This window comes from Shewanella sp. SP1S2-4 (assembly GCF_031932075.1).
In the GTDB taxonomy this organism is placed as follows: domain Bacteria; phylum Pseudomonadota; class Gammaproteobacteria; order Enterobacterales; family Shewanellaceae; genus Shewanella; species Shewanella baltica.
On the sequence record NZ_JAUOET010000010.1, the window covers coordinates 57,672 to 115,342 of the forward strand.

The following is a 57,671-nucleotide window of genomic DNA, read 5'->3' on the forward strand; positions in this document are numbered from 1 at the left end:
AGGTTCAGGTAAGCAAAATGCTACCGACGCAGCGTGCGTTGAATGTCACGGTGACATAACCAGCATCCCCGTTGACGAGAAAAAGCTACCGATCCCAGAGGCTCATCCGCACAAATCGTTGCACTACAACGAAGGTGCAAGCTGCTTAGCCTGCCACGCTGAACACGAAAAAAAGGCCCCAGTTTGTGCTGAATGCCACCGTACTTGGTTCAAAGAAATGTAAATTAATTATTAAAATTCAAATACTAAAATAAAAGGTAACGATGATGAAACAATCCACTCGGTTTATGCTGTCCATGGTTGCAACTGCAATGGCCATGTCGAGTTCAGCCGCTTTTGCTGCAGAACAACAAGAAGATGGTATTAACGTTGGCGGTGCTGTGCGTGTTAACTATGGTTATAAAGATTATGACAAAGCCTCAAAAGACAAAGGCGGCGATTTTAATTTTGATATGGCCGCAATTAAATTTGATGGTAAAAAAGGCGACTTCGGTTTAGCCGCAGAATACCGTTTTACTTCAGGCACTAACTATATCAAGTACGGTTATGGTTACTACAACATTGATCCAGACTGGCAACTGCAATTTGGTATCAACAAGGTACCCTTTGGTAATCGCGAGTTTATTTCTAACAGTTGGTGGTTTGGTCTACCTTACTATTTAGGTTTTGAGGATGATCATGATATCGGTCTTAAAGCCACCTACGAAAAAAATGGTTGGCATACTGATTTAGCCTTTTACAAAAATGCTGAATATGGTGCGACCGAGAATAAGCGTTATTCGACCGATTTGTATACCGGTACCATCAATGGCACTGAGTATCACAATGAAGAAACTAACCAGTTAAACGTGCGCCAAACTTATACAACAGAATACGAAGGCGGCTCGACTACCTTTGGTGGCTCTGTGCAGTATGGCCAAATCTACAACAGCGAGACGGGCAACAATGGCGATCGCTATGCCGTAGCATTGCATCTAGACAGCAGCTACAAAGGCTGGAATTTACAAATGCAAGCCATGCAATATGAATACGATGCTGCAGATGCTATCGACTCCAATAAAATTGGCGTGTCAGTAGTGAGCTGGCAGTATGAAATTGCTTCTAAGGGCCAAGCCTATAACATCAACATTGCCAAAACCGTGAACACAGATTGGGGTAGCATTAAGTTCTACAACGACTTTGGTTTAATGACGCCAGATGTTGATGATGATAGCTACGATAACAGTATGCAAAACGTCACTGGTATGGCGATTTCTGCAGGTCCTACCTACACAATGATCGACTTTGTTATGGGTAAAAATATGACCTTCTCTACTGCCAATAACGACCATGTTGGATTACCGGAAGTCGGTAATGATTGGGATAAACGCATTAACATCAACTTTGGCTATTATTTCTAACTCTCCATTCTAACTTTTGTTTTTAATAATCAAGTCGATCGGGACGTTCCTGCGGTTTTGATCGACCCTTCTTTTTATGCCCTATTTATTAGGGCATTTTTTATTTTTCAATGTGATTTAGCCAACCATGAAGCAACACACTTTACTCGCCTTATCCCTATTTTTTATTCCGTTTTCACCACTCTATGGAACAGAGTTACAAATGGGGGGATTTATTAAGGCAAACGCACGTTATGTTGAAGGTAATCTGAAGTTTCAAGACAGTTGGACAGGTGGAGGTTCTTTCGCGGATAACACTAAACGTACTCAATTCAGTGCGCAAGAAAGTCGCGTAAATATGACCATCACCTCAAATGAAGTTCAAGCCTTTGCTGAAATTGACTTTGTTGGCTCGGCGCAGGGGAATCCGATAATTTCCAATTCCTACAGCCCCCGCCTAAGGCACGCATTTATATCCTACCAAGGCGTAACGGCTGGGCAAACTTGGTCCACCTTAGTCAATACAAGCACCTTTGCTGAAACGGCCGATTTAGGCGGGCCATTAGTTGGTCAAGCCATGATAAGGCAAGCGCTGGTACGTTATAACACAACCCATTGGCAGTTTGCCCTAGAAAACCCCTACACCTACGGAACTCAAGCACCAGAACAAGCAAGTGCACAAACTAAATTCGCCACAGCACTCACGTCAACAGAACCGCTATGGATTGATACCAACCATGATTATCTGCCAGACATGATCGTTCGTTACAACCAATCGGGTGACTGGGGTAATGTGTCAATATCAGGTTTACTAAGATATTTAGACTCCGCCGATACAGCCCAATGGGGTGGTGGTACATCAATAGCGGCAAAAATACATTCCATAGGGAAAGATGATCTTCGTATTCAATTGCACTATGGTCATTTAGGGCGCTATGTAGGAACCGATGCAGCTAGAGATATCACAGATGGGCAATTAGAAAATTCTTTATCCGTCATGTTCGCCTATAGGCACTTTTGGACCCAACACACACGTTCAAGTATCTTTTATGGGCACACATCCACAAAAGTAGAACAAACAGATCGCAGTCATTTTGGGGTTAACTTATTCACCAATTTAACCCAATCACTCACTTTAGGCGCTGAAATAGGTCGTTATCAAATGCAAGACAATATCACTTCTCTTGTGCCCACAGTATCCCAGCCAAGGACAACTCAGGGAGCCTCCAACTATGCACAAGTCAGTCTGCAATTCCATTTCTAATGCTAGGGTCGCAGATAAGATTATTCGCGAGCAGAGTCACGAATAAGTTTGCCACTGAAAACATGACGTGATCCATTTCACCTTTGCGGTAGACCAATCTCTTTATTGTTAGTGACAGAACAATAATACCAACACAATACCGCCATTTTAAAAATTAAGACAATAGGATAGATAATGATGAAATTAAAAATGCTTTTTGGAATCGCCGCATTTGCATCAACGGCAGCTATGGCGCAAGGCCCACAATGTAACCATGCACAACTTCCATACCAACAAATGACACCGGTGCCAGCGGACAGTACTCCTTATGTCCCACAAGATACTATGCCTGAGCAATGTCGTAACCCAGAAATTGAAGCTTATATTACTGATTGGGAAGCAGGCAAAATCGATTTTAATACCATTAAACCCAACGACAGCATCGCCGCGGATCAACGTTTCTGTAAAACCTTGGATGATAATGGCAATGTCCTAGAAGCAAAAAACTGCGACCCTAAAAACTCTCCCGTTGGCTATATTTGGAAAGAATTGTCTGACAGCCCAGTTGTTATCGGTATTACTAATGGTGGCAAGTCAGATCATGAGCCGCACTTTCATGGCCAACCTGAGTGTTATTACGTCGTAAATGGCACAAGTAAAACATTAGCAAACAATAAATTTGAAACCCTAGCTAAAGGTCAATACTTCTACATACCTGGGGCTCATATCCACAACACGCCAATTTTAAACAAAGAGGGTTTAGGCGTGTTCTACTGGTATCCGAATAATGCTCATTTTGATGGTTTTAAATACTATTGGCGCAAAGATGTGAAAAACTTGAGAGTGGCTGAAGAAGCCTTTGATCGTGTTGATGCCATTCGTAAACGTGATCTTAACCTAGGCCCATACGGTACAAACGAAGCATTCTTTAAAAAATAAGCCAAATTGAAATAAACCACCTTCCGAAGAAGGTGGTTTAGCCCTCTTTGCTCCGCTTATATCGCCACTACCTCATCCAGCGAAGTAAAAAATGGGGATATAACATTGGCGCATAAAGCAAAGATCAAAGGATCATAAAATCGATCTGTTCAAGTTGGTATATCCGAGCACACCTATTTTTTGAAATTCTGAGGAAATAGGAATAATAATCAAGTAAAATCAATATTATAAATAGCGTTCAAAATTATGAACGCCCCTTAAAAGCCCGCTAATAAAACAACAACCAAGCCCTCTAAAATCCTCATATGTAGTGAAGCACTGCGTGTCGCCGCCCCCGCAATCAACCGCGCCGGAAGGACCCGCGATGATAATGGTTCGCATCTGCAGCGAGTTGAGAGCGATTCTCATCATCATAAAGTGTCGCGTTCGGTTTCAATCAAACCGTGAGCATCGGCGAGACACAAAATCCGCCCATCTGAAAATCAAAATTCCTCATAATTGCACATGATCATCGCTCTATTCCTATCCATGCAGGATGACTAATATAGGTAAAGAGAACGACTCTGGCACTCGGTTAAAATGAGCCTAGTCCTAGACAGAAGCAATTCACCTAAAACCGTCTAAAACCGTTTAAAACCTTGGCTTTTACCCTCTTCACCCTATTGCCAATATTTAACACCAAAGCAACAAATGCACGCTATTGCATCCTTCCTTAGGGTTGATGCAATGACTCGTCTGTAGCCCTACTGCTGCTTGGGCTAGAGTGCTCCCAACTTTTTGAGGCTATCTAGGGATTATCTAGGCCGCATCAAAAAACGGTTGAACCATATTGGTGCAACACACTGAACAACACCCATTGAATAGAAACATATCAATAACAATTCAAACTAAGGCAGCATGAGCCTAAAAACGCGTTCAATCACTCAGAAACAGTGTGCAGATCATCCCAGTTCACATGATTTCGATGACCAAAAACGGGGAGCGGATAACGCCTTCGCAGGATGAGGCCGCGACCGAAACAGTGAGCCGAATAGAAGGATCCATTTGGGCGCCATCAATTCACCCCAAACAGCCAAAAAACTCACCTTTTGCCCTACCCTTTACGCCCCTCAATCGTTAACACAAAAGCAACAAAAGCGAGTCGTTGCATCCTCCTCTAGGGTTGATGCAACGACTCGCCTGTAGCCTTACTGCTGCATGGGTTTGAGTGCTCCCAACTTTTTGAGGCTATCTAGGGATTATCTAGGCCGCATCGAAGTACTGTTGAACTCGAATGGCGTAATCCCCCTATCTCCATATAACATATAAGCAACAACTACAACTAGGAAAACGTGCGGTATTCTCACTCGTCATCGTCGCATAACACGCCTATATCCGCCCTAACATTACTGACTTCACCCACAGACATGATGTAAATGCCTGAACGACTAATACATCTGCAGGTATTAAGCAGCTAACGAACGGAAGCATGCACCTTAATGCTTGGTATCAGCCCTATCCATCCCCTTATCCCAACAAGCAATTAGCCAGCGTGAGATCAGCGGACACAGCTGCAGGTAAACACGGCAGGATCATAGAACCAGCGGAACAACATGCTTAGGTACCCACCATCATCGACCACCGGCATTAGCGAATTACTGTTCAGCGCTCATGATGCGCTTTGGGATTGGATAACACGTCTGCAGGTGAAAAGAGTACAGTTCAAGAGCATGTCGCACTAAGCCGGCAACTGGCCATGATGCCATTGTGATTGGGTAACACGTCTGCAGGTGAAGATAGTGGCCTAAGAACAGGCCAAACTAAACGCACGATGGAATGAGATCCGACTGGTTGCTTTAACTCACTTCTGCACCAAAGCAATTTTTAATCCGGTATAATCACTGACCGTGAAGTAGCCTGAACCAAAAATTTTTGTAATGATGGCAACCGCCTTCTTTTAATTACCTTCGTGCAGGTATAAAGCGTTAAGCGCAAAAGTAATACCACTATTTTGGATAATGATGAAACTTACAGCATTAGTTGATAATACTCGTTTAGACAGTAGGCCAGAACTAGCTGTTGAGCGGGGGCTCTCTTTTCATGTAGAGACAATGGGAAGCAAAATTCTGTTTGATACAGGAAGCAGTAGTACGTTCTGTGAAAATGCGGCATTGATGAATATTAGCATTCAAGACGTTGATCTCGCAGTAATATCTCATCGTCACCACGACCATTGCAATGGTACTACTCACTTTATTGAACGAAATTCTAAAGCAAAGATATATTTGAAAAACTGTGAGGATAAAAACTATCGATTTAAGGCGTTTGGTTTTAAAAATGATGTTGGTATTAATAAAGAATTGCTAAAAAATGCAAGTGAGCGCTTAGTTTTTGTTGAACATACAACAGAGATATTGCCGAACATTTTTATTATAACCGAAATTAGTAATAAATATGAAAAACCAAAAGGGAATCGGTATCTCTATACCCAATCAGAAAATGGTTACGAAAATGATATATTTGATCATGAATTACTTTTGGTCGTTAAAGAAAGCGATGGCCTAATCGTCTTTACTGGTTGTGCTCACAGCGGTGTTTTAAATATGGTAGAGACTGCTATTGAACTGTTCCCTAACCATAGAATAAAAGCAGTTGTTGGAGGTTTTCACTTAGTTGGTTTGCCACTATTTAATAGCATTGGTGGGACTAAACAAGATATTCAAGCAATTGGTCAGGCTTTGTCACACTATCCAATTGACAAGCTGTACACAGGACACTGCACAGGAATGAAAGCATTTGGATTACTTAAAGAAGTCCTTGGAGATCGTCTAGAACATTTTCCAACGGGGCGAAGCGTATTAATTTAGTGATCTCAGTACACGTGTTTAACGGTTTAGGTCAGCAAACTGTTCTCTACTTAACCAGTGTTTTTGCCCCTTAAAGGCTTGGAATAAGCATTCTAAACCGAATCTGTCCAGAAGTGTGATGTCGAGTGGAGATTGAGCGCTTGGAGCTCACGCAAGACTGCTCAAAACCTCGCAATTCCCCTGACCTTTTTAACCTGATAAAATCAACACAAGAATAACAAAAGCACGCCATTGCATCCTCCTGTAGGGTTGATGCAATGACTCGTCTGTAGCCCTACTGCTGCATGGGTTTGAGTGCTCCCAACTTTTTGAGAGGATCTAGGGATTATCTAGGCCGCATCGAAGAACTTTTGAACCAGAATGGTGTAATTCACCTATCGATACGTAACACACCAGCAACAACTAATGCTAATAAAACGTGCGGTATTCTCACTCGACATCGTTGCACAACACGTCTATATCTGCCCTATCAATGTCGGCTTCCCCCACTGACACGAACAAATGTCTGAACGACTAATACATCTGCAGGTAAAGCCACTTACAAACGTAAACATTCAAATTAATGCCAGGCATCAGCCCTATCCATCCCCTTATCCCAACAAACAAATAGCCAGCATAAAATTAGCGGACACACCAGCAGGTAAAAACACGCAGGATCATAGGACCAAGTAGAACAACACTCCTAGGTACCGGCCATAATCGACCACTGGCAGCTGCGTATTCGGGCCGCATTAAAAGGTGAACAACCTAAAAATCTACTGCCTTTTATCGGTAATGAGCGCGAGAACCAGCCCAATGGCATTGCGTTTTACTTAACGGATTATCTCGAATTAGTGGATGATGCAGGCCGAATAATCCGCAATGATAAACGTGGAGCAATCAGTGAAAATAGCGCTAAGTTACTGACAAGATTAAATATCCCACATGACAATTGGCTCAAGCTCACTACTGAGTTTGGCAAGCTATTTCGCGGTCCGGTGGGTACGCTGCAAGAACTCACTGATTACTGTGAACATCTAGAAAAGCGACGACGGCACTTTGCGGCAAGCTGTCAGCACTTTCACAGCAACTAACTGTAATCCTGCTTAACTAAACCAATCACTGCCCATTTGTTTTATTGGGTGGGTTAGCATGTCTTAAATACACTATTTTTTAATGAGTTAGCTCATTTTTATGCCTTAGCTTTAGCCCTTCAACTTTTGATGACTCTCATTTAAGCAATTTTAGCTCATACAAGTTGTAGACAAACCAAAAGTGCATTATGTTGTTGATCTAAAATGGATAGCCACATTTTTGTCACTGGTTATACAAGATAGGTATCGGCCGCTCAAGATGCATCAGCAAACAAAAACCGACCCTAGATTTTTTCTGTCTGTTGTTCGGTACCATTTTGCAGCAGCACATGCCTTCATAATGTAAAGATGAGAACAATTCCCACCATCGACATTGCAATTGATAACCATTATCAATACCGTAGACTAATTCTATGATACGGGTGTCAACATGACTATTTTATCCGAACAGACCCAATGCCAGCCCTATGGGGCACTCTCACCTTGGCAAGAAAAAATCATCAAGGGCAACCAAGCCTTTCAACAAGGGCAGTTGTCTGCCGCCAAACACTATTATCAACAAGCGCTGGCAATTACCCAATGGGTGCTAGATAACACTGCAGCACTATCGGAATGTATGCTCAGCGCCTTTGTGATCAGTCACCATAATCTCGCCGATTGCTACTGCGCAGAACACAACATAGAAGCGGCGCGTGCCCATCTTTGCCAACCCTATCAGCGCCTCAACCAGCTCGCCGAACAACAAATCGCGGTGCCAAACCTCTACTTACATCAACAAAGGGCAAGCATAGAACTCATGCAGTTTTGTCAACATTATGGCCCTGACAATCAGACTAACCAGCTTCTCAAACAGCCAGCCAGCCCCCAGCGATATCACTAATGAGATTTAGGCCAGAACGAATGTATTAATTGATATAAAACAATACAATAGGAGTTAAACATGTCACACCAACTACCCCAACTAGCCTATGCCTACGACGCCCTAGAGCCACACCTCGATGCTCTGACCATGGAAATCCACCATAGTCGCCACCACCAAACCTATGTCAATAATCTCAACGCGGCCTTAAAAGACAATCAATATGCCACTTGGCCCTTGGAGAAATTACTGAGACAAATTAAGCAATTACCCGATAACCTCCAAGCAATAGTACGCGATCATGGCGGTGGACATGCCAATCACAGCCTGTTTTGGCAAGTCATGTCCCCGAATGGCGGTGCAGAGCCTAGCGGTCAATTAGCCCAGGCAATCATACAAACCTTTGGCAGTTTTGCCGAATTTAAACAGCGCTTTACCCAGGCGGCAGTCAGTCGTTTTGGCAGTGGCTGGGCATGGCTAACCTTAGATAGCTGCGGCAACCTAAGGGTAGAAAATAGCGTCAATCAAGACAGCCCGCTGATGCATGGCCACACGCCGATACTCGCCTTAGACGTATGGGAGCACGCCTATTATCTTAAATATCAAAATAAGCGCCCCGAATACATTGACGCATTTTATCAAGTGATTAACTGGGGAAAAGTCGAACAGCTTTATCTTGAACATCTCGCATCTTAGACAATAGCCAGCCCTATTGTAGGCAGCATACGAAGTAACGGACTGACTCTCGCTATGCTGCCAGCCATGCGCCATTAAATTAACACAGATAGATTTATCATTTTATTTAGAATGTTAGCCTTGCAACGCCTGCGCCATTCACAAACTGGTCAGTGTTTATTAAAACCAGCTAAATCGCACATTTTGTTAATTTTGCTATGCACTTGTTAATACCATCCCCTATGTTAGTTTGAAAATGCCTAAGTATAGGACTTTAGTCTGTAGCATAAGGATGCGATTTAGACATTTGATGCAACTTAGGAATGACAACCTTGAACACAAATGGAGCAAAACAATGAAACTAACAAAAATAGCAAGCGCAATCATCGCTTTATCCGTTGGCGTTATCACCCAAGCACAGGCGGATGACCATCGTTATGTCATTCAAGTTGAAGCTGGACATAAGGGCGTAGTTAAAGCGCTAGCAAAAAAGTTAGGCGGTGACATTAAGCTCGAAGGCGACCAATTTATTGCAGCCACTTTTACAGGCAAAGACCTAGCACAGGTAAAAGGCCTACTCAATAATCCACATATCACGCTGATTGAAGAAGATCTTCGTCGCTACCCTATGTCCTTGTATAAGGATAGTGTGGGCAACCCAATGACGGCACAGGTCACCCCATACGCCATTTATCAATCCCGTGCGAATCAAGTGGCCCTTAACCCAAGTGCGGGCATGAAAGTGTGTGTCATAGACTCAGGTTTAGATAACTCAAACCCAGATTTTGACTGGAACAATATCACGGGTGACAACGACTCAGGTACAGGTAACTGGTTTCAAAATGGCGGTCCACATGGTACCCACGTCGCTGGAACCATAGGTTCGGCAAATAACAATATGGGTGTCATTGGTATGGCGCCAGGCGTAGCAATGCACATAGTGAAAGTATTTAATGCCTCTGGCTGGGGCTATTCATCAGACTTGGCCTATGCGGCTAATAAATGTAGCAATGCGGGCGCGAATATCATCAGCATGAGCTTAGGCGGTGGTGGTGCCAACAATACCGAAAAGAATGCCTTCGACGCCTTTACTGCCGCGGGGGGCTTAGTGGTTGCAGCTGCGGGTAATGACGCTAATTCTGTGCGCTCCTATCCTGCGGGTTACCCATCCGTCATGATGATTGGCGCCAACGATGCCGATAATAATATTGCCGATTTCTCACAGTTCCCAACCTGTCTAAGCGGTCGTGGCAAGAGAGCGACCAATAACGACGGTATCTGTGTTGAAGTCACAGCCGGTGGCGTTGATACCCTATCGACATACCCAGCAGGCATGGCAACCGCGGCATCTGTCACGGCAGATGGTGCAACAGTCGCCTCCTCTGCGATGGAAAACCTAGGTGCAGCGTCGGCAGACACTTATTTCATGGGTACGGCACAAGCCACTGATGCAAATGCGAATGGTAAGGTATGTATTATCGATCGTGGCGTCATTTCCTTCCACGATAAAGTACTGAACTGTGAAAACTCGGGCGGGGTTGCTGCTGTCATAGTTAACAATGAATCAGGCATGTTATACGCCACCTTAGGTGACACGAATGCGACGTCTATCCCTGCCGTTGGCGCAGCCCTAGAAGACAAAGCGGCCTTATTAGCAGCACAGAATATCACTGTCTCTATTGGTGGCAGCGATTACGGCTTTATGAGCGGTACCTCTATGGCAACACCAGCGGTATCGGGTATGGCGGCACTGGTATGGTCTAACCATTCAGAATGTACTGGCACCCAGATACGTAACGCGCTAAAAGCGACCGCAATGGATGCGGGTACCCCAGGGAAAGATGTCTATTTTGGTTACGGTATTGTCAACGCGAAGGCGGCTGATACCTACCTCACCACCTACGGCTGTTCAGGTAAATAATCACCTAAAGTGCAAACGCTAATCTTCTAACAGTAAAAACCAGCACTCGTGCTGGTTTTTTTATGCTGCTAATACTTAGGCTTGTGTTCCGCCAATCCAGTGAATACGATTGGTATTATTTACCCTGGGCAATGAGGCAACGACCGAAACCGTGAGCCGAATAGAAAGATCCATTTGGGCGCCATCAATTCACCAAAAACAGCCAAAAACCCCGCATTTCGCCCTCCCCTTCACGCCCTAAAGCGTTAACACAGAAGCAATAAAAACACGCCGTTGCATCCTCATCTAGGGTTGATGCAACGACTCGCCTGTAGCCTTACTGATGCATGGGTTTGAGTGCTCCCAACTTTTTAAGGAGATCTAGGGATTATCTAGGCCGCATCGAAGAACTGTTGAAGTTTAATGGTGTAATACCCCTATCGCTACGCAATATTACTATAACAACTAATGCCAAGAAAACGTGCGATATTCACACTCGTCATCGTCGCTCAACAAGTCTATATCAGCCCTATTTATGCCGGATCCGACAGATGGCTTTAACCCACTTCTACCCAAAGTTTGCCATCGCTCGAAGTTCAGCCATTTGTTGCCTGATCATGAGGGATTTGATAAACCGTTACAGTGAATCAAACTTCCCTAGTCTGATTCACGTTCTAAAACTCTGCTATTTTGCGCGAGCTTCGGGCTCACGCGCTTTGGTCCAAACTCATGCCAGGCCAATCAGTTCTGGCACGTTTATGCCCCCAAATTTGCTAGGGAAGAAGTTTGTTTGCATCTTGCTTATCAGATTTTGCAGTAACTAAGCTAATGTGAGGCGCTACATACAAGATCTGTCCCGAAATATCATATGAGTCGAAACCTAGCGGTTTTGCGCTTTATTTTTCAGTAGCGTCTAGCTCTATTTAAAACCACTAGGTCAATTATCACCTATCCCCTTATTCCCACCTATCTGTGAGGCTTTTGGAGCCGTGACCCTAAACCCAAATAAAGCACCAATAGAATAGCTGCTTAATATTTGAGCAAGAGTGACAGCTACCTTGAAAAAAACCGCGAGGGTGACCATATTTATTCAACAAATTAAACCAAAAATATACAAATACATTACACTTCAAATACAAATAAAAACCACCAAGTCATTTAACCACTCATAAAAAATAAATACAAAATATGGGATAGTAACTTTAACGATGGTCTTCAAACTGCTTGAGTTGGCATAGAAAACAGGAAAAGGCTCAAAGGATTGACCTGCTTGCAATCTTAGGCAACAACGTGGAATTGAAAGATGGACAACAAGTCACGGATAAACCCAAATAGGACCTCTACCGGACTCAATACATCAGGTTAGGCAATAACTATCAAACTCAAACTACTCGTAAGTAATGAGGCTTTCCACATGAGTGATTTTCTCAATGATTGGCTAACCGAAGACACCTGTGAAACAAAAGAAAAAAACCACCAACGAGTGTGGAATGTATTAGTGGTAGATGATGAGCCTGATATCGTCAACGTTACCAGATTAACGTTAAACAGCTTCACCTATAAAAACAAGACACTTAATGTACAACACGCCTACTCTGCCAGCGAGGCGATCGAAATAATAAGCCATTCAACTGACCTCGCACTTATATTGCTTGATGTGGTGATGGAGACGGATGACGCCGGCCTCAAGCTAGTTAAATGGATCAGAAATGAATTAGGTAATCACATGGTCCGTATTGTGTTACGTACTGGCCAACCTGGCTATGCCCCTGAGAAAAGCGTTATCGTTGACTACGATATTAACGACTATAAATTAAAAACAGAATTAACAGCGGAAAAACTATTCACTGTGGTGATCTCTTCGCTGCGCGCCTATGACAGTCTTTGGTCTCTCGAGGAAAACCGCATCGGCCTGATGAAAATTTTAGAGGGCACATCGAGCCTGTACCGCATTTCATCTCTGAAACAGTTTGCCTCAGGTATACTTGATCAAATTAGCGTACTGCTAAAGTTCCCCCCAGAAGGCATCCTGGTGATGGCCAAAGGCATGCAACCAGATACACCAGAACGGTTAACCATAATAGCTACCACTGGACTGTATGAAACGCTTGAGGCCGATGAGCAAGGTCTTATTAATCAGCCTGAGTTAACCCACAACATAGCATTAGCCCACCAAAACCAAAAATCCGTTTTTCTACACCCTCACGACGTGCTTTGCATCCCCGCACACAACGGACACATATTCTTTATATACTTCTCCCCCATATATGAAATTGACGCTGCAGAACAAGCATTGCTTGAAATATTTTGTGAGCGCATGTCAGCGGCCTACGACAATTATCATTTATTTGGTCAGCTTAAAAAATCACAGGAAGCCAGCGTTGTAGCCATGGCGAGCTTAGCCGAACATAAGGATGAAGACACAGGATTGCATGTGTTACGCGTACGTGATTTGACTGAGGCAATTGCTAATGAACTATTGCAAAATGGACATTTTACAGACGAGCTGACTCAGGGCTTTTTATCAAAAGTAGGTTGGGCGAGTATTCTCCACGACATAGGTAAAATAGGCATTCCAGATTGCATCTTGCAAAAAAAAGGCAAACTAGATAGTGACGAGCGCACCATCATGGAAACACATGCCCGCATGGGTGAAGATATTCTATTTAAAGCATCCGAATTGATACAAGGCAGAAATTATTTTTCTATCGCAGCTGAAATTGCCGGCGGCCATCATGAATACTTTGACGGCAACGGCTATCCAAGAGGATTATCTGGAGAGCAAATCTCACTCAGTGCACGCATTGTAGCTGTGGTTGATGTATTTGATGCCTTAATGAGTGAGCGCCCATACAAAACCGCTTGGCCCCTTAATCAGGCAATAGACTATATCCTCGGTCGCAGCAGCAGCCAGTTTGATCCTCTTGTGGTGCAAGCTATTTTAGCTTTAGTCACAGAAAAACGACTCCCGCCAGTGTTGTGTGAATACTATGGCCTTGGCAAACATTGATTGGATATCCACAATGAAAAAGCCCCATGCATTGAGCGTATTCTATGCCACATTGGCTGCCGCATTTTTATTACTTTTGGCCATGTCTATAACGTTCTATTTGTATATGGACTCTAGGCTCGCAATTGATAAGGCCCAGCTCAATCGCGAGCATTCTCTTCACTTAGCTGATGAGCTACGGCAAACATCTAATGATCTTACTCGCATGGTTCGCTTATACGTGGTGACAGGTAACCCTATGTATAAGAAACAATTTCAGGAAGTACTCGACATTCGTGATGGTCTAGTGCCGCGTCCTGAAAATTACTCTTCTATATACTGGGATTTAGTTCTTGAGTCTGATAAAAGGCCTCGCCCACTAAGTACTGCTGCAAAGTTAACGGATTTAATGCGTCAGGCCGATGTCACCGAGCATGAATTCAGTTTACTTAACGCTGCCAAAGATAGCTCTGACGCTCTTGTTAATTTGGAGCGCCAAGCAATGGTACTTCGCGAGCAAGCAACAAGTAATGGACAAACACAAAGCTGGCAGGCCATTACCATTATTCACTCAAACGATTATCAAAAAGCCAAAGCCGGCATTATGTTACCTATTTTAAATTTCACCGTAGCACTGGATGAACGCACGCAACTTAACGTGCAGTCTCATTTACAAACTGCAACTGCTCTACAATATTGGCTCACCTTACTAGCCATTTTATCGGCACTCACTATTGGTTTAGCGGCATGGGCATTACAACGTATTCTCGGTGCATCTCTGGGCACCATTGAAAAACATATATCGCACCTCGGTCATGGCGAGTATGTAGATGCACTTAGCGTTCATGGTGGGTTAGAAGCTAGCATTGCAGGCTGTATTGCACGCGCAGAAAAGCGCCTCACTGAAATTGAGATTGACCGTGAGCGACAGCAAGCGGAGCTAAAAAAAGCTGAGCATGCTTTAATGGAGTCAGAACGACTCGCCTCTCTCGGAGCATTAGTTGCTGGGGTTGCCCACGAACTAAATACTCCTATCGGCATTGCCGTAACGGCAGCCTCTGCGCTAGAAGCCAATACTAAAGATATAGCGGCACAAATTAAAGACGGCAAGATGCTCCGTTCAACATTCGATAATTATATTGAGCACTGTAGCCAAGGCACACCCATGATTTTACGCTCCTGCTTGCGTGCGGCCAACCTCATCGCCAGTTTTAAAAACATATCAGTAGACCAAACATCCGAGCAGCGTCGTATCTTTAAGCTACACGACGTCGCTAATGATCATATCACTATGTTACGTACCGCCCATAAAAACGTAAAATGGACCTTCGAAAACACTATCAGCCCTGAAATTAGTTGCGATGGTTACCCTGGGGCGCTTGGGCAAGTAATCTCAAATCTACTACACAATGCAGCAGTACATGCCTTCGAACCAACCGACAGTGGCACAATCACCATAAGCGCTGAAATAAAAGACGACTACGTTACTATTTATGTGATCGATAACGGCAAGGGTATGAGCGAAGTTATTTTAGCGCGCATATGGCAGCCTTTCTTCACCACTAAACTTGGCTCGGGTGGTTCGGGGCTAGGGCTTTCTATTTGCCGAAATATTGTAGTGGGCATACTGGGTGGTTCCCTGATGGCCAGCTCAGCAGAAGGTCAAGGAACCTGCTTCACCTTACATCTGCCTTTAACCGCATCAATAAATCAGATTTGAGACTATAAAATTCTCTGTGTAAGTGGCATTTTTCGTTCCATTGTTTGGTTTCGTATTTAAGATGTACGGTTAATTTGGCCATTTAGTTAGAATTGACTTCAGCAATGTCTACGTTTTTTGACCTTCGTCATACTTATCTGCGTCGCAGAAAAGTGCAAGTCTACCCACGACCCATCGACGATTGCGTGGTCGCACAGGCCGATAATCCGAGCACGACTGCCAAACCCACTAAGCCTAAACGCATTGATTTCATCTGGTACTCTTTAAATCCCATGACGGGCGTGAAGATCCTTGAGCCAAACGGGCTCTACTAATGGAAAGATTTTACTGAGCTAGGGCCGATAAGCCAAATGTAAGTCGATGCAACCCAATTAAAGTGACTCAACATTATTTTTACCATCACCATGACAGAAAAAGATTAATCTCCATAAAAATTAAAAAATGTAAATAACCCGCAAAACTTTTCAGTAATAATTATCATTCGTGCCCTTCTTGCTTGGTGCATAAGTCTTTGGTTGGACTCAATGCTAGGTTTTATTCCGTTTTCACTTATATAGGATTTACTATGCGACTCGCGCTCACCCCCTGTGCAGCTTCAATACGTTATGCCTTAGTTGGTTCAGTGTTATTCTCAGGTATGGCCTTTGCCACCACACCAGTGACCTCTACCACGCCACCTGCAAATATTGAACGCCTGATTATCTCAGGAAGTCGCGTCGTGGAGCGTATTGATGAAGTCCCCTCATCTGTCACCTTAATTGATAACGCCACGCTTAACCAAGACCTCAAGGTCAGTTCTGAGCTACAGAATATTCTAGCAATGCGAGTCCCTGGCTTAGCGCCATCTTCAGGAACCTCAAGTAATGCAGGACAAACGTTACGTGGCCGTAAGGCACTCATACTGATTGATGGTGTACCGCAATCGACACCATTGCGTAATGGCTCGCTTGATATGCGCTCAGTGGATGCGAACGCCATAGAGCGTATCGAAGTCATTAAAGGTGCAACCTCGATTTACGGTAATGGTGCAGCAGGCGGTATTATCAACTACATCACCAAGAAACCTGGCGACAGTAAAGCACAAGTGAATCTTGGTGCCTCGAGTAAATTCAGCACAGTCAAATTTGAAGACAGCGCTGGCTATCGCTTTAATGCTGGAGTGGATGGCTCACTTGAAAAGTTCAGTTATGTATTAAATGCTGTGACCGAAGAAACGGGCCTACAGCGTGATGCAGAAGGTGACGTACCAGGCCTAGTTTATGGATTATCCGAAACGAAAACACAAAACCTATTTACCAAATTGCAATACCAGTTTACTGACGCAAAGTCATTGCAATTCACCTACAACTACTACGAAGCACAACAGGATGCAGACTTAGTTGATGTCAGTGGCAGTATCAATTCTGGCGTTAAAACCTACGCCATTAAAGATACCTCAGGCAAGCCTAAACTCGGCGAACCACAGGGACCTAAGGGTAACCATAACGTTACCTTGAAGTATGTGGACGATGCATTATTAGATAGCACACAAATGGTGTTAGACGCCTACGGCCAAAAAATTGATAACATGTTTTTCTTCTCTTCCTCACTCGCTAATCCATCAGAAGGATACAGCGGTGGGCAATCGATTATTCTGTCTGAAAAAATTGGCTTACGCGCCAACTTTAATACCGAGGTCGATTGGGACAACATAGTCACTAATTTTGTTTATGGGGTCGATGCTTTGCAGGATATCAGCAGCCAGCCCCTTGAAGATGGCCGTATTTGGGTACCTGAAATGGACATGACCAATCTTGCTTTCTATCTGCAAACTAAATGGGTGATATTTGATGATTGGGTCATTAAGGCGGGAGTTCGTCAGGATAGTGTGGATTTAAGTGTTAAAGATTACAGTACGTTAAAACTGTGTGCGAGTGCGACTCAATGTACCGAATCGATTGATGTTAAAGGAGGCGATCTCGGCTTTAACGCCACCACCTATAACTTAGGGTTACGTTATACAGGCAGCAGCTTTGCTAGCCCGTTTATCAGTTATTCCCAAGGAGCAGATATTTCTGATCTTGGTTTGTTGTTACGCGCTGCGGCAGTCAATGATATCGCCTTAATCAAATCACAGGCAGCCATTATTGATAACTATGAGATAGGCATTTCAGGCTATGTTGATGCCTTTTCCTATGAGCTAGCGGCCTTTTTCAGCGAATCAGAACTCGGCACCAGCAGCAAATACGACGCAGTATCAGGTGCCTATGTTCCTATTCGTGCCCCGCAAGAAATTTGGGGTTACGAAGCACAAGTCAGTTACGCTTGGTTAGACAATCTCAGCACTGGCATGAGCTATAGTTTTGTCGAAGGTAAAGATACCGAAAAAGATGAGTATTTAGACGGGCAAATCATCTCACCACCTAAATTTACCGCTACCTTAGATTGGCAACCAACAGACAACAGCAATATTAGCCTTGCCTATTTATATATCGGCGATCGCGACCGATTCGAGCCAATTAATGGTGCATATGTTGGCAGCCAAGGCCCCGTTGAGCATTACAACATTGTCAATTTGAGCAGTAGCTACCAAATAAATGATTGGACTTTATCCCTTGGTGTGGAAAACCTGTTCAACGAAGATTACTATTCTGCCCGCTCGCAATCTTTTACCTTTATAGGCTACAACACTAAAGGCTTAGGGACGACAATGAATGTCGGCGTGAGCTATCAGTTTTAAGATGCTCTCAAAAAAGAGTTAATCAAAGAGTAAATGAAGCCAAATGGGATTGGGGATTCTGCTTGGCTTCATACTCTACACCCACTATGAAACCTACAGGTAAATGGCTCATGCAAAAGGCGAGACTATAAAATCGTCTGTGTAAGAGGCTTTATCAGAACGATATACAGTCATCGCTTATAATCATAAACTGCGTCATAGCAGGCTTTCAATCTCATCGCGGTATTACCCACTTTTTAGCAGTATCTGATATAAAACCATTGGTGAAACTACAACATTATCAGGCTACTAAAACACACATAAAAAGACTGATTTCCACTGGTAGATACCTATGAAGTAATCTTGAGCAAAAATTGCTTGAACTGCGTGATATGTCAATTCACTGCGATAAATCTTAAACAGATGTAAAACAGCTTTCTGACTTAATCAATATCCTCGAACGCGAATATCAACTTCCAGCTTGTGTTTTGATGCAGAGATGAAGTTTCAGCCACTGGCTGAAACTTTTTATTTACAGCCAGAGCACGTGATGTGCTCTATATGAAGCGGTGCAGATCGCTTATCAATTTAATGACAATAAGCCACAACTGAATATCACTAACACAGAGTTGAATGCTATTGCAGTTATAACTTATTAAACCGAACTCAAATTAAATAAGAATTGATCTAAATCATAAATCCAAATGCGAATTGTTTGCATTATTTAAACCAATGTGTAAAATCTCTAACAATTTTTACATACATTTACAAATTGTAACCATTTCAGGGGAAATAATGAAAAAAACACTACTTGCTACTGCGCTATTGAGCCTCTTTGCTAGCCATCAGGCGCTCGCGACGAATGAAACACAAGAACTGCGTAAAGTAATTGAGCAGCAACAGCAAGTGCTGCAGGATCTTGAAAAACGCTTAGAAGAAACTGAAAAACGCGTAGAAAAAACCGCCGATGCCGTTGAAGAAACTGGCTCAAGTAAGAGTGCAACGACTATTGGTGGTTATGGCGAACTGCACTACAACAACATTTCAGACAACATTAAAGGCAAAGACAAAAAAGAATTCGATTTTCATCGTTTTGTGTTGTTCGTTGGCCATGAATTTACTGAGAAAACCCGTTTTTTCTCTGAGCTAGAAGTGGAACATGCATTGGCTGGCGAAGGTAAAAAGGGGGAAGTCGAGATAGAACAAGCCTATATCGAGCATGATTTTAACCAGAGCTTCACGGGTAAAGCGGGTTTATTCCTGATGCCTGTCGGTATTATCAACGAAACCCACGAGCCACCTGCATTTTACGGTGTTGAGCGTAATCCGGTTGAAGCTGACATCATCCCTGCTACTTGGTGGGAGGCGGGTTTAGCGTTAAATATTAAAGCGGCACCTGGCCTTGCATTTGATACCGCAGTGACTAGCGGTCTTGCTGTTGCCACAACGGGCGACAAAGCATTTAATATTCGTAGCGGTCGCCAAAAAGTATCTAACGCTAAGGGTGAAGATTTAGCCTATACCGCCCGCGTGAAATACACGGCTGTGCCCGGTTTAGAGCTGGCTGCTTCTGCACAATATCAATCTGATTTAACCCAAGGGGCTGCGGATGTCGATACGGCATCGGCCACACTGTTAACCGCGCACGCTATCTACAGCATTCAAAACTTCACCATTAAAGCACTTTATGCTCAATGGGATATCGATGGCAAAGAGGCAGAAGCCCTAGGACAAGATAAGCAGAAAGGCTATTACATTGAGCCTTCATATCGCTTCAACGAAAGCTTTGGTGTCTTTGCCCGTTACAATGCGTGGGATAACAAGGCTGGCAATGATGTTGACACCGAAATCACCCAAACTAATATTGGTGTGAATTACTGGTTACATGAAAACGTGGTATTTAAAGCCGATTATGAAAAAGCGGGCGGTGCTAAAGACGCCGACGGTTTCAACTTAGGCGTGGGTTACCAGTTCTAAACTTTGTTTCTCACTTTCGTCAAGTCACACATCTGCAGATGTGTGACTTTATTCGTTATTTTTGAAGGTTATTATGGGCACATTTTTCGCAGCACTGACAAAGGTGAGCCAGCGCCTTGGCAGCTCATTGATTAGCAGCCTAGCGATATTATTACTCGCGGTATGCCCTCTGCGGCTAAGCGCCGTCGAATATCAAAGTACCGATGCTTTTATTCAACAGGCGTTTAATGGCAATAAAGGCACAACTAAGGTCTTTTGGGTTGATGATCATGCGAAGCAGGTTATCGAATCGATACTTGCCCATAGTTTCAATAAGATGCGCATTCGTTATTGGCAGCAAGACAATGAAACCGTGTGGATTTTAGATGAAATAGGCAAAGAAGCACCAATCACCGTCGGGATCCATATTAAAGATGAAGCCATCGTCAGAACGAAGGTATTGGTCTATCGTGAAAGCCGAGGCGATGAAGTTCGCCATGATTTCTTTACGGATCAATTCAAATCAGCCAAACTCGACGACCAAACACAACTCGATCAGCATATTGACGGTATTACTGGTGCCACCCTTTCGGTCAGAGCCTTGACGAAACTATCTCGTATTGCTTTATGGCTCCATAACCATGTTACCAAAGCCGAAATGAGTCAATAATAGTCAACTAACCAGACGTAAATGTAACTATGACTCGAAAGCACAAATCACAAACAATACCGACTATTCGCTACAAACTTGCCCGCGCACTTCGCCCTTGGCACCGTAGGCTGGGTATCTTAAGCTGTTTATTTATCCTATTGCTCGTCGTGACGGGTGTAGCTATCAATCACAGCCAAGCACTGCAGCTGAATAAATCCCCTGTGCAACAAACGTGGTTGTTGGATTATTACGGGATTACGCCCCCCCATCATATTGCCCAATTTGGCAGTCAAGTCCAGCCGCTATTTGTCACAGATAACCGACTTTGGCTAGGGTATGAACCAATACTCGAGGCTCAAAGCCAATTAATTAGTGCGGCATTTTTATCTAATCTATTGATAGCTATTGATAATGATCAACTTTATCTGTTTGATAGCCAAGGGCACTTACAGGAAACTCAAAATAGCAGCACAGGTTTACCAAAGGGTTTAGAGGCCTTAGCCATAGAGTCGTTCACTCTCGATGCAACTCGTCTCGCAACAGTCAATCGTGTTTGGCTTAAAACCACTTCAGGCTATTATCAAGCTGATGAAAATCTTATCGATTGGATACCTGCGCAGCCATTAGCGCCGTTGCATTGGGTTACGCCAAAGGATTCAGTAGATGCTGATTTGATTCAATACGCCCGCAGCGCAAACCTCAACTGGGGAAGAGTGATGCTAGATCTACATAGCGGCCGCTTATTTGGAGCCTACGCCATATGGATATGGGATATTTTCGGATTGGCATTGTTGTTGGTATCGCTGAGTGGTCTTTGGCTCTGGGTAAAGCAAACTAAACCTAGACGATAAACTATTTAACGGAGTCATGTTAACTAACCATAACTGCGCACTCAGTCATACGTTTTCAGTGAGTCTGACTTACCTAGCATGATTCACTGCCCTCTAGTAGAGTTCATAATTCTGCGATAGAACCACTTTGTTTCTTTTGTGTGTACATGTCTCCTTATCTATTTTATTCACCGTTCAGAGAGTTCACCGACCACTTTCCAACAAGGATATATATGCTCTGTATATCGCGTTCAATAGACAGATCATAAAAGAGCACATGCAAAGCTGGATCAATTACTTTGGCATCGCCAACACTTACCAAGGGAGTGTCGATGTGTACGAACGCACTTTTCTGTTTGAAAATAACAATGTCACTACAGTCTAAAAAACAGCCCGATACAGCAACTCAGAACTTTAAGCTCATACAAATCGGTGAGAACAGCCCGATAATAAATACGCGGCACACTATCCATTTACCGAGATAACGGGCCGAACCTTTGATAAAATCCGGTCAACGGGTTAGTAGTCTTGGTGGACAACCGTCTAACCCGCCAGCCCTCGTAAGAGGGCGTTCCTTCTAATTCATCCTATCTAGCAGTGCCATTTCGGCTTTTCTTAGCCAGAAGATGTAAGACTTTTTGCTGTCAAATCCCATTAAAGCCCACTGCTCTTTACACAGGTAATGGGCGCGAATGGCGCGTTTACAGTTAATGGATAGCTGCTCAACGAGGTGGTCAAAATGGGCGACATGGGCAGGCACGTTGAGTTCGTGCTTTAAGTTGCCGCCGCCCAAGGCTTCGCCTAAACGGTCGCAGGCGCTGCGGTTTGAAAACCCCTTGCCCAATTCTTGGTGTACCCAATAACGGCCCCAGCGATACAGCCCTAACCGCAACGCCTTAATGTTCATCCTCTGCTCGGGTTCATCGCTAAAGCCCATTGGCCACCTCATTTATCTTCTCAATCGAAAGCTTAAACACATCAAGGCATATCGATGTCACATCGTCATAGGGCGCAGTAGTACGGCCATTTTCCCAACGTTGGTAAGTGTTGCGGCTAATGCCGTAAATCTCAGCCACTTCGTCTTGGGTCATGCCCCGTAAACGGCGCCCTACTTTCAATACATCCGCGGCGCGATTAGCCATAAATCCTCCTGCGTGAAGTCCATAACCCAGTTGTGCTAATTGATATTGTTATTATTAGCGTCATAACCACCCCACTAACATTGGCTCGTCTGGCTCACTCGGCTCAGTGGTCGATTGGCGCATAATCTCGGGCGCCACATCATCAAACCCCAGCGTGATTAAGTGCGCATGGTAGGCATCCAACGCCATCAGCATGCCCTTATCTAAGGTGCTGTTGACGTAAGTGCGCAGCAGTAACGGCAAGGTGTGATTCAAAATCCGCTCACCCACCATGGTATCTACGCCCATGTCGGCAATAATGGTGCGGCACAGTTTGCGCAGCGCATGCGAGGTAAACGCCTTAAACCGAATCGTTTCACTCCAATACTGCGCCGTGCGAATGCTCACCGGCCCCACTTCGCCTGGGAACAAAAACGCCCGCTTGCCCACATGCGTGTATTGCCACTGGGCGTAATGGGTAATGAGCTTCTTGGCTGTGGGCGTCATCGGTAAGCGATGCTCTTGGCGGTTCTTGGCATTCTCAGCGGGAATAAACCAGTAATCGCCGGCAAAGTGGTCCCAACGTGCTAAACGGGTTTCACCTATGCGGGTACCGAACATCAGCATCAGCACAAACAGCATCGCCACCGGTCTTGCTGCATTCCGTAGGGCGCTGAATAACGGGCCCACGTCCGACTCGCTTAATTGCGTGCCCACCAAAGGGGGCATCTTCAAACTCATTTGCACCCGATACCCCGCCAAGCTATTGGTGTCTAACACCCGTAAATCGGCCGCAACCGATAACGCCCGCTTTAACACTTTCACCGCCGCTTTGATGTAATTGGCCGAGTAGCCCTGCGCCAACATGGGTTTGATTAAATAACTGTCCACTGCGATAAAGTTCAGCTCATTGAGTGGTAACCCACCAAAGCAGCCACTGAGATGTTTACTCACTAACGATTTACAGTTACTGCGCCAGCTGTTGCTTAAGGTGCGGTTGCATTCCACATGGGTTACAAACCACGCCAGCAATTGCGCTACCGTGGTAAATTCGTTGCTTATGACCGTTTGGCCCATGCTGCGTTTGGCGAGCAAGCTGGGTAACTCCGCTAAAAAGGTCTTCAAGCACATCACTGGCCACACGCCCTGCTTTTGCCACACGGTTTTGCCCGCTTCGTTCATCACTAAATACACCGAGGCTTGGCGTCTATCGGTCGAGGCCCGTAACCGCACCGCCGGAAACTGCGTGTCCCGAAAGTCCCGCGTTATCCCTGCCCGCAACCAACGGCGCAACACCGCATCGTTCAACTTGCCTTGCTCTACGCCTGTTGCTGTCATCACCTGCGCCATCTATCCCTCCAACCGATATTCAAAGGTGTGATGGGTACCCGAGCGTATGCGCTTCACTCGCTGATTCATCGGCATATCCCGAAACCGCGCACTTAAGGCTGTCTCACTGTCGTGAACCCCAAAGCGGTTAAAGCTCTCTTGCTGGATTTCAAACAGGGTCCAAAACCGTTTGCCGGTGATGATGCGCATCAAGCGTTCGCGCTGAGTCAGTGGTTTAGTTGCCATCGTTTGCCCCCTTAAGCCCAAAGTTTGCCCGTAAATTGGCAATAATTGATTTCGCCTTGGCCGCCTCAGTGGGCCGCGTCACCGTTTCAGGTAATGCCTTTGGCAATTCAACATCGGTCAACTCGCCACGGCTAAAGCGGCGGCACAGCACTGTGTAATTACGCTCAAAGGTCATCAACACGTCCTTTTCGAGCCCAGTCGCAAACATCCAACTGCCTGTCTCACGTACCGCTAAACGCACCACATCATGGCTCCACGTATGCTTATCAGGGTGATGGTAATGGCGGGTTGCCTCCTTGAACGCGGCTTCCAACTTGGGCAATCCCAAATCACAGGCCGTAGGTTGGCACCAAAGCGCAAACTGACGCGGTGTCGGCCAAAACTGCCTATCGCCCTGCTCGCGTCTAGCGCGATTCAGCCCCGCTTGCACTTGCTCGCGGCTGGCAATCCCCTGCGCCGCCAAGGTTTTAAGCCACTCGGCTTTGTGGGTCGCTTCGTCCTCAGGCCGCGGCGCACTCACAGGAAACAACACCCGCAACTTGCTAAACACGCTGTCCACAATCGCCATATCCATTGCCGTGGGCTCAGGTTGGCTAACACGCCCCTGCCCAACCAGCGGCTGGCGGATTAAGGTCTGCAGTGATTTCATGCTCGCATTTTGGTTGGCCGTCATATCAAAGGGTCCTCAGGGTCATACACCGCATAACTCCAATCCACTTGCCCAACTGCCGCGGCCATTGGTCTTGGCAACGGCGTCAGCCAGTGGCGTTCGCGGATAGACTTGGTAATACCGAGCACAAACTGGCCGTTAGCGCTAAAGCCCCAACTGATATCCAGCGCCGCAGCCTCCTTCAACCAGCTCACCGCCAACACACAATCGGCATCAGTCAGCTTTTCGGCCTTCCACGCTTTCCATGCAGCCGAGTCCGAGCCGCCTTTGCGATGGGCGGGATAGGCTTTGAAAAACGCATTGAAAACCGACTTAGCACTCGTTGCTGGACAAGAGTCTTTTAAAGATTCTTTGATAGGTTCAAAAGAGTGACAGATTCTGGGTGCAGCTCCTGCACCCTCAGAGGGTGAATCTCCTGCACCCATGGGTGCATTTGCTGCACCCTCAAAATTGGCTAGGGGTGAATCTGCTGCACCCCCAATATTTTCTAGGGGTGAATCTGCTGCACCCTCAGTATTTTCTAGGGGTGAATTTGCTGCACCCTCAGTAAAAGGTAGGGTTTGAGCAGGTTTATCACTCAGAACACACGATGAAAAGTCCAAAATATACAGGTTGGATGTATTGCGTTTATGCTCACTCTTGCGGGTAATTTTGCGCACCAGTCCGACGTCAACCAGCGCATTAATGTGGTTAATCGCCGACCGCTCGCTTATCTCACAAGCCTGCGAAATATACTCGTAACTCGGCCAGCATTCGCCTTGGTCATTGGCGTTATCAGCAAGCTTGATCAACACCAGCTTGCGCAGTGGATTACCCACCTTGGCCTTCATCGCTTTTACCATCAATTCCATACTCATAAGTCACCCCCAAACAGAGCAACCCACAAACTCGAATTGACGCAAACCCCATGCTTCAGTAACATGATATTGCCTCACTTTAGGTATTAAGCCCGCGTTCGTCGCCAAAACTTCAGCGGGCTTTCTTATGTCTACAGCAACGGGTCACCTCAATGCGCCCCGTTGCCCTCCGCTCGCTCGCCTTCACTGCCAAGCAAGTAAACCTCGTGCGCCAAGTTACTACGCAACTGGCTAAAAAAATCACGCCGTTTAATGTGCTCGTTGCGGCTTGTCACGATGGCATTCACATTAGCTGCACTCATATCAACCGCACTCGCATCGGTCGCGCCTACATCCGCCGCCAATAGCGCAATAGAACGTTCCGCGCGTTGTTCTTCCATCAGCAGATAATTCATAATCCAATCAATGCTCACCGTCGGCAGCAACAACTGCTTACTACTGCCCAGTAACGCCTTATCCACGATGTCGGTCGCGATAACCGCCCAACGCTCGGGGCGACTATGCTGTAATTCATCGCAGTTCCTTAACACCTCAACCATTCGGCCCACCTGCGTTCGCTTAAACAACTCCGCCGTGGTCTGCCCATGAAAACAGGCAATGTCTTTGCCCATGTTCACGCCACTTAACGGGGCCCGTTCAGAGGTTGCCGCGCTAGGATCTTTGACGTTAGGCTGAGTGCTATTAGGCATGTTCGACTTAGCTTTAAGCGCCATCGCCTTAAGCATTAACTGCTTTGCCTGCATCATGAGTAATGTCACTTGCGCGGTTTCCATCTCGGTAAGCGCGGTTACGACGGGCCCATCAGCACTGCGAACTTGCCCATGTACCGAACACGCGGCGCCGCCCTCCAAACAACAAATTAAACATTCAGGATCAAACATCGTTATCCTCCTCACTTCATGATCTTAGGTATCAAGCCCGCATCGGTCGCCAAACTGTGGCGGGCATCGGGATAACGGCGTTTTTTTACGCGCCCAGTTATCACTTAACTGATTTGTGAACATGTCATTCACTCCTTTTTTTATTTCAACAACTCATTTCAACAAGTCATTTCAACAACTGCCACTTATGCCCATTGGCACACACGGCGCGTTTTGAGCCCGACTTAGTTTGCTTTAAAGCCAAACCGCACTGGCCACACGGCACATCAGCTACCCGCTTAAGCATTACCGCATTAATCTGTGCGCTGTGATTAGCACGTTTAGGCCGATAACCTAACGCCCGCGCCACTTTCACATACTCTTTCGCAATCCATTTGCCATCGGGTTCTAAGTGCAAACCGTCGCCGATCATGTCGCCCAAGCGGACCAACTGCTGATGCAACTCGGTTTTAGCGCTGGCGATAACATTGATGTTTAGGTTCGATTGCGGCATCGCGGTCACTTCTCGGCCGCGTATTGCGCCGCCTTACCGCCATGACTCGCTAAATACGGGTACGCCAGCTCTAACGCCGCCATGCTCGCTTGCGTGGTCGCCGCCGACTCTTTTAACTCACGGTGCGCCGCCACTAACTGCTCGCGCTTGGGTTCACTGCCCAAATGGATCACCGCCACTTGCGCCTCGGCGTTCTCTTTGGTTAACGATGCCGCCATATCGGCCACATGCAACACATGGCCATCATTCATGCGGTCGGCAATGACCGTCACCCCAGTGCAACTAAATACATCGTTGAGATACTGCACCCGTAAATGCTCGGGCAGCGCCGCCACCAATGCTTGCTCAACATGAAACAAGCGATCCGCCTGCGGATGTTGGCCCTCGTACTGGCCAAGCCAACGGAACAGCTTTTGCGCATTTATCCGCGCATCGTTGTGCACGTCTTGCGTGCTGGCAAAGCTAATGCCCTCCGCCGCTAACACCTCGCTTAGCCCAAGGCGCTCAACCGCCGCAACAAAATCTATCGCCAACGCAAAGCGTGTCATCTTGGGTAACTCCAACACCCGATGAATCGTTTTCATCAACAAATTCAAACGGCTATCTTTTTTACGTGAATTGGTTTTCATGCTAATAAGCCTCTCTCTGTTAACGTGTTAGAACGGTTCAGTATTAAGCGGCATGCTCAGGGCTCATTAACGGCAACTCAGTCGCCTTGAGTTCACCACCAGTTAACCGTTCGATTTGATAAGCGCGGAGTTCGGGAACATCTTCCCCCCACTGGCTAATTGCCGATTTAGTAACACTCAAAGCCTCAGCCAGTTTTAGCTTGTTTCCAAAATGCGAGATCGCATCTTTCGTTTTCATAGACAAACTCCGACAAGTAATTTTAACTGAGGTTAAGAAAACTCAACTCAAATGTCAACAAAAGAAAAGGTAACTTGACTTACGTTAAGTTAAGATAGCTTTACTATGATGAATGAACGCATTAAACAACGACGCAAAGAGCTAGGTTTTACACAGCCAGCGATTGCCAAAAAAATAGGCTTAACTAAAGCCACTGTATCGCTTTGGGAATCAGGCTCTACCTCTCCCAAAGGCGAGAACCTGCATGCCTTAGCGAAAGCCTTAAGCTGCTCACCCGAATATCTTCTCTTTGGAAATAAAGAAACTAAACCGGAATCCAACGCTGAATGGGCTGGCGGTTTTGAGATATGGGATAGTGATACCCCATTAGGGGAAGATGAAGTTGAAATACCATTTTACATGGAAGTGGAGCTAGCCGCAGGGGATGGTATTCTCGATTGCCGCGAATTTAAAGGGCCTAAACTGCGCTTTACTAAGAGCACCCTTAAGCGTCAAGGTGTGAATAGCGACTATGCAGCCTGTGTGAAAGTCAATGGCAACAGCATGGAGCCCATATTACCCCACGGCTCAACAGTGGGCGTCGATACCTCGGCCACCAATGTGATCGACGGCAAAATGTACGCAGTTAACCACGATGGCATGCTACGTATCAAAGTGCTGTATAACTTACCCGGTGGTGGGCTACGCCTTCGAAGCTACAACACGGACGAATATCCAGACGAACGCCTCGATGCTGACCAAGTCAAACAGGTCAAAGTGATCGGCAAAGTATTTTGGTATTCAGTATTATTATAAAAAATTAAATCCCCAAAATGGCTCTACTAACGTATTTTGGGGCATAACATTGTTAGATAATTAAATCGCATTAGCCAGATTAAGCTTAAATATTCTATTAGCAACTAAAGTGTGTAACGCCGCAAACACTGGCGCGTAGGTTGGCGCTATTTTTGCCGCTTTTGGTTTTAGCAAAAACTGCGACAACCGTTATGCGTCCGAGAGCTTTGTTATACATTGGCTTTTATTCGTGAAAGCATTGTTATATAAGGGTTTGCATTGATAGACTTTAATTTTTTTAAAGCCCCCTCAATCTTGCGATCATTTTGAAGCGTTCGCATCAACATTTCTGGATTATTCCCTTCATAATACTGCAAAATAAAAAAGAATGTTTCATACCACTCTACCCAACCAGCCTCATTAGGTGTCCAACCAACCAGATCTAAATATTCTTTTTGTAAATGTACCGTTTCTTCACATATACCATGCTTGTTAAAAGGATATATATATAAGAATCGGATAAATTCATCCAGCAATGCCCCTGCCCAAGTAAGAATCTCTTTATTCGTAACTGCTTTTTCTACTCTTTTATCTACGATATCTTTTTGATAATGGTAAACAGCATTCCTACAGCGCTTTATTATCAAAACATAATCTTCATATACAGATAAAAGTTCATCGATTGCCTTATCCGATTCTTTTAGACTAAGCCATCCTTCGACAACCACGTATAATGATGCAAGCCATTGACTACTATATATATAGAATCTTATACCACTTTCATCATTTTGAATTTTATATTCATAATGATGACGTTCAATATCAGAACGGTAAATATATTTACCCCATGCAGCGACTTCTAATATTTTTTCTGACATACAAACCTTAATGAATTCAGCAATAAATGTATAACGCCAAGCTCACCGGTACATATTGCGGATAGCGTTTCGGTGTAAAAATGGAGCAACGCGACATGCACAAAAACGCGCGTAGTAATATGTGTCCGCGTGCAGCTTTTTGTTATGTGATTGCATCATAGTCGATTTTGTTGAATCGCGGAGACTGCTGCTTTAATTGCGACCAGTCAAAATCATATTTTTCTGAAACAGGCCAATCATCTGGAAACTCTATATGAAAAAACCCCCCAAGAGCTGGCTGCGTATCATAGTAGCTATCGACATTTACTCCAAGGCTAGATCCCTCTCCTGGTGTAAACGATTCGGTTCGAAATTGAGATGACAATAAAACCAATAGCCCAGATATAGCTGCAATCATGTTTTTTAAGCTAGCGTGACTAAATTCGTTATGACGATCATGCTTAGATTTATTATAGGCTTGGTACCACGTTAAAGAACCGTTGCTATTCCATTCTTCAAATGGCTTTATTACTCCCAATGAACCTGACCATATAGGTATATGAACGACGTATGATGAGAGCCGGTGTGTTTTGTTAACTTTTTTATAATCGTTAATATTCCAGCTTTTCTCTGGGCGTGGCTGCCCAGATTTATTGCCGCTTGTGAAAACCGGATTGAAGATGTTTTCTTTAAGAATTGCTTTGAAGTTGGCTTCAACTTCCATGCATGCTCTCATCAGTAATTCGTGCGTTCTAAAGGAATATGTATCGTTGTTTACATCAGCTGGCTCGATATATTCAAAGCATTTGATTAGATCAGACTGAATTATTTTAAACGCTCGGGTGTAATGCTCCCGCGCCAAGGCATATTCTTGATCGACGATGTATGCCCAGTCGCTATACCCAGAGTTTGGCCCTTCGACAATAGCTCTGTAATTCCTATAAAAAGGCTTATCATGACTCACAAATAATTCCCCGATTTCACATAACGCTTCAAGCAGGGGCGCAGTTTTGCTGCGTTCCTTGGCTTGACTTGTTATGTGCATTGACAATGTTTTTAACTTGCTCAAATAAGGGTACAAACGCCTCAAATGACTTAGGACCAAGTGATCTAACCTTTTCAGAAAAATCTCTCTTTTTCCCTTTGAATACTACAATCTCTCCACCACCCTGTATTATTTCTACTGAAAAATATTGGGATAAGGACGGTACTCCATAAAAAAGTAACTCTATAGATAAATGCGATTTATCTTTAAATGTTTCAATACCACTTTTTATAACTTGTCTTTCGATCTTTTCTTGTGTCGGAACAGGTAACAATATTGCATGAGCATTCAACTCAGCATGACACTTGCATAGACATTTTCGAGGATCGGTCTCAACTAATTTTGATAACTGATTCAATCCATTCCAAGAGTTAAAACCTTCTGCATCAAAATCAAAAAGAGCAATCAGAGGTCTCTCTTTGTAGTTTACAAATATCCCATCTTGACCATCGTGGCCACGCCGAAATAAATTTGCTAAAAATGACGCATCAAAGCAATCTTGGACAAAGAAAGGTATATCAATTTCAGGGTATAACTTGGCCCAGGCTGCCTCTATAATGATTTTATCTGTAATACCTTCTGTAAAAAGTATGGGCAAATCAGTTTTAGATAAATTGTAATTTACACTTAATGTAGGCTCTATATCATTTAGGGTAGCAAACCCCTCGGTAAGAATTGACAGAGCCTCTTTTTTTGAGCGCTTTTCGATTCGATTCCCACCAGACTTATTCATAATAAATATTGATTCTTCTGGTGATAGAGCAATTGTTGAAGGCGAATGCGAAACCAGTATCACTTTAATGCCATTCTCCAAAAATATGTTTTGAATCACGCCAAGCATGTTCTTCATCATTGAGGGGTGAAGTGATGCATCTACTTCATCAAGCAGCAGAATGTCTGGAAAATGATTGTCGGAAGTCGACTTATAGATTGATGCAACTAGCGCCATTAAAACTCTTTCACCAGAAGATAGGTTCGCAAAATCCAGTTTCAATTCAGGAGTTCTTGTATGCTCAAGTTTAAGTTGATACTGCGAAAAGTAATCTAATCCTTCAGGTGTACTTACCCTATATTCAAGTGTGTCAAATTTTTCCATTATTTCATTTATAATGTCCCACGGCTTTCTTCCGTGCTTTTTAATAAATTCATTTTCACTTAAGACGGGGTAATTCTTTCCGTTCTCACTATTCTCGTAGTGGTAAAATCTATTCTGTTGGTATTTTACGTAATAATCCCATATAACCTTCCCTAGTTGCACCGGCAAAAAGTCGTTCTTGAACATATAAGGCTTATAGATAGAATTGAAATCTTCTTCTTTAATTTCATCGGCACTATACGGAAGTCTTTTAACAACCGACAAAATGCCTTGAGCTTGTGCATTCCCTTTCATTTGGTTGTTACCAAAAAGTCCCCTTATAGAATCTCGATAACTTTTAAGAGTAGTTACTCCCAACTCCCACAATCCCTTGTTTTCATTTTTGCATTCCTCTTTAAGTTGAAGGTATAAATTTTGATCAATTTGCTTTTTCCAGTTTGGAGTATGAGGCTTAACCTTTTGCTGATAGAAGGTCCACGCTGCAGTTGTTTCTTGCTTAATTTGTTGTGCATTAAACGCCGCCTCGTTTTCCAGCTTAAAGTTCTCATAGTTGAAGTGAACAACAGTTGCATTTTCAAGGCCTTGAATAACGCACTTCTTTTGCTCGATAGCGCTCAACAAATGACTTTTCCCAGAACCATTAACACCTGTAAGAACAGTAAAATCAGATAGTTCAATTGGGTTGAACTCCGTAATAGAAACATGAGGTTGCTTAAAAACAAGTTCCATTTTATAAATCTCTAAAATACTAAATGCACATAACGTCTTAGTGCGCGCGCATTTATCTCATTAGACTAGTTAAAATGACGCGCACAGTTAACTACTTGTATTGCAAAGAACTTATCAGCTTTCCTTCGGATATACCATCAGGAAAACGCGAATGTGAGTTTTCCAAACCTATTATCTAACCGACATAAAACCTAACCTATTAAATTTTAATAGTTTTACCTTTATAGCATTGAGATAGCGCGCACAGAAATTGACTTCTTTGAAGAGCTACTCGCTCGTATGATTACGATTTACAGTCCACGCATTAGCAAGTTTTCGGACATAACAACGCATTCAACCTCCCCAGCAAACATGACATTACCTAGCATCACCATAAATCCTCTTTAGCTCAATACCTTACTTTACATAAACACTCGAACAAAAAGCCATCAAATCAAAATCAACTAAATTTTAGTCAAGTTTTTTAAACCAATTAACTTGACTCACAAGTCAAGTTATCTTAACTTTACGCTCATGTTCAATAAACCCACTACCGAGGACAAGGAAATGATTCTAGCGAAAGTTCACACCACACCTAAGCAACGCGATGAGTTTCGTCTACTGGTTGCAATACGTTTTGCCTGCTTGATGGCGCTGGCCAAGGGCCACACTGACCCGATGGATTGCCCACGGGTGCAAGCCCGCTGCGCCGAGCTGGTCAAGCATTTTGCCTATCACCACCCAAGCGCCGCCTTTTACCGCCAGTTCATCCGCCACACGGGCGAACTTGGGCTCAACTTCTGCCTGCGCTTTACTGAGCCGCAACAAGGCTTGTACGGCAAGGTGATGGTGTGGCGTAACGACTCGCAAGCCGTCACTAATGTGCATCCGCTGCACACGATGACAACTGCCGCGCCCGTCGGCCACTAACGCAGTAGAGCCGCAGAGCCGCCGCGCACATTCACGATTTAGGCTATCTAGGCAAAGCAACCAAGGGGTGATGGTCCATATCCCTGTAACGATAACGGCGACAGTTTCACCTTGTTGGAGGCAATTATGTTTTTTGTTTACGGCGTGTCCATGACCTTAGCGAAAAATCAAGCGGCCAAAAAGTGCAGCACCTCAGTAGGCGCGCACCCTAACCGCCGTCAACTGAGCCCCGACGAGTACCAAGCTAAGTTGAATGATATGGCGCAGCATTTGTTTGAAACCATGAAGCCACAACGCCTGTCGCATTCGTTATCGACGCCCGCGCTGTGCCAGCAATATATCGTGTTAGCCATGACCCAAGAAGCCCACCGCGATGTGCATATTCGCTATCACAAGCTGTCGGACAAGGTGAACCCCAAAACCAAGAAACCCATCATCAATCTGGTGGTGTTTAACGGCGAAGTCGCAGCTTAGCTCTGCTGATTCAAAAGGAAGGAATTGCGTATGAACCACCCAACGAGAGCATCATTTTTAAACGATGTGGCCGAACATCAACTCACCATTCTTAAAGATGATGGGGTGTTCCGTCACATGGAACTCAGCCAAGACAGCTTTGAGCATCGCTTTGAGATCACCACATGGCCGCAGCATTTGTGCATCAGTGGCGATATGGGTTGTTACGTATTTTCTCGGGTTCAGGACATGTTTTGCTTCTTTCGCCAAAGCGATGATGACTGGGGCGTGAATGCGAGTTACTGGGAAGAAAAGGTACAGGCTGAGTGTAAAACCGATGGCACTCGTGAGTTTGATGCCAAAGAAGCCGATCAACGCCTTGAGCAGTTTTTGCAGTGGTTTATCGAAGGGCAGGATCCAACGAACGAAGAAGAGGCAGAGGCGATTAGCAGTGCGACCAATGCCGTTAAGGAGTTTACCCAAAACCGCGAAAACGCCGAGTGGGATGTGGTTTATCGCCTCAATAATTGGGATGAAGAAGATGCAGGCGGCATGACGTTAGATGATTTTTGGGATGGCTGGAAAGACCCTTTCACCTATCGCTTTATCTGGTGCTGTTACGCGATTGTGTTTGCCATCCGCCAGTACGATGAAGCCACCCAAAGCAAGGAGGCAGCATGATGGATATGTGTTACTCAATGCCCGCTGTGATGGGCGTACAAGGTGGCAAAGTGTTTTACACCGTTATCATGTCAATGCGTGTACTGGTTCGTATGTTACGCATTGACGATGCCGGCAGTGTGCTCGACCGCAGCCAGCGCAAAGTTAACCCTGCCCGTGCTAAATCCATTGGCAATTACATGGTAACGAATCCAACGGGGTATTTTCTGCCAGGCATCATCGGCGTGGTTGAAGTGCCCACTGGTGGCGATGCGCCAAAGTTCGAAGCGTCCGAAATCAGCGGCGTGGTTGGTGTATTAAAAGTTGGCCTTGATTCGATTATCAAGTTGTTCGATGGCCAGCACCGCGCCACCGGTATCGCAAAGGCACTCGAAAAATCACCTGAGATTGCCCAAGACTCAATCTCTATCACCCTGTACATGAATTTGTCGCTGCAAGAACGCCAGCAAGCGTTTACCGATATCAACCAAAACGCCAGCAAGCCGCCTCAAGGTTTGTCAGATACCTACAACCACAGGGATGAGCTATCAAAGCTCACCATGGATTTAGTGAACCAAATCGACTGGATGCAAGGCCGTGTTGATTTTGCGACAAACAAACCCACGGCACAGAGCGAGTGCTATTGGTCCTTTAAACAAATTAAAGACGCCACGGCCATCATGCTGGGTACCAAGAAAAACTTTGAGCCCTATCATGCCACCCTTGCCTATGACTTTTGGAGCAGCATGGGCGCAGCAATGGAGCTCCAATCCCTTGGCAGTAAAGAGCGCGAAACCAGCTTGTTTACCACCACGGTAATGCTTAAAGCACTGGCGAGCGCCGCAAGCGAGGCAGAATCCATCGGCCAACGCCACTGGCGCCACGCTTACCAAAATCTCGTTTGGAGTCGCAATAGCCAAGACTTTACAGGCCGCTGCATTTGCCCCAAAACAGGCAAGCTACTCGCCAACGCCGATGCCGTGACGCTGACCTCAAACCTCATTCTTAAAACCATGCAGCAAAAGCTCGACCCCGTTCGCGCCAGCGTTGAAAGAACGTTTTTCCCTGAGGTGGCAGCATGAACCACTTACTCCCGGGCTTTGAATCACAAGAGCGCGTTGCGTTATTGCTGTCGCTTACCCGCATTAGTTCGCCCGAGGTGATTGCCGCGTTAACGCTGCATTACACCAGCGCCCTACCCGCCGAACGTGCGGCGGCTCGCCACGGTATTGAACTTTCAAACTTTATGCGCGGGCAAAAGAAGTTAGAGCAAATCGCCGCCACGGTCGAGGCCATTAAAGCCATCGACTGGGCCAAGCTGCAATTAACTCATTTGCAATCAAGCGCTTTGCTAACAAGCCCTTTGCAACCGAAGCAGGTGGCCTAAATGACTCAATCAGCGGCGTTTCGCCATCTGTTAAATCATTACCGCAGCCATAAGTTAAGCCTGTTACTCAAGGCAACAACGGGCGACAGCATCAAAATCGCGCTGGCACTGGGCGCGCTAGATTGCCTGTACTGGCAAGCATTGGGCAACGGTTTAACCAACTTAGCCAAGGGCATTAGCCGCACCATAGTGTATTCGTACCGATATCACCCAATGCGCCTGCCCTGCCATTCGCCTGTCAGCCAAACAAGCGACAACCAAAACAAGGAGGCGGCATGAATACGTTTAGCACCAAAGATGGCGTGGTTACGCTATCTAAGCCCTACTTCACCTTGATGTGCGATCAGCAACAAATCGAAGTGAAGTACACCCCAAACAACTATCACGGTTGGGGCATTTGTAAGTCTTTTAACGCCATCGAGTGCAGCGACTTCGGCCAAGCCGACGCCGAAGTATTCGCACTCAACGCAGAATCAAAACTCAGGATAAAAGGAGAAGCAGCATGAGCACACCCAAGATTAAAGCGTTTCAAGTACAAGAACATTGCGAGGGTGCCGCGTGCATTGTGTTTCATCAACATGCTGCCGCCGCTCGCCGCATAGGTGCGGGCGAACTCAATCTGACCTTTGAAGATGATATGTCAGTCACTCGCTGCCCTGAATATGACCAATACGCTGAGCAAGGCAACGTACCTTATCAAGTGTTACTGGCCGATGGTTGGTGTTTTACCTGTTACCACTGCGGCAACCCAATTAAAGCCGAAGACGATGAAGGCAATGCGACGGAGATTGAAGCGGTGATCTGCATCGGCGAGGCGTTTTATTGCAACGCGGCGTGCCATTCACAAAAGCAAGCTGACATTACAGATCACAATGCTAAGGCCGAAGCCTTTAAGCAACGACTGTTATCACTGCGCCCTGATCTGACCTTCACGGCGTTTAACGGTGCATATCCACAGCTGTACTGCACTGCGACATTTACTTTTGAGGGTGCTCAATATGGTGGCTCAGTGGCCTATGACAAGGCTGGCGAGCTTGATTGGCGAGTATCAAACACTGATTTGCCTGCATGGCAAACATATCAAGCCCAGCGCCAAGGAGAAGCAGCATGAAGTCGATACAAGCAGCAACAGTTGAACGTGAAGAAGGTTATTGGACCCATCCCGATTTACCCGAGTGGGATGAAGGTGTGACCCGTGTGGAGTGTGAAGCATGGGCTGCACGCCAAGGCGGCGAGTTTGTGGCGATTTGGTTTGAACTAGATGCGCCTGAAAACCTCATCGAGCGCTACTTTGACGAGGGCGACACCGATATCAGCGATTGGCACCCCGTTTGCGACAAGGCCGGCTCATTCTTGCTGAGTATTCACGACACCGAAGATGGCCCCGTCGCGCTGTTCTTCGCGCCGAAAGATAAGGAAGCAGCATGAAGCAATCTGCAGGAAGCAGCAATTTTCAACCAGCGCCCAAAGTTCGATTTATCGTCAACTGAAAGCCGAGAACAAGCCGTTATCGCTCGATTTGAAATACTAGGAGTCTAAAATGTCCTATAGAAAACCTTCCAAACTAATGAGGGCCAGTGAGTGGTCTGAACGTGAGTTTGCAGCCAATTCCGCGCCTCAAAATCGTACCATTAAAGGTTGGATTTTACGTGGAGTGATTCGCGGGCTCATTGTAGATAACAAGGTCTATGTTTACGAAGACCAGCACTTTGGTGTCGCGCCCGCCGTTAGCAGCGCGGTGTCTGATTTAATTGCAGCCTCAAGGTAATTAACATGGTACGCCCAAAAAAGTCGCATAATAAAAATCTGCCTCAGCATCTAATGTTTGATAGCTCCAAGGGCACTTACCGCTTTACGCTGGTAAATGGTGTTCGCAAAACATTAGGTAAAGATAAAGTGCAGGCGATTCAAATTGCGGTTGAGTACAACCGCATTATGCGACCTACCGTTGGGTTAACGGTGGATCAATTGATTGAAGCCTCATGCGCCTCACCTCAAGCAGATGGACTGTCCTTTGCCAGCCATGTGGACCGCCTTTTAGAGTTGATATTTAAAGAGGAAGCACCAAGTAAGCAACTGGGCAGCACTATGCGCAACGATGCCGAACGGGTTAAAACCTATTTTGCTGAGGTTAGCAGCCAAGATATTAGCCTTGAGCACATCAACGGCTATCTAAACCAATACCATCCTGATGCCAGCCCCAATGTGCATAACCGCAAACTTGGATTTTTGGAGAAACTGATTAACTACGCAATCGACCAGTCCATCATGTTAGATAATCCGGCCTCTCGAAAGATGAAAAAACGCAAAACCAGAGGTAAGGAACGCCAACGCTTAAGCTTTGAAGTGTATCAACAAATCCATGCTGCTGCGCCACTGTGGTTACAAACGGCGATGGACCTTGCTTTGCAATCAACCCAAGCACGCCTTGAAGTATCGCGGATAAAATACAGCATTAAAAAACCTAAGGAAGGCCAATGTGGTTGCCTATGGTTTGATGAACCTGTCGATGGCATTTACGGCACATTATTTATTCATCGCCAAAAAGTGGAAGAGCAAGAAGCCAGCCATGTGGCAATCCCTATCGGTGAGGTATTAAAGGCCGTTATTGATAAAAGTCGTGATGGAGTGCTTTGTCCTTATGTGGTTCATCGCCGACCAGACAAACACAATAAGCAAAGTGAAGCGACTGATCATCGCTATCAGCTCGATCCTAATTATCTCAGCAGAGCGTTTTCAGCATTAAGGGATGAGTTAGCGCTGTTCAATCATTTAGAAATGAGCCAGCGCCCAACCTTCCACGAGATCCGTGCGCTTTCCGCCAGATTGTTTTCTGATATGGGTGTTGATCCTCAAGGCCGAATGGCTCACACCGATGCTAAGTCCACCAAAATCTATGTGCGGGATCATCTGCAATGGACCGAAGTACCTCACGCTGAAATTAAATTCAGCCATTAATAAAACTAATGCAACCAGCGCACTTGACCACTGTAATTCTGAAACCCGTTTCACCCCCATTTCACCACAGTTTCACCACCTCTAAGCAGTAAAAAGCCAAATTATAGACACAAAAAAGCCCGCAACTGATTAAGATTGCAGGCTTTTTTGTTTATGAATTTGGTCGGTATGAGAGGATTCGAACCTCCGACCCCTGACACCCCATGACAGTGCGCTACCGGGCTGCGCTACATACCGAAATTGTTTAAGTGAATTGTATTATTAGCGCTGACTTAGTCCGTTATAACGTATTGGCTATTTCAAGCTAATTTTTTAAATCACTTATCACCTAAGATACTGTTTATGGGGTTTATCTTAAGTGAGCCAGAACTGTAGCAATTGCCTTGCAACTGCGCAAGGGCTTCATGAGATCTCTTTGAACAACTGCTTAGTTTATGTTCTGAATGACACAATTTTCATCGATAACGGTTCTGAAATGGCCCCATCCATTGGTTATAGCATTCGTCAGCCTGCGACTGACGAGAATTGACCTATCTTCAGCGAAATCATCTAGTGGCACTATTTGTTTCGACAATCCGTTTCGACAATCCATTTCTATCATCAGCTTCAACAATCTATTTACGTTATAGCTTTGTTTGGGGAGGTAATTGAATGACTGGGATAGAGGCGTTGGGTTTATTTGTGCCATAATCACAGACAGTTAACACAAGCCATTTTCTAAAGGGACTTTTCTTTGCATTTACCCGCCTTCCAAACCACCCATCTCAGACTGGCCATTATTTTTGGGGTATTCGGCTTAGTTCTGAATCTTTTTCCCATCCCTCTATTCGCTAATGTGCAATTGATTCTCGGCAACGTGGCCGTGGTGATAGTGGCAATACTCTTAGGGCCTTGGTATGCGTTGATCACCGCCCTATTTACCGCAACGGGGCTCATGATCGTGTGGTCGAGCCCCCACGTGTATTTACTGTTTTTACTCGAAGCATTATGGCTTGGTTTTGCAAGGCGCCGAGATATTCAAATACTCTATGCCAGTGTGAGTTATTGGGTGTTATTGGGGATCCCGCTGTTAGCCATTTATGTGGCTGTCATTGCTCAGATGCCCGCTAGCCACATTCCTTTTACCGCGATCAAACAAGCCGTTAATGGCATGATTTACGCTGCAATTGGTGAACTCTGTGTGGTTGCTATTCCAAGCCTATGGCATTTTAAAGGCAAGCTGACCAATCTTAACCGGCGCACTTTTAGCTCGCAGCTCAGTTACTTGTTTACCTTAATCATTACTGTAAGTTTATTAGTTTCATCCTTAGCCTTTAATCACTTTTTCATTGATAAACAACAAGTGATGATTAATCGCAATCTGGACGATACGGCAACTCATTTGAGCCATGCAACCGACAACTACCTCGCTTACAACACGCAAGTCATCGCTAGCACGGCCAAGTTTTTGAGCCTGTCGAACGCTGGCATCAATGAGTGGCAGGCATTGCTATCGAGCATACATGATAGTAATCAAGGCTTTAAAACTATGCTGATTGCGAATGAACAAGGTAACTTACTCGCAGCCAGTCCAATGACCAATATTGTGAACTTAGAACGCCTAGCAGAAATTCCTTCTGTGATGGATAGAGAATACTTTATCCAAGCGTTTTATAACCATAAAACCTTTGTATCACCCGCATTTATCGGCAGAGGTTTTGGTAATGACGTGATCGTTGCCATCAGTGCCCCCATTTTTAGTCAAAATGACCCCAATCAAGCCAGAGGGATAGTCGAAGGCAGCTTAGATTTACGCTATTTTTCCAGCATAGATAAACAAAACCTGCACCATGAGCAGCAATCTATTTTGCTGACCGATGAGAACAATAATCTGATTTATGCCTCCGAAGGGTTAGGACTAGCACCTCTCACCCCCTTGTCATTCAGCAAAGGCAGTGAGATTTATCGCGCCCGGCTTCAACTGATGAACCTGCATAACCTAGATTCAAATACCCCTGAGTACATCTATGCCCAGCATAAGTTAAACAATGGGTGGCAACTCTATGTTTTAGAACCTTTTGTGCCGCTTTTAAAACTGGCTGAACGCCAATATGTCAACACGGTAATTTTGCTATTTTGCTCTTTAGTCGGCGCCTTTTTTATTACTAAAGCCATCAGTAAGTTACTGACCGAACCTCTGTCGCTTTTAGCGCAGCATTTCGGTCCCGCTAAGCAAGAAAAAGTCAGTGACGAGAAGTTTGAGCATGATCTACTCGATAAAAGTACCCCTAAAGAGATCTATAGCTTGTATGAAAGTTTGGCCTCAAACCAGCAAACCTTACTCGAACACCAACAAGAACTTGAACAAAAAGTACAGCAGCGCACCCAAGATTTAGAGGCCGCTAATATGAAATTAAAGGATTTAGCCGAGCGCGATCCGCTGACGAATCTCTATAATCGCCGCTATACCGAACACCAATTCCCGCTCATCCAACAGATGTGTGAACGGGGTCAAGATGCCATGACACTTGCCATAATGGACTTAGACCACTTCAAACAAATCAATGATACTTATGGTCATTTGGGCGGCGACGAGTGTTTAAAAGTGGTTGCTAAACTCTTAACGTTACTCTTCAAACGGGATATTGATTTAATCTCGCGCTACGGCGGCGAAGAGTTTTTGCTGATTTTGCCTATGTGTAATGCCCTGAAAGTCGAAGCACATCTTAATGAGTTTAAACAGCAACTCGCTGAAACAGTGATCATCAATCCGCAGGATAATCGAAGCTTCAATGTCACGGCGAGTATTGGCGCTGTGATTGCCAATGCCACCTATAGCGACTCTTTAGAGCACTGGCTTAAGCAAGCCGACAATAACTTGTATCTTGCAAAGGAACAGGGGCGTGATCGGGTTGTTTGCAGCCTGATTGTTTAACTGGCGCTTGTTTAGGAGAAAGCTGTTGAAGAGGCAGTCGTTCAAAGGTAAAGAAGGTTTAGGCCAGATTAGCTGAACGGTTAATCAATCACGAAATCCTAGTGCATATGGGCTAGTCGATACTCATCCATGCGCTCAAGTAGATACGGGAAGAAGGGATTCCATTTCTGGCGCAACATTTCCGATGCCGACACACTATACAAACCGCGCTCTCCCCGTGAAGCCGTCGCACCGATTTGTATCCGATGTAAATCAGGCTCAATGATCGCGCCATAGAGGCCATCATCCACACCAAAGGGTAGCGCAACATGGGACAAGGAATACACGCCAGCGGGCCAATACAGATCTAATGCACACACTTGTTCATTGCCTTCTGTGACCACTTTACCCTGTGCAGCTAAACCAAAGCTGCGCGCTTGAACTTGCGTGGTTTCATGACTGATATTTTCCACCACAGTGCCGCGATAATGCAGCGCAGGACTATTGATGCTCGCCAACAAGCCCGCCAGTGGATCATTGGACACCATTTTAGCATTCACATCGAGTCGGTTCATATCGAACAGCACGAGCTCATGGCCTTTTTCTGGTAACGTTTGATACAGATTATTCACCACCGCCGAAGTTGAAACGGTTGCATCCACGACCGACTGAAAAGTAAGTATCGATGGAACTTGCGCCCTTTGCGGCAAAGTTAATCCAGCCAATAAACCTTGATTGCGTAGCGCTAATTGATACACCACATCCCCCGCATTGACCGCAAAAGAGGTGTATTTAAAGGGATCGTACTCCACTTGAATGCTGTTCCATTGCAGCTTATCCAGCTCCAGCAATCGGCCAATCCAACTCTGCCAGCGTGCGGCCGCCGCCGATGGCGTTAACCCTATCGCAGGCGAGATAAAAATCATCCCAGCATAATCTGGGGTTTTATCTTGACTGATACGCTCTAACTCATGGTTTAGTGCTATGGCGGCACCGGTCGAAAAGCCCACAACAAATAGCGGTTTACCTTTCAGTGTTTGCCGCATATGCGCCGTCGCTAAATTTACCGCAGCGACGAGATCTTGCCAATAAACCTCTGTTAAGCCACTCGGAATGGTGCCATGCCCTGGCAATCTTAAGCCCAGAACATGGGCTTTACCTTTAAAATGCGCTGCCACATTGGATAAGGCATAGGGCGAGTCTGACATGCCGTGGAGCAGCAATATCCCAAACTCGGCATCGGCTTTGGGCCATTCATAACTGCGATTCCAATTTTGGGGCCAATGGGCAGGATCGGATAAACTATTTTTGACATAGCGGTTCACGGGAGAAAATTCATTGGCAGGAATTTTTTGGACGACTTTGCGCTCAACTTCGGCGAATAAGCGCTCTTCTAGCGCTAAGTACTCATTAAAACTAGCGAGTTTAGTATTGTAATGGAACTCATTTTCTAACTCGACCGTATGCCATAACGACAATTCAGGTCGCGCATTAAGAAAGTAAATCCCTGTCGCGAGCAACGCCACCGCAATACCAATACTCGCATACGCTGCGGCTAAGAATAGGTGTTTTGTCGAACCTATGATAATGGCCTTCATGGCGATTCCTAGAAAACAATAAGATAAAATCAGCAAGCCAATTATACGGTTAGATAAAAACATCCTTCAAATTTTTTACCGTGATAACATCCTCTGCCATAAGCCGCGCCATTTTATTAACTGCATAAGCCCTAATTGGGTTAGGATCGAAAGTGTCTTATTCCGACGAAATTTATACACACTTGATGATTATCGGTAATCCACACGCTAGGTTCGCCTACTATCTTCCTACCGCGCCGCTGATACCTGACGGCTGGCATTACACTCAGCCAGACGCAGTCGGGGCACTCATTGCTCTAAATGGCAATCATTGGCGTAAGATCTTCACTATTATGGCAAAAATCAGCGCGGTTGGAAAAGATTGGCGCAGCTATCGTGACCAAGTGTTACTCAAGCAAAATGAACTGCTCTGCATAGGCGGCACTGAGTTGATGGCAAACGCGAAGATCCATCTCATCGCGGGGCAAGTGGCTGCAAAGTGTTTAGGACTCACCATGTCTGCAAGCGATACTCGTGCGCAGCATTTAACCGCCCAAAACAAATCCATAACCGCGATGACGCTTCCATCTTCGCAGGGACAACATTGTTTACTCACGCCCTATTTGGATTATCGCCAATACCCAAACCAACTGATCGCCCTGACACGCCAGAACTTAGCCGTTCCATAATCCCTACAACAAGATGCCGCTGCTAAATGTTGCGACCAGATGCCACTGTCACAGGCCTCAGCAACATTCCTCTGCAACATCCTCCAGTGAGATGCCCCTGCAGGATAGCCAGCTTCAATGAATAATCGCAGCCAGTCTCCTCGTTACAGCGACGCCAACAGCTGTAAAGGCTGCCACTAGCCCAGCAACTAGGTAAAAAAGACATAAAAAAGCACTCGCGAACTGAGTTCAAACGAGTGCATATTCGAGGACGATTCAGCGTTAGTCGTAGATGGTTGGGATAGGCTGACGTTTATGCTGCGTTGCCTTATAAATACCAATCAATTTGTCTTCAACTGCCTTGCCGACATCTTTACCCTCAAGGAAATCATCGATTTGCGCATAGGTTAGCCCCAGTGCGACTTCATCTTCGAGTAGCGGTTTATTGTCTTCTAGATCCGCAGTCGGCGCTTTATGCACTAAAGACTCTGGCGCACCAAGATACGCGGCAAGTTGACGAACTTGGCGCTTGTTAAGACCAAATAACGGCGCTAAATCGCAGGCACCATCGCCCCACTTGGTATAAAAACCTGTGATATTTTCGGCGCTGTGATCTGTCCCCACCACAAGCCCGCCTACGAGTCCGGCGAGTTCGTATTGCGCTATCATGCGCATACGGGCTTTAACGTTACCCTTCACAAAATCCACTTTGGCTACATCGGGTAAAGGCAATCCGGCTTCGGCTAACGCAGCAACGGTAGCGCTGTGCACACCATCAACCCCTTGATGCACATTCACTGTGACCAATTTAGAAGGTTGAATAAACTGACAGGCTGATTGCGCCTCATGCTCATCTTTTTGGATCTGATAGGGTAATCGCACAGCGATAAACTGGTAACCGCCTTGGCCATTTTCTTGGTTTAAACTGTCCACCGCCAACTGACACAAACGCCCAGCAGTAGAAGAATCCACCCCACCGCTGATCCCTAATACCAATGCCTTGCTACGCGCTTCTTTTAGTTTGGTTTTAATAAACGCGACACGACGTTGCACTTCGAACTCAGGCTCTATGGCCGTGAGTACCTTCATTTCTCTTAAGATTTGCGCTTTCACCGAAAATTCCACCTTAAATTATCGCTGTATTTGGACTACCTGAACCCGACTAACGTTAACATTTATTCGCAACTGCCTGTAGTTAAAATTAATGCTTAGTTAATTGATTATTGATAAACGCTATAAAAATAAGGGCAACAACGGTTTGCCGTTATTGCCCTAGCGTAAATCAGTCAGCTTAATACCAATACAGCTACCGACTTATCTTTCCCAGTAGGATTCTTCTAAGCTGTCTTCGCGCTCAGGTAAACCACGGGATAAACGCGGACTATGCTGGGCTAAGACTTCATAGGCGACGCGGTTAGCGTACTTACACACTTGCGAAAACGAGGAATAACACAGGCCATCGCGCTTATGTTTACTCGAACCCGGCACGTTAGTCTTATGGAAAGTATTAGCCGCCAGATCGTGCAATAACGCCGATAAGGCGCCATCGCCAGCGCCATTGGTATTCCCAATTTTTTCTGGACCGCCCATATAAGGTGAAATGTGGGCAAACACTTTAATCGGTGTTTCACAGTCATTCTTAAGCTTTGGACGAGAGAACTCATAACGGTTAAATTCTGGGATCGCGCCCGGCAACAGGGTATGAACGGTTTCGCGCTTTTCAGAATCTTCAGTATAACCCGCAGTATAAAGCCCGATAGGCCCCGCTGTGGTTAATACCATGTCGCACCATTCCAAGGCTTTTTCACTGGCAAGCAAAGGATCCCGTGAACCGGTTAAGGCTTCACCTTCATCTTCATTCATCGCCAAAATGGTGACATGTTCTTTGATGAAGTTTTGCCACCATTGTGGATCTTCTTCAATCAAGAAACGCGTGCCTAAGGTTAATACCACGGGCACTTCGGCGGCTTTTGCATATTCGATAGCGCACATGGCCGCATCGGTAATACGGTCGCCATCACTGGCGCGCATCAAATACGCGGTCAACACTAAGGCTGAACTGCCCTGCACCACGTCTTTATCGATAAATTCAGGTGTGAGTTTATCCATAGCGCCTTTGCTGATCGCAAATGTTCGCTCGCCGCACTCAGAAATCAGGGTAAAACAGCGACCGATAGGACCATCTACAGGTTGTAGAAAGTTAAGGTCGACTTTAGAAGAGGTATTACATAAATAGCGGTAGGCGTAACTGCCCACTTCGATATTCTGACTCATTACCCCAAACAGCACTGAACGGTCATCGGCCAGAATAGAATAGTTGTGCACTGTGTTACCAATAGTGCCACCAGCAAATTCATCGCTAATCAAACCATGAATTTTTAACTCAGTGTAGAGTCTGTGGGCCTGTTCATCATTGATCAAGGTAGAATTGCCTTTGGGCAAGCCATAACGGCTCAGCAATTCGTCTTCCACTTTCGCTTCGATATCCACTAAGGTTTGATCAATACCACTGATATAGGTCGCAAACGGCTGAGGCTGTTGAGTCAGCTGTTCAAGCAGCGGATCTCGGGTTTTAACCGGAAAATAATGTTTTGATTTACGCTGACCGGGAAACTTCATAGTGGCTCTCTTTTCCTGGCATCCATGCTAATTGGCGTCTGCCGAGGCGGTCAAGCCAAGCAGCATCCTAAAAATATTGAGTCTAGGCTAGCGAGACAAAAAAACCACCCCTTAGCCGGAAGGGCGCAGATTCTATCACAAAATCAGTTCGAAGCCAGTGCTCCTATACCCAAGATACCGCTTGTTCTTGGATTAATTGCCGTAATAATTCAATGTGTAACTCATCGTCGTTTAAACAAGGGATAAACCGATAGTCGCTGCCACCTGCATCTAAAAAGGTTTCCTTAGCGCCGATGGAGATTTCTTCTAAGGTTTCGAGGCAATCGGTCGCAAAAGCTGGGCAAATCACATCGACACTTTTGATCCCTTGTGCTGGTAACTCGGCCAATAGTTTATCGGCGTAGGGCGTTAACCATTCTTCGCGGCCAAAGCGCGATTGGAAGCACACCTGCCATTGCGACTCGCTAAGCTCAAGTTTTTGCGCTAACAGTTTCGCCGTGACAAAACACTGCTCGCGGTATGGATCGCCCTCTTTCACATAACGCAGTGGAATACCGTGAAATGACAATAGCAACTTGTCGGCCTGCCCATGGGTTTTCCAGTGACGCGTCACACTATGCGCCAGCGCCGCTATATAAGCATCATGATCAAAATAGTCTTTATTAAAGCGAACCTGAGGTATGTCACGCACGGTTTTCAGATAACTGGCAACGGCATCGAACACACTTGCCACCGTCGAGCAGGAATATTGGGGATACAAAGGCAGCACAACAATGCGCTCAGCCCCTTGGTCTTTCAGGCGTTCAAATCCCGCATCTATGGAGGGATTGCCGTAACTCATGCCCAGTTCAACCGGAATGGTCTGGTTAAACGTGGCGCTTAAGTCCACAGCCAGCTTTTGTGCTTGGCGTGCACTTATCACCATCAAGGGCGAGCCTTCTGGCGTCCACACGCTTTGGTAGAGTTTGGCGACTTTCGCCGGACGGGTGTTGAGGATAATGCCGTTCAGCAGCGGTTGCCAAATCCACGGCGATAAATCAACGACACGGGGATCACTTAAAAACTGCCTTAAAAATCGTTTTACGGCCTTAGGGCTAGGTTCATCAGGCGTGCCGAGGTTAACCAATAACACACCAAAAGCAGGGGAAGGATTCAACGTTAGGCTCATGGTTAATGAAGTTCACTTGGAGGCTAACATTCAGATGCCCATAAAAAAAGCCTGCATCGGCAGGCTTTTTTCTAATATGAGAACTCGTTCTCGTAAATTAAGCTTTTTCGGTTATTTCAACACGCTGGCAAGCTGCTCACTCACGGCCGCAACCGATTGAGTACCGTCAAACTTGTTGTATTGAGTTTGACCAGCTGCAGCCACTTTACCGTAGTATTCAACCAGCGGCTTAGTTTGCTCGTGGTAAATAGCAAGACGTTTACGCACTGTGCTTTCTTCGTCATCTGGACGAATAGCTAAATCTTCGCCCGTCACGTCGTCTTTACCTTCCACTTTAGGTGGATTGAAAACCACATGGTAAACACGGCCTGAACCTGGGTGAACACGGCGACCGCTCATGCGCTTAACGATTTCTTCGTCTGGCACATCGATTTCAATCACGTGATCAATGCTAATACCGTTTGCCGCCATCGCATCCGCTTGTGGAATAGTACGTGGGAAACCGTCTAACAAGAAACCTTTAACACAGTCTTCCTGTGCGATACGCTCTTTAACCAGACCGATGATCAGATCATCAGAAACCAGTTGACCAGCATCCATCACTTTTTTCGCTTCCAAACCCAGTGGAGTACCGGCTTTGACCGCGGCACGTAACATATCACCAGTGGAAATTTGTGGGATACCATACTGTTCCATAATGAACTGGGCCTGGGTACCTTTACCGGCACCTGGGGCGCCCAATAGGATAATGCGCATCTCAAGAGTCCTCTTTTCGCATTGATATTCTTCTTAGGGCGGCGATCTTCGCACATCTGGCCGCCATTGAGAAGGCTTTTAGCTTCGACTTTAGCCTCAGAAACCGCAAATAAACTGCCGTTCCTTAGGCATTTTTATCATTAATAGAGCAAGGTATAGAGCTTACGGCGGTATTGATTGGCTATGGGATTACCTTGGCCAAGTGCCGTTAATACTTCCATAAACACTTGTTTTACTGTGCCATTTTCAGCACCTAAATCTTTACTGAGCACACCGAGTAACAGATCTAATGCTTCATCATCGCGGTGGGCGGCATGCAATGCCTTACTCAGCTCGAGTAATAACACTAAATCTGTTGGATTTTGCTCAAACTTTTGCTGTAAATCGCGAATTTCAGGGGTATCCGCTGCATCTAGGGCAAGTGCGAGCTTGGCTTTTAAACTCTGGTAGTAACCGTCTTGGTCGGCAAGCCCGACTTTCTCAAGCATGGCTTGCGCTAACACTAATTCGCCCTGCATCAGATACACATCGGCGAGCACTAAACTCACCTCACCCGCTTGATTTGAGCCTGCATGCGCGTCTTTAAGCAACACGGCAGCAGTGGCAAGATCCTCTGCGCTCACTTGACTAAGGGCGAGTAATGCTTTGGCCTGTGCTAACTGTAACTGCCACATAGGCGGTAAATGTTTATCCAGCATGGCTGTGACTTGCGCCGCATCTTGCAGGCCAGCAAAACCATCGACAGGCTGACCTTTATCCAATACTAACGTGGTCGGTAGACTTTGAATGCGAAAGTAATTGGCAATTTCTAATTCTGCTTCACAGTCAACTTTAGCGAGCACGAATCGACCCGCATTTTGCGTGGCAATGTGCTCTAAGGTGTGCAGCATAGCCACACTTTGTTCCTGCGGCTGTGCCCAAAATGCTAACACCACGATCTGCTGCATCGAGGCATCAACCACTTGCTGAATATTATCTTTAGTCAGGCTGAGGATATTGTCCATAGTATTCCCTTAACGTTTAAGGCCTCAATCATGGGAGGCCTTATGCTTTTAAAACGAAGCGTTAGCACTCAGTTTCAACGCGCTATTTTAAAATCGTTGTCTTAACAGCTTGTATACCCAAGCAACCTGAAGAGTCGAGTTTCAGAGCGCCTAGGGTGCTTCAATTCAAGGCGCATCAATGTCAGAATGTCGACCACCTTTTGAATTGATGCAACACGGAAGTGGAGTGCTCTGCTCTAGGCTTAAACCACTCTTCCTGCACTAGAAACAATATCGGGGCCGTTCAAAGAAGGGCCCCGATCATCATTTACTTCATGTTAGCCAGTAACATTTGGTTCATCAGCTTGATAAAGGCCGATGGATCCGCAAGGCTACCTTTTTCAGACAATTGCGCCTGTTGCAGCAGCAGATTCGACCAATCCGCGAAGGCGGCTTCATCTTGAAGATCATTTAAGCGCGACACTAATGGGTGCGCTGGATTGATCTCAAATGTCGGCTTCACTTCTGGCACAGGTTGACCGGCAGCTTGCATCAGCTTAATCATCTGAGTCGACATTTCGCCTTCACCCGCCACCACACAGGCTGGGGTGTCAGTTAAGCGTGACGTGACTTTCACATCCGCAACGGTTGAGCCTAATGCCGCTTTAATGCGTTCAACTAAAGCTACCGATTCTTGCTCAAGCTTTTCTTGCGCTTCTTTTTCAGATGCATCTTCCAGCTCGCCAAGTTCTAAATCACCACGGGTCACTGAGTGCAGTTGTTTCTCTTTGTACTCAGTTAAGTGGTTGATTAGCCACTCGTCGATACGCTCTGACATCAGTAAGACTTCAATGCCTTTCTTACGTAACAACTCTAAATGTGGGCTGTTAGCGGCGGCTTCATGGCTGTCGGCAACAATGTAATAAATCTTAGTTTGACCTTCTTTCATGCGGCTGATGTAGTCATCGAGTGACACAGTCGGCGCAGCACTGCCCGTGTGGGTCGAGGCAAAACGTAGTAAGCCCGCGATACGTTCACGGTTGGCGAAATCTTCCGCAGGCCCTTCTTTTAGCACTTGGCCAAATTCAGCCCAGAACTGTTGATATTTTTCCGCATCGTCTTTCGCCAGTTTTTCCAGCATGCCAAGCACACGTTTGGTGATACCGGTGCGCATCGCTTTGGTCACGTGGTTATCCTGCAGAATTTCGCGGGATACGTTCAGCGGCAAATCGTTTGAATCAATTAAGCCCTGCACGAAGCGCAGATAAGATGGCATAAATTGCTCAGCGTCATCCATGATGAACACACGTTGCACAAACAGTTTCAGGCCGTGTTTACGGTCGCGGTTCCACATATCCCAAGGCGCTTTTGCAGGAATATACAATAGATTAGTGTATTCTTGCTTACCTTCTACCCGATTATGGCTCCACAATAGTGCGTCGGTATAATCGTGGGAAATGTGTTTGTAAAACTCTTGATACTCTTGGTCACTGATGTCAGCTTTGCTGCGCATCCACAAAGCAGTCGCTTTGTTCATGACTTTCCATTGGCCTTCGGTCGCAGGAATTTTTTCGCCATCTGGACCATCACGCTCTGGCGTACCTTCTTGCCACATTTCGACTGGCACAGAGATATGATCAGAGTATTTAGTGATGATCGAGCGCAGGCGCCAATCATCGGCAAATTCTTTTTCTTCATCACGCAGGTGCAGGGTGATTTCAGTACCACGGCTCGCCTTAGTAATGGTATCAACGGTGAAGCTACCCTCGCCTTCTGATTCCCACAATACGGCTTCATCGGCCTTATGACCGGCAGCGCGGGTGCGAACCGTGACTTTCTTCGCCACGATAAAGGCTGAATAGAAACCGACACCGAATTGGCCGATTAACTGTGAATCCTTTGAAGATTCGCCCGATAGATTCTTAAAGAAATCAGCGGTGCCCGACTTAGCGATTGTGCCTAAATGCTCAATTACGCCGTCACGGGTCATACCCACGCCGTTGTCTTCGATGGTCACAGTGCCTTTTTCTTTATCGGCACTGATTCGGACTCGCAGTTCACCGTCGCCTTCGTACAGAGCGTCATTGGTCAACGCCAGATAACGCAGCTTGTCCGCTGCATCCGCAGCGTTGGAGACCAGTTCACGCAAGAAAATTTCTTTGTTGGAATACAAAGAATGGATCATCAAATGCAACAGCTGTTTGACTTCTGTTTGAAAACCATGAGTTTCTTGTTGTGACATGAAATTTTCCTTTATTTGTTACGCAATTTGGTAAAAGTAACGCTTAGTGTTTACTAAATGGGGCTCCAAATTTGCTTTTCAAGGGCAAGGGCTAAAACGAGGTTCGAATGGCTAAAAATAAGGCGCTTGATGAATACCAAGCGCCTTATATGTGTGCTTTGAACATCAGCCGATGTAGGCGTTAGTCTTGGGCTAGTTCTTTTTCTAACTGTTGGGCTATGGCTTCGGGCGATCCACTGTTACGGGCAAAGAGTCCATAAGCGGCGGGGATCACGAAGATAGTGAATAGGGTTGCCAGTAAAATCCCCGACAACACAACCACACCAATCACAAAACGGGTTTCAGCGCCCGCGCCTGCGGCCATGACCAAAGGTACAGCGCCAGCGGCGGTGGTGATGCCTGTCATGAGAATAGGTCGTAGACGCTGCGCCGAGGCTTGGATAATCGCCTTATCAAAATCAACGCCTTTATCCCGCAATTGGTTCGCAAACTCGACAATCAAGATGCCGTTTTTGGCCGCCAACCCGACCAGCATAATAATGCCTATCTGACTGTAAATATTAAGACTCTGCCCCGTGAGCCACAAACCAATTAAGGCGCCCACGGTCGCCAGCGGCACAGTCAGCATGATGACCATAGGGTGAATGTAACTCTCGAACTGCGCCGCCAGCACGAGGAATACAATCCCCAGCGCGAGCAAGAACACGAAGTACATAGAGCTACCCGACTCTTGATAATCGAGGGATTGGCCCTTATAGCTAATTACCGCCTCTGCTGGCAAATAAGCACGCGCCAATTGATTCATATAATCAAGGGCTTCACCTAGGCTATAACCATCTTCTAAACTGGCTTCTATGGTGATAGCGCGCATACGGTTGTAACGGTTAAGCGAACTGGCGTCGGCAAACTCTTCCACCGTCACTAAGTTCGACAGCGGGATAAGTTCTTGAGTGCGCTCGGAACGTACATAGATGTTTTGCAGATCCGCTGCGGTATTTTGATTACCGCGCTCGCCTTCAATGATCACATCGTATTCTTCACCGTCACGCATAAAGGTCGTGACTAAGCGTGAGCCCAACATGGATTCCAACGTACGACCAATATTTGAAATCGATACCCCAAGGCTCGCCGCTCTGTCTCTGTCGATGACGACGCGAAGCTGCGGCTTAGTCTCTTTATAGTCGTGATCTAAACCGAGTAATTTAGGATTCTGTGCCGCCTTTTGCATCATAATATCGCGCCAGCGGGCCAGCTCTTCGTAGCTTGGGCCGCCAATCACAAACTGCACGGGTTTACCGACGCCACGGCCAAAGGCTTGGCGCATTACAGGAAACGCTTGCACCCCAGCAAGATCGGCAAGCCGTTTGTTAATGTCTGCAATCACTTCTTTAACGGGGCGACGTTTGCCCCAATCTTCCAGCACGACGATGGCCATACCATTAGAGAAATCCGCAGCGCGGCCAAAACCACGGGGGGCACGAATGAGCAGACGTTTGATATCACCCGTGTCAACCAGCGGCATCAAGCGGTTTTCCACTTCATTCATGTAGGATTCTATGTATTCGTAACTCGCGCCTTGCGGTCCGTTAACCATCAAGAATAACGAACCTCGGTCTTCCTGCGGTGCAAATTCCTGCGGCACTTTTTGAGCTAAATAGGCACTTGAGCCCAAGGCTATCAACACCAAAATCGACATCAATAACGGGTGGGCCATGGCAGACTTTAACGATAATTGATAACGGTTTGACACTTTGGTCATGATGCCGTCAACCTTACGCACCAACCAAGAATCCTGCGAGCTAGGCTTGAGCAACTTAGAACACATCATAGGTGTGAGCGTCAAAGCGACTAGGCTAGAGAACAGCACTGCCGCACTCATGGTCACAGCAAACTCTTTGAATAGTTTACCTAAGTCGCCTTCAAGGAAAGTGATTGGCATAAACACGGCGACCAAGACTAAGGTGGTCGCGATGACCGCAAAGGCCACTTCACGTGCACCGAGGAAGGCCGCTTTTAAGGGCGAATCTCCTTCTTCAATACGGCGGTGAATGTTTTCCAGCATCACAATCGCATCGTCCACCACCATGCCGATGGCGAGGATCATCGCCAACAAGGTCAAAAGGTTGATGGTATAACCAAGCGCATACAGCACAATAAAGGTGCCAAGCAAGGACACAGGCACAGTGATCGCGGGGATCAACATGGCGCGCACACTGCCAAGGAACAGATAAATCACGATAATCACTAGGACCATCGCAGTGAACAGGGTTTGGTACACTTCTTTAATCGATGCTTCGATAAACACTGAGCTATCGTAGCTGCGCTTAATGGACATACCCGCTGGCAAAGTTGGATTGATTTTGTCGACCAGCGCATTCACCGCACGCGCCACTTCCAAGGTATTGGCGGTTGACTGCTTAGACACGCCTAAACCTATCATCGCCTCTTTGTTGCCACGGAACATAATCCGCTCTTCTTCAGAGCCGATTTCCACCCGCGCGACATCCCCCAGTTTAACTAAGTAACCGTCTTCCCCTTGGGTGATCACTAGATTTGCGAAATCTTCAGCGGTGCGATAACCCCGCTCGAGCCTCACCGTAAAATGCCGCTCCTTGGATTCAATCGAACCTGCGGGTAACTCGACGTTCTCGGCTCTAAGCGCTGACTCCACATCGGCAACTGTTAAACTGCGCGATGCCAAGGCTTGTCTGTCGAGCCATATCCGCATCGCATACACTTTGCCGCCGCCGATACGCATCCGCGCCACACCATCGACCACTGAAAAACGGTCGGCTAAATAACGGTTGGTGTAATCGGTCAATTCGAGGGTAGTCATTTGATCCGACACCAAATTGAGCCACATGATCACTTCATCGCCGCCATTGGCTTTTTGCACTTCTGGGGGATCAGCTTCCTCGGGTAAATTGTCGAGTAAGCCAGAAATACGGTCGCGCACATCGTTAGCCGCATCTTCAATATTGCGACTAATATCAAACTCTAAGGTGACGGATGAGCGGCCATCACTGCTCGATGAACTTACGTGCCGAATGCCCTCGACACCGCTGATCCTGTCCTCAATCAATTGGGTAATGCGGCTTTCCACCACGGCGGCACTGGCGCCGCGGTAGTTAGTGTCGATAGACACCACGGGCGGATCGATATTTGGGTATTCACGCAGGGGTAATTTATCAAAGGAGACAAGCCCGAAGGCGACCAGCAGCAAGCTGATCACTGAGGCAAATACGGGACGTTTTACCGAGAGATCAGTGAGGATCATACACTTGGCTCCGCGCTCGTATCAGCAAGATAACTAAACTTTTCCGCGAACTCCGTTTGCACTTTATCGCCAGGGTGGACTTTCAATAAGCCACGGATCACCACGTTTTCGCCCAAAGCTAAACCGTCTAAAATTTCCACCCAACCACGGGTACGAATCCCGATAGTGACTTGTTTACGCTCAATCACATTGTCGGCATTAACACTGTAAACATAGTGGTCGTTTTGGATCGGGATAATGGCAGATTCCGGCAACATCAAGGCTTCGCGGCTACGTTTGATGAGTTTTACCTTCATCAACATGCCCGGTAATAAACGCAGCTCAGGATTGGGGATTTCGGCGCGGACAATCACAGTGCGCGTAGTTGGGTTTACGCGGCTGTCAATCGAGGTCACCACGCCTTTGAAGGTAAAATCAGGAAAGGCCACGGCTTTAGCTTCGACTTTCTTGCCCGGGGCTAAATCTTGAATAAAACGCTCAGGTACTGAAAAGTCGAGTTTGATCTTAGAGATATCATCCAAGGTAGTGATCGCAGTGCCGGGCGATACTAGGCTGCCGACACTGATTTGGCGTAAACCTAAACGGCCATTAAAAGGCGCCAGAATACTGCGATCATTGAGTGATGCTTGCGCCTGCTCAAGCTCTGCGCGGGTGGTATCGATAAGGGTTTGTAATCTGTCGCGTTCTAACTCTGCCACAGTGCGGCTGGTGACTAACGAACTGATACGGTTGAATTCACGTTGATTATCACTGACTTTGACTTGCGCGGCTTTAACCTTAGCGATCTGCTCAGCATTTTGCAGTTGGACTAGCAAGTCACCCTTTTTGACTATGTCGCCATCATCAAACTTAAGTGCTATCACCATGTCGGTAACTTTAGGGGTTATGGTCACAGATTCTGCGGCTTTATTGGTGCCGATGGCTTCCACTTCATCGCGAATAGGTGCCATGGCAGCAGTGGCGATCACTACGTTAGGCATGAGTTTCATTTGCGCGGTGGCAATCTCTTGCGGTTGCATGGCTTGATATCCAAACCATGCCGCGGCCAATAGGGCGATTATTAGAATAATTTTTTTCATCGGGCTTCCAAGGGATGACTCGCATTAATGACGGCTAGTTTACTCACTCACATCATCGCATCAATACGTTTTACTTTTTCTTACAAATTACGCCAATAGCGCAAAATATGTGTGATTAAGTGTCTTTGGCGATATACATGGCAGAATGGCCAGAATGGCCAGAATGGCCAGAATGCAGTACGATAACGAGGTTGATTAGTGATTATCTCTAAAAATGATAAATCCAGCGGAACCTATTGCTAAAACCATTCAAAAAATATTGATATCTAGACAATTAAAGCCTAAAACACCGTTTGCTTAGATAATCATCCCCCCCCGATCCATAAATCGCAGCCAATAAAAAAGGGCGATAATTCGCCCTTCTCTCATCAACCGTTGAAATTAACGCAGTTTGCGTTCTTCTTTCATCAGGTTTGACAGTGACTGATACACATTGGTAACGACTTCATCGCTCAATGGCTGATCTTCAGCATCGCGGAGGAAGATCTTAGTCTCTTCAGGCGTATCGCCATCTTCAAGCAGTAAACGGTAGCTGCCTTCTTTTAGCGCTAACTTATCTTCGCCCCACAATGAACTCCAGAAACCTGAGTTATCGTCAAACTTGATAAAGTACAATCCTTTCGCGCTATCCATATCGGCAATTTCGAAGCCCATTTCTGGCAGCACGATACGCAGACGATCCCATACTTGTTTATACGGGGCTTTAGCTGACCAGTAGGCTTTGCCTTCTTCTGGCGTGACTAAATCAACATTGATACCTAAGGTTTGCTTCAAACGATTCGCTTGGATCGCTTGGTCACGTTTAACGCTGATGTACGCAATAGCACTGTTCAGCATATCAATCGTGTATCTTTGTTTATCTTCGCCACTTAATAACACGTTTTGTGCTTTATCGTCGTAAAACTCTTCGTGTTCAACTAAGTGAATAACGATATTCGCAGTACGACCATGTGGGCGTGTTTCCACATCAAAACGATAGCGTTGACGCAGCAGATAAACTTTATCTGAGCCCCACATGTTTGATTCGATCACTTCACGACTTTCGATCCAATCGGTTTCTATGCTGCCTTTTTCTACATCACGACTACGAACGGCAATCCCTTTTTGGGCCAAGAAACCGTCTAAGTTAGTAAAGATTTCTTGTTTTAAGTCCACAGAATTGTCGATAGATTCGACCACGATTTTAATGTTGTCGCTGCCCTCTTCCACGTGAGTACCTTCAGCCATAGGCAGCACTTGCAGTGGCGGGCGGATATCTAAACTTTTACCATAGAGTGAAGCATTGGCTTTAGGGCCTAATGCTGGCACATCGAATTCT

52 protein-coding genes, 1 tRNA gene and 1 pseudogene (2 of these 54 cut by a window edge) are annotated in these 57,671 nt (G+C 45.9%); 30 read left to right on the forward strand and 24 right to left on the reverse strand.

The features are described from left to right. From Q4Q52_RS11340 to Q4Q52_RS11415, 16 genes and pseudogenes are all read left to right on the forward strand, one after another. A protein-coding gene (locus Q4Q52_RS11340) for a cytochrome c3 family protein (protein WP_012089430.1) crosses the window boundary here: on the forward strand, positions 1–223 show its 3' portion. It extends 146 nt beyond the left edge of the window; 223 of the gene's 369 nt are visible here — the last part of the coding sequence; its start codon lies beyond the left edge, outside the window; its stop codon occupies positions 221–223. A 40-nt stretch (positions 224–263) separates the two neighbouring features. Continuing rightward, entirely contained in the window at positions 264–1,400 is a 1,137-nt protein-coding gene (locus Q4Q52_RS11345; RefSeq protein WP_012089431.1) for a hypothetical protein, read from the forward strand. A 127-nt stretch (positions 1,401–1,527) separates the two neighbouring features. Beyond that, positions 1,528–2,643, forward strand: coding sequence for a hypothetical protein (locus Q4Q52_RS11350; protein WP_311990660.1), 1,116 nt, complete (start codon positions 1,528–1,530; stop codon positions 2,641–2,643). Positions 2,644–2,817: 174 nt separating this feature from the next. Continuing rightward, a complete protein-coding gene (locus tag Q4Q52_RS11355) occupies positions 2,818–3,561 on the forward strand; it encodes a cupin domain-containing protein (RefSeq protein WP_261273109.1) in 744 nt (247 codons plus the stop codon). A gap of 2,000 nt (positions 3,562–5,561) precedes the next feature. Continuing rightward, positions 5,562–6,407 carry an MBL fold metallo-hydrolase gene (locus tag Q4Q52_RS11360; protein ID WP_311990661.1) on the forward strand — a complete coding sequence of 282 codons (846 nt, stop codon included), beginning with the start codon at positions 5,562–5,564 and terminating at the stop codon, positions 6,405–6,407. Positions 6,408–7,117: 710 nt separating this feature from the next. Further along, positions 7,118–7,480, forward strand: a pseudogene (locus tag Q4Q52_RS11365) (transposase); the annotation flags it as partial. 430 nt (positions 7,481–7,910) lie between these two features. After that, entirely contained in the window at positions 7,911–8,360 is a 450-nt protein-coding gene (locus tag Q4Q52_RS11370; protein WP_311990662.1) for a hypothetical protein, read from the forward strand. 60 nt (positions 8,361–8,420) lie between these two features. Then, positions 8,421–9,035 (forward strand): superoxide dismutase, encoded by a 615-nt coding sequence (locus Q4Q52_RS11375; RefSeq protein WP_311990663.1) that lies wholly within the window; start codon positions 8,421–8,423, stop codon positions 9,033–9,035. Between the two features lie 334 nt (positions 9,036–9,369). Next, positions 9,370–10,935, forward strand: a complete 1,566-nt coding sequence (locus Q4Q52_RS11380) for a S8 family serine peptidase (RefSeq protein WP_311990664.1) — start codon at positions 9,370–9,372, stop codon at positions 10,933–10,935. 1,393 nt (positions 10,936–12,328) lie between these two features. Continuing rightward, the gene (locus tag Q4Q52_RS11385) at positions 12,329–13,924 is read left to right on the forward strand and encodes a DUF3369 domain-containing protein (protein WP_311990665.1); all 1,596 of its coding nucleotides are present in this window, start codon (positions 12,329–12,331) and stop codon (positions 13,922–13,924) included. 13 nt (positions 13,925–13,937) lie between these two features. Further along, complete coding sequence (locus Q4Q52_RS11390) at positions 13,938–15,623, forward strand: HAMP domain-containing sensor histidine kinase (RefSeq protein ID WP_311990666.1); 1,686 nt, start codon at positions 13,938–13,940, stop codon at positions 15,621–15,623. A gap of 104 nt (positions 15,624–15,727) precedes the next feature. Beyond that, complete coding sequence (locus Q4Q52_RS11395; protein ID WP_311990667.1) at positions 15,728–15,937, forward strand: hypothetical protein; 210 nt, start codon at positions 15,728–15,730, stop codon at positions 15,935–15,937. A gap of 251 nt (positions 15,938–16,188) precedes the next feature. After that, a complete protein-coding gene (locus Q4Q52_RS11400; protein ID WP_311990668.1) occupies positions 16,189–18,342 on the forward strand; it encodes a TonB-dependent receptor in 2,154 nt (717 codons plus the stop codon). Between the two features lie 774 nt (positions 18,343–19,116). Then, positions 19,117–20,298, forward strand: a complete 1,182-nt coding sequence (locus Q4Q52_RS11405) for a porin (protein ID WP_063882878.1) — start codon at positions 19,117–19,119, stop codon at positions 20,296–20,298. 73 nt (positions 20,299–20,371) lie between these two features. Beyond that, positions 20,372–20,947, forward strand: a complete 576-nt coding sequence (locus Q4Q52_RS11410) for an FMN-binding protein (protein ID WP_063882879.1) — start codon at positions 20,372–20,374, stop codon at positions 20,945–20,947. A gap of 29 nt (positions 20,948–20,976) precedes the next feature. Then, positions 20,977–21,780, forward strand: a complete 804-nt coding sequence (locus Q4Q52_RS11415) for a PepSY-associated TM helix domain-containing protein (protein ID WP_311990669.1) — start codon at positions 20,977–20,979, stop codon at positions 21,778–21,780. Between the two features lie 556 nt (positions 21,781–22,336). Here Q4Q52_RS11415 and Q4Q52_RS11420 read toward each other — a convergent pair. The 10 genes from Q4Q52_RS11420 to Q4Q52_RS11465 form a co-directional block, all read right to left on the reverse strand. Beyond that, a complete protein-coding gene (locus tag Q4Q52_RS11420; protein ID WP_006083861.1) occupies positions 22,337–22,696 on the reverse strand; it encodes a hypothetical protein in 360 nt (119 codons plus the stop codon). Further along, on the reverse strand, positions 22,686–22,901 hold the full coding sequence (locus Q4Q52_RS11425) for a helix-turn-helix transcriptional regulator (protein WP_006082023.1): 216 nt from the start codon (positions 22,899–22,901) through the stop codon (positions 22,686–22,688). Before Q4Q52_RS11425 ends, Q4Q52_RS11420 begins: the two co-directional genes overlap by 11 nt. A gap of 60 nt (positions 22,902–22,961) precedes the next feature. Beyond that, positions 22,962–24,230: a tyrosine-type recombinase/integrase gene (locus tag Q4Q52_RS11430; protein ID WP_311990670.1), complete on the reverse strand. Its 1,269-nt coding sequence runs from the start codon at positions 24,228–24,230 to the stop codon at positions 22,962–22,964. Further along, positions 24,231–24,455, reverse strand: a complete 225-nt coding sequence (locus Q4Q52_RS11435) for a hypothetical protein (RefSeq protein WP_006082025.1) — start codon at positions 24,453–24,455, stop codon at positions 24,231–24,233. Beyond that, a complete protein-coding gene (locus Q4Q52_RS11440) occupies positions 24,445–25,128 on the reverse strand; it encodes a replication protein P (protein ID WP_220592829.1) in 684 nt (227 codons plus the stop codon). Before Q4Q52_RS11440 ends, Q4Q52_RS11435 begins: the two co-directional genes overlap by 11 nt. Beyond that, positions 25,125–25,982, reverse strand: coding sequence for a helix-turn-helix domain-containing protein (locus Q4Q52_RS11445; protein WP_311990671.1), 858 nt, complete (start codon positions 25,980–25,982; stop codon positions 25,125–25,127). Before Q4Q52_RS11445 ends, Q4Q52_RS11440 begins: the two co-directional genes overlap by 4 nt. A 149-nt stretch (positions 25,983–26,131) precedes the next feature. Next, on the reverse strand, positions 26,132–26,863 hold the full coding sequence (locus tag Q4Q52_RS11450) for a hypothetical protein (protein WP_311990672.1): 732 nt from the start codon (positions 26,861–26,863) through the stop codon (positions 26,132–26,134). Positions 26,864–27,029: 166 nt separating this feature from the next. Further along, entirely contained in the window at positions 27,030–27,356 is a 327-nt protein-coding gene (locus Q4Q52_RS11455; RefSeq protein WP_006082030.1) for a hypothetical protein, read from the reverse strand. A gap of 5 nt (positions 27,357–27,361) precedes the next feature. Beyond that, complete coding sequence (locus tag Q4Q52_RS11460; RefSeq protein ID WP_263238610.1) at positions 27,362–27,985, reverse strand: hypothetical protein; 624 nt, start codon at positions 27,983–27,985, stop codon at positions 27,362–27,364. A 43-nt stretch (positions 27,986–28,028) separates the two neighbouring features. Next, positions 28,029–28,223 (reverse strand): Cro/CI family transcriptional regulator, encoded by a 195-nt coding sequence (locus Q4Q52_RS11465; protein WP_012089987.1) that lies wholly within the window; start codon positions 28,221–28,223, stop codon positions 28,029–28,031. Between the two features lie 105 nt (positions 28,224–28,328). Here Q4Q52_RS11465 and Q4Q52_RS11470 point away from each other — a divergent pair, with 105 nt between their 5' ends. Next, positions 28,329–29,018 (forward strand): helix-turn-helix transcriptional regulator, encoded by a 690-nt coding sequence (locus Q4Q52_RS11470; protein WP_259520242.1) that lies wholly within the window; start codon positions 28,329–28,331, stop codon positions 29,016–29,018. A 209-nt stretch (positions 29,019–29,227) separates the two neighbouring features. Here the strand turns inward: Q4Q52_RS11470 and Q4Q52_RS11475 are convergent, their stop codons facing one another. The 3 genes from Q4Q52_RS11475 to Q4Q52_RS11485 all read right to left on the reverse strand — a co-directional run bounded on the left by Q4Q52_RS11475 (position 29,228) and on the right by Q4Q52_RS11485 (position 32,724). Beyond that, entirely contained in the window at positions 29,228–29,875 is a 648-nt protein-coding gene (locus Q4Q52_RS11475) for a hypothetical protein (protein ID WP_311990673.1), read from the reverse strand. Between the two features lie 142 nt (positions 29,876–30,017). After that, entirely contained in the window at positions 30,018–30,818 is an 801-nt protein-coding gene (locus Q4Q52_RS11480) for a hypothetical protein (RefSeq protein ID WP_311990674.1), read from the reverse strand. A 28-nt stretch (positions 30,819–30,846) separates the two neighbouring features. Next, complete coding sequence (locus tag Q4Q52_RS11485; RefSeq protein WP_311990675.1) at positions 30,847–32,724, reverse strand: ATP-binding protein; 1,878 nt, start codon at positions 32,722–32,724, stop codon at positions 30,847–30,849. Positions 32,725–33,270: 546 nt separating this feature from the next. Between Q4Q52_RS11485 and Q4Q52_RS11490 the strand changes: the two genes are divergently transcribed. The 11 genes from Q4Q52_RS11490 (at position 33,271) to Q4Q52_RS11540 (ending at position 39,091) form a co-directional block, all read left to right on the forward strand. Next, entirely contained in the window at positions 33,271–33,633 is a 363-nt protein-coding gene (locus tag Q4Q52_RS11490; RefSeq protein ID WP_311990676.1) for a hypothetical protein, read from the forward strand. A gap of 126 nt (positions 33,634–33,759) precedes the next feature. Beyond that, the gene (locus Q4Q52_RS11495; protein WP_263238553.1) at positions 33,760–34,107 is read left to right on the forward strand and encodes a hypothetical protein; all 348 of its coding nucleotides are present in this window, start codon (positions 33,760–33,762) and stop codon (positions 34,105–34,107) included. A 30-nt stretch (positions 34,108–34,137) separates the two neighbouring features. Beyond that, positions 34,138–34,767: a hypothetical protein gene (locus Q4Q52_RS11500; protein ID WP_311990677.1), complete on the forward strand. Its 630-nt coding sequence runs from the start codon at positions 34,138–34,140 to the stop codon at positions 34,765–34,767. Further along, complete coding sequence (locus tag Q4Q52_RS11505) at positions 34,764–35,828, forward strand: DGQHR domain-containing protein (protein ID WP_311990678.1); 1,065 nt, start codon at positions 34,764–34,766, stop codon at positions 35,826–35,828. The genes Q4Q52_RS11500 and Q4Q52_RS11505 overlap by 4 nt, the downstream gene beginning before the upstream one ends. Then, positions 35,825–36,133 carry a hypothetical protein gene (locus Q4Q52_RS11510; RefSeq protein ID WP_028760251.1) on the forward strand — a complete coding sequence of 103 codons (309 nt, stop codon included), beginning with the start codon at positions 35,825–35,827 and terminating at the stop codon, positions 36,131–36,133. Before Q4Q52_RS11505 ends, Q4Q52_RS11510 begins: the two co-directional genes overlap by 4 nt. Next, positions 36,134–36,412 (forward strand): hypothetical protein, encoded by a 279-nt coding sequence (locus Q4Q52_RS11515; protein WP_011847799.1) that lies wholly within the window; start codon positions 36,134–36,136, stop codon positions 36,410–36,412. It abuts the gene before it with no gap. Further along, positions 36,409–36,639: a hypothetical protein gene (locus tag Q4Q52_RS11520; protein WP_106649446.1), complete on the forward strand. Its 231-nt coding sequence runs from the start codon at positions 36,409–36,411 to the stop codon at positions 36,637–36,639. Before Q4Q52_RS11515 ends, Q4Q52_RS11520 begins: the two co-directional genes overlap by 4 nt. Beyond that, the gene (locus Q4Q52_RS11525; protein ID WP_311990679.1) at positions 36,636–37,244 is read left to right on the forward strand and encodes a hypothetical protein; all 609 of its coding nucleotides are present in this window, start codon (positions 36,636–36,638) and stop codon (positions 37,242–37,244) included. The genes Q4Q52_RS11520 and Q4Q52_RS11525 overlap by 4 nt, the downstream gene beginning before the upstream one ends. Continuing rightward, positions 37,241–37,561, forward strand: coding sequence for a hypothetical protein (locus Q4Q52_RS11530; protein WP_311990680.1), 321 nt, complete (start codon positions 37,241–37,243; stop codon positions 37,559–37,561). The genes Q4Q52_RS11525 and Q4Q52_RS11530 overlap by 4 nt, the downstream gene beginning before the upstream one ends. A gap of 112 nt (positions 37,562–37,673) precedes the next feature. Then, on the forward strand, positions 37,674–37,901 hold the full coding sequence (locus tag Q4Q52_RS11535; protein ID WP_006082046.1) for a hypothetical protein: 228 nt from the start codon (positions 37,674–37,676) through the stop codon (positions 37,899–37,901). Between the two features lie 5 nt (positions 37,902–37,906). Next, a complete protein-coding gene (locus tag Q4Q52_RS11540; RefSeq protein ID WP_220590485.1) occupies positions 37,907–39,091 on the forward strand; it encodes a recombinase in 1,185 nt (394 codons plus the stop codon). Positions 39,092–39,251: 160 nt separating this feature from the next. Here the strand turns inward: Q4Q52_RS11540 and Q4Q52_RS11545 are convergent. Further along, a tRNA-Pro gene (locus tag Q4Q52_RS11545) sits at positions 39,252–39,328 on the reverse strand. A gap of 496 nt (positions 39,329–39,824) precedes the next feature. Here Q4Q52_RS11545 and Q4Q52_RS11550 point away from each other — a divergent pair. Further along, positions 39,825–42,005, forward strand: a complete 2,181-nt coding sequence (locus Q4Q52_RS11550) for a diguanylate cyclase (RefSeq protein WP_311990681.1) — start codon at positions 39,825–39,827, stop codon at positions 42,003–42,005. Positions 42,006–42,103: 98 nt separating this feature from the next. On the opposite strand, the gene Q4Q52_RS11555 is transcribed toward Q4Q52_RS11550, so the two are convergent. Beyond that, positions 42,104–43,582 carry an alpha/beta fold hydrolase gene (locus Q4Q52_RS11555; protein WP_311990682.1) on the reverse strand — a complete coding sequence of 493 codons (1,479 nt, stop codon included), beginning with the start codon at positions 43,580–43,582 and terminating at the stop codon, positions 42,104–42,106. Positions 43,583–43,767: 185 nt separating this feature from the next. On the opposite strand from Q4Q52_RS11555, the gene Q4Q52_RS11560 reads away from it, so the two are divergent. After that, positions 43,768–44,250 (forward strand): DUF6942 family protein, encoded by a 483-nt coding sequence (locus Q4Q52_RS11560; protein ID WP_311990692.1) that lies wholly within the window; start codon positions 43,768–43,770, stop codon positions 44,248–44,250. 261 nt (positions 44,251–44,511) lie between these two features. Here Q4Q52_RS11560 and nadE read toward each other — a convergent pair whose 3' ends face one another. The 9 genes from nadE to bamC all read right to left on the reverse strand — a co-directional run. Continuing rightward, positions 44,512–45,342: an ammonia-dependent NAD(+) synthetase gene (nadE, locus tag Q4Q52_RS11565; RefSeq protein ID WP_259520190.1), complete on the reverse strand. Its 831-nt coding sequence runs from the start codon at positions 45,340–45,342 to the stop codon at positions 44,512–44,514. Positions 45,343–45,543: 201 nt separating this feature from the next. Continuing rightward, on the reverse strand, positions 45,544–46,848 hold the full coding sequence (locus Q4Q52_RS11570; protein WP_113940875.1) for an inosine/guanosine kinase: 1,305 nt from the start codon (positions 46,846–46,848) through the stop codon (positions 45,544–45,546). A 163-nt stretch (positions 46,849–47,011) separates the two neighbouring features. Beyond that, positions 47,012–48,016: a ferrochelatase gene (hemH, locus tag Q4Q52_RS11575; protein WP_311990683.1), complete on the reverse strand. Its 1,005-nt coding sequence runs from the start codon at positions 48,014–48,016 to the stop codon at positions 47,012–47,014. Between the two features lie 111 nt (positions 48,017–48,127). After that, positions 48,128–48,772, reverse strand: a complete 645-nt coding sequence (adk, locus tag Q4Q52_RS11580; protein ID WP_006082054.1) for an adenylate kinase — start codon at positions 48,770–48,772, stop codon at positions 48,128–48,130. Positions 48,773–48,912: 140 nt separating this feature from the next. Then, on the reverse strand, positions 48,913–49,776 hold the full coding sequence (locus tag Q4Q52_RS11585; protein WP_311990684.1) for a tetratricopeptide repeat protein: 864 nt from the start codon (positions 49,774–49,776) through the stop codon (positions 48,913–48,915). Between the two features lie 307 nt (positions 49,777–50,083). Next, positions 50,084–51,997, reverse strand: a complete 1,914-nt coding sequence (gene htpG / locus Q4Q52_RS11590) for a molecular chaperone HtpG (RefSeq protein WP_311990685.1) — start codon at positions 51,995–51,997, stop codon at positions 50,084–50,086. Positions 51,998–52,178: 181 nt separating this feature from the next. After that, positions 52,179–55,274, reverse strand: coding sequence for an efflux RND transporter permease subunit (locus Q4Q52_RS11595; protein ID WP_300482668.1), 3,096 nt, complete (start codon positions 55,272–55,274; stop codon positions 52,179–52,181). Further along, the gene (locus Q4Q52_RS11600) at positions 55,271–56,353 is read right to left on the reverse strand and encodes an efflux RND transporter periplasmic adaptor subunit (protein ID WP_259510572.1); all 1,083 of its coding nucleotides are present in this window, start codon (positions 56,351–56,353) and stop codon (positions 55,271–55,273) included. Before Q4Q52_RS11600 ends, Q4Q52_RS11595 begins: the two co-directional genes overlap by 4 nt. A gap of 381 nt (positions 56,354–56,734) precedes the next feature. Next, positions 56,735–57,671 carry the 3' portion of an outer membrane protein assembly factor BamC gene (gene bamC, locus Q4Q52_RS11605; RefSeq protein ID WP_012197275.1) on the reverse strand. 161 nt of this gene lie beyond the right edge of the window, so 937 of the gene's 1,098 nt are visible here — the last part of the coding sequence; the start codon falls outside the window, past its right edge — the gene reads right to left on this strand; its stop codon occupies positions 56,735–56,737.

Bases quoted from the DNA above. Each gene is read 5' to 3' on its own strand.
- Q4Q52_RS11560 (WP_311990692.1), top strand. From the start codon at position 43,768: ATGATTATCGGTAATCCACACGCTAGGTTCGCCTACTATCTTCCTACC.
- Q4Q52_RS11510 (WP_028760251.1), top strand. From the start codon at position 35,825: ATGAACCACTTACTCCCGGGCTTTGAATCACAAGAGCGCGTTGCGTTA.
- Q4Q52_RS11490 (WP_311990676.1), top strand. From the start codon at position 33,271: ATGATTCTAGCGAAAGTTCACACCACACCTAAGCAACGCGATGAGTTT.
- Q4Q52_RS11495 (WP_263238553.1), top strand. From the start codon at position 33,760: ATGTTTTTTGTTTACGGCGTGTCCATGACCTTAGCGAAAAATCAAGCG.
- Q4Q52_RS11435 (WP_006082025.1), bottom strand. From the start codon at position 24,455: ATGGCAACTAAACCACTGACTCAGCGCGAACGCTTGATGCGCATCATC.
- Q4Q52_RS11355 (WP_261273109.1), top strand. From the start codon at position 2,818: ATGATGAAATTAAAAATGCTTTTTGGAATCGCCGCATTTGCATCAACG.
- Q4Q52_RS11475 (WP_311990673.1), bottom strand. From the start codon at position 29,875: ATGTCAGAAAAAATATTAGAAGTCGCTGCATGGGGTAAATATATTTAC.
- Q4Q52_RS11370 (WP_311990662.1), top strand. From the start codon at position 7,911: ATGACTATTTTATCCGAACAGACCCAATGCCAGCCCTATGGGGCACTC.
- Q4Q52_RS11440 (WP_220592829.1), bottom strand. From the start codon at position 25,128: ATGACGGCCAACCAAAATGCGAGCATGAAATCACTGCAGACCTTAATC.
- Q4Q52_RS11405 (WP_063882878.1), top strand. From the start codon at position 19,117: ATGAAAAAAACACTACTTGCTACTGCGCTATTGAGCCTCTTTGCTAGC.
- adk (WP_006082054.1), bottom strand. From the start codon at position 48,772: ATGCGCATTATCCTATTGGGCGCCCCAGGTGCCGGTAAAGGTACCCAG.
- Q4Q52_RS11395 (WP_311990667.1), top strand. From the start codon at position 15,728: ATGTCTACGTTTTTTGACCTTCGTCATACTTATCTGCGTCGCAGAAAA.
- Q4Q52_RS11425 (WP_006082023.1), bottom strand. From the start codon at position 22,901: ATGGCTAATCGCGCCGCGGATGTATTGAAAGTAGGGCGCCGTTTACGG.
- Q4Q52_RS11595 (WP_300482668.1), bottom strand. From the start codon at position 55,274: ATGATCCTCACTGATCTCTCGGTAAAACGTCCCGTATTTGCCTCAGTG.
- Q4Q52_RS11350 (WP_311990660.1), top strand. From the start codon at position 1,528: ATGAAGCAACACACTTTACTCGCCTTATCCCTATTTTTTATTCCGTTT.
- Q4Q52_RS11465 (WP_012089987.1), bottom strand. From the start codon at position 28,223: ATGAAAACGAAAGATGCGATCTCGCATTTTGGAAACAAGCTAAAACTG.
- Q4Q52_RS11555 (WP_311990682.1), bottom strand. From the start codon at position 43,582: ATGAAGGCCATTATCATAGGTTCGACAAAACACCTATTCTTAGCCGCA.
- Q4Q52_RS11385 (WP_311990665.1), top strand. From the start codon at position 12,329: ATGAGTGATTTTCTCAATGATTGGCTAACCGAAGACACCTGTGAAACA.
- Q4Q52_RS11445 (WP_311990671.1), bottom strand. From the start codon at position 25,982: ATGAGTATGGAATTGATGGTAAAAGCGATGAAGGCCAAGGTGGGTAAT.
- Q4Q52_RS11520 (WP_106649446.1), top strand. From the start codon at position 36,409: ATGAATACGTTTAGCACCAAAGATGGCGTGGTTACGCTATCTAAGCCC.
- Q4Q52_RS11360 (WP_311990661.1), top strand. From the start codon at position 5,562: ATGAAACTTACAGCATTAGTTGATAATACTCGTTTAGACAGTAGGCCA.
- Q4Q52_RS11600 (WP_259510572.1), bottom strand. From the start codon at position 56,353: ATGAAAAAAATTATTCTAATAATCGCCCTATTGGCCGCGGCATGGTTT.
- Q4Q52_RS11455 (WP_006082030.1), bottom strand. From the start codon at position 27,356: ATGCCGCAATCGAACCTAAACATCAATGTTATCGCCAGCGCTAAAACC.
- Q4Q52_RS11585 (WP_311990684.1), bottom strand. From the start codon at position 49,776: ATGGACAATATCCTCAGCCTGACTAAAGATAATATTCAGCAAGTGGTT.
- Q4Q52_RS11540 (WP_220590485.1), top strand. From the start codon at position 37,907: ATGGTACGCCCAAAAAAGTCGCATAATAAAAATCTGCCTCAGCATCTA.
- hemH (WP_311990683.1), bottom strand. From the start codon at position 48,016: ATGAGCCTAACGTTGAATCCTTCCCCTGCTTTTGGTGTGTTATTGGTT.
- Q4Q52_RS11525 (WP_311990679.1), top strand. From the start codon at position 36,636: ATGAGCACACCCAAGATTAAAGCGTTTCAAGTACAAGAACATTGCGAG.
- Q4Q52_RS11420 (WP_006083861.1), bottom strand. From the start codon at position 22,696: ATGGGCTTTAGCGATGAACCCGAGCAGAGGATGAACATTAAGGCGTTG.
- Q4Q52_RS11515 (WP_011847799.1), top strand. From the start codon at position 36,134: ATGACTCAATCAGCGGCGTTTCGCCATCTGTTAAATCATTACCGCAGC.
- Q4Q52_RS11535 (WP_006082046.1), top strand. From the start codon at position 37,674: ATGTCCTATAGAAAACCTTCCAAACTAATGAGGGCCAGTGAGTGGTCT.
- Q4Q52_RS11485 (WP_311990675.1), bottom strand. From the start codon at position 32,724: ATGGAACTTGTTTTTAAGCAACCTCATGTTTCTATTACGGAGTTCAAC.
- Q4Q52_RS11430 (WP_311990670.1), bottom strand. From the start codon at position 24,230: ATGGCGCAGGTGATGACAGCAACAGGCGTAGAGCAAGGCAAGTTGAAC.
- Q4Q52_RS11470 (WP_259520242.1), top strand. From the start codon at position 28,329: ATGATGAATGAACGCATTAAACAACGACGCAAAGAGCTAGGTTTTACA.
- Q4Q52_RS11415 (WP_311990669.1), top strand. From the start codon at position 20,977: ATGACTCGAAAGCACAAATCACAAACAATACCGACTATTCGCTACAAA.
- Q4Q52_RS11345 (WP_012089431.1), top strand. From the start codon at position 264: ATGATGAAACAATCCACTCGGTTTATGCTGTCCATGGTTGCAACTGCA.
- htpG (WP_311990685.1), bottom strand. From the start codon at position 51,997: ATGTCACAACAAGAAACTCATGGTTTTCAAACAGAAGTCAAACAGCTG.
- Q4Q52_RS11505 (WP_311990678.1), top strand. From the start codon at position 34,764: ATGATGGATATGTGTTACTCAATGCCCGCTGTGATGGGCGTACAAGGT.
- Q4Q52_RS11500 (WP_311990677.1), top strand. From the start codon at position 34,138: ATGAACCACCCAACGAGAGCATCATTTTTAAACGATGTGGCCGAACAT.
- Q4Q52_RS11450 (WP_311990672.1), bottom strand. From the start codon at position 26,863: ATGTTTGATCCTGAATGTTTAATTTGTTGTTTGGAGGGCGGCGCCGCG.
- Q4Q52_RS11530 (WP_311990680.1), top strand. From the start codon at position 37,241: ATGAAGTCGATACAAGCAGCAACAGTTGAACGTGAAGAAGGTTATTGG.
- Q4Q52_RS11460 (WP_263238610.1), bottom strand. From the start codon at position 27,985: ATGAAAACCAATTCACGTAAAAAAGATAGCCGTTTGAATTTGTTGATG.
- Q4Q52_RS11410 (WP_063882879.1), top strand. From the start codon at position 20,372: ATGGGCACATTTTTCGCAGCACTGACAAAGGTGAGCCAGCGCCTTGGC.
- Q4Q52_RS11375 (WP_311990663.1), top strand. From the start codon at position 8,421: ATGTCACACCAACTACCCCAACTAGCCTATGCCTACGACGCCCTAGAG.
- Q4Q52_RS11570 (WP_113940875.1), bottom strand. From the start codon at position 46,848: ATGAAGTTTCCCGGTCAGCGTAAATCAAAACATTATTTTCCGGTTAAA.
- Q4Q52_RS11380 (WP_311990664.1), top strand. From the start codon at position 9,370: ATGAAACTAACAAAAATAGCAAGCGCAATCATCGCTTTATCCGTTGGC.
- Q4Q52_RS11390 (WP_311990666.1), top strand. From the start codon at position 13,938: ATGAAAAAGCCCCATGCATTGAGCGTATTCTATGCCACATTGGCTGCC.
- Q4Q52_RS11400 (WP_311990668.1), top strand. From the start codon at position 16,189: ATGCGACTCGCGCTCACCCCCTGTGCAGCTTCAATACGTTATGCCTTA.